Annotated in this window: 53 protein-coding genes and 2 pseudogenes (1 of these 55 only partly in view); 25 read left to right on the forward strand and 30 right to left on the reverse strand. The window is 55.2% G+C overall.

Annotated elements, in window-relative coordinates; all coding sequences use genetic code 11:
- The first annotated feature begins 162 nt into the window (after window positions 1–162).
- Both MW046_RS17360 and uxaC read left to right on the forward strand, forming a co-directional pair.
- The gene (locus tag MW046_RS17360; protein ID WP_247995782.1) at window positions 163–945 is read left to right on the forward strand and encodes an IclR family transcriptional regulator; all 783 of its coding nucleotides are present in this window, start codon (window positions 163–165) and stop codon (window positions 943–945) included.
- A gap of 123 nt (window positions 946–1,068) precedes the next feature.
- Window positions 1,069–2,433 carry a glucuronate isomerase gene (uxaC, locus tag MW046_RS17365; RefSeq protein ID WP_247995783.1) on the forward strand — a complete coding sequence of 455 codons (1,365 nt, stop codon included), beginning with the start codon at window positions 1,069–1,071 and terminating at the stop codon, window positions 2,431–2,433.
- Window positions 2,434–2,578: 145 nt separating this feature from the next.
- Here the strand turns inward: uxaC and MW046_RS19785 are convergent.
- From MW046_RS19785 to MW046_RS17380, 3 genes and pseudogenes are all read right to left on the reverse strand, one after another.
- Window positions 2,579–2,656, reverse strand: a pseudogene (locus MW046_RS19785) (hypothetical protein); the annotation flags it as partial.
- Between the two features lie 90 nt (window positions 2,657–2,746).
- The gene (locus tag MW046_RS17375; RefSeq protein ID WP_247995784.1) at window positions 2,747–2,893 is read right to left on the reverse strand and encodes a hypothetical protein; all 147 of its coding nucleotides are present in this window, start codon (window positions 2,891–2,893) and stop codon (window positions 2,747–2,749) included.
- An 85-nt stretch (window positions 2,894–2,978) separates the two neighbouring features.
- Window positions 2,979–3,941 carry a mannonate dehydratase gene (locus MW046_RS17380; protein ID WP_247995785.1) on the reverse strand — a complete coding sequence of 321 codons (963 nt, stop codon included), beginning with the start codon at window positions 3,939–3,941 and terminating at the stop codon, window positions 2,979–2,981.
- A 1,170-nt stretch (window positions 3,942–5,111) separates the two neighbouring features.
- Here MW046_RS17380 and MW046_RS19510 point away from each other — a divergent pair.
- Entirely contained in the window at window positions 5,112–5,324 is a 213-nt protein-coding gene (locus tag MW046_RS19510; RefSeq protein ID WP_282190254.1) for a universal stress protein, read from the forward strand.
- Here the strand turns inward: MW046_RS19510 and MW046_RS17390 are convergent, their stop codons facing one another.
- Window positions 5,325–5,726, reverse strand: a complete 402-nt coding sequence (locus MW046_RS17390; protein WP_247995786.1) for a helix-turn-helix domain-containing protein — start codon at window positions 5,724–5,726, stop codon at window positions 5,325–5,327.
- Window positions 5,727–6,185: 459 nt separating this feature from the next.
- Here MW046_RS17390 and MW046_RS17395 point away from each other — a divergent pair, with 459 nt between their 5' ends.
- Both MW046_RS17395 and MW046_RS17400 read left to right on the forward strand, forming a co-directional pair.
- Window positions 6,186–6,485, forward strand: coding sequence for a hypothetical protein (locus tag MW046_RS17395; protein WP_247995787.1), 300 nt, complete (start codon window positions 6,186–6,188; stop codon window positions 6,483–6,485).
- A gap of 5 nt (window positions 6,486–6,490) precedes the next feature.
- Window positions 6,491–7,189 carry a DUF2270 domain-containing protein gene (locus MW046_RS17400; RefSeq protein WP_247995788.1) on the forward strand — a complete coding sequence of 233 codons (699 nt, stop codon included), beginning with the start codon at window positions 6,491–6,493 and terminating at the stop codon, window positions 7,187–7,189.
- Window positions 7,190–7,204: 15 nt separating this feature from the next.
- On the opposite strand, the gene MW046_RS17405 is transcribed toward MW046_RS17400, so the two are convergent.
- The 4 genes from MW046_RS17405 to MW046_RS17420 all read right to left on the reverse strand — a co-directional run bounded on the left by MW046_RS17405 (window position 7,205) and on the right by MW046_RS17420 (window position 11,867).
- Window positions 7,205–9,469, reverse strand: a complete 2,265-nt coding sequence (locus tag MW046_RS17405) for an amino acid permease (protein WP_247995789.1) — start codon at window positions 9,467–9,469, stop codon at window positions 7,205–7,207.
- Window positions 9,466–9,885, reverse strand: coding sequence for a universal stress protein (locus MW046_RS17410; protein WP_247995790.1), 420 nt, complete (start codon window positions 9,883–9,885; stop codon window positions 9,466–9,468). Before MW046_RS17410 ends, MW046_RS17405 begins: the two co-directional genes overlap by 4 nt.
- Before the next feature lie 76 nt (window positions 9,886–9,961).
- Window positions 9,962–10,741 carry a winged helix-turn-helix transcriptional regulator gene (locus MW046_RS17415; protein ID WP_247995791.1) on the reverse strand — a complete coding sequence of 260 codons (780 nt, stop codon included), beginning with the start codon at window positions 10,739–10,741 and terminating at the stop codon, window positions 9,962–9,964.
- Between the two features lie 121 nt (window positions 10,742–10,862).
- Window positions 10,863–11,867: a DUF7972 family membrane protein gene (locus tag MW046_RS17420; protein ID WP_247995792.1), complete on the reverse strand. Its 1,005-nt coding sequence runs from the start codon at window positions 11,865–11,867 to the stop codon at window positions 10,863–10,865.
- Window positions 11,868–12,070: 203 nt separating this feature from the next.
- Between MW046_RS17420 and MW046_RS17425 the strand changes: the two genes are divergently transcribed.
- Window positions 12,071–13,039 carry a M48 family metalloprotease gene (locus MW046_RS17425; protein ID WP_247995793.1) on the forward strand — a complete coding sequence of 323 codons (969 nt, stop codon included), beginning with the start codon at window positions 12,071–12,073 and terminating at the stop codon, window positions 13,037–13,039.
- A 43-nt stretch (window positions 13,040–13,082) separates the two neighbouring features.
- On the opposite strand, the gene MW046_RS17430 is transcribed toward MW046_RS17425, so the two are convergent.
- Genes MW046_RS17430 through MW046_RS17440 form a run of 4 tightly spaced genes read right to left on the reverse strand, consistent with a single transcriptional unit; the run spans window position 13,083 to window position 15,668 of the window.
- The gene (locus MW046_RS17430; protein WP_247995794.1) at window positions 13,083–13,547 is read right to left on the reverse strand and encodes a hypothetical protein; all 465 of its coding nucleotides are present in this window, start codon (window positions 13,545–13,547) and stop codon (window positions 13,083–13,085) included.
- Window positions 13,548–13,570: 23 nt separating this feature from the next.
- Window positions 13,571–13,852, reverse strand: a complete 282-nt coding sequence (locus MW046_RS17435) for a hypothetical protein (RefSeq protein ID WP_247995795.1) — start codon at window positions 13,850–13,852, stop codon at window positions 13,571–13,573.
- 50 nt (window positions 13,853–13,902) lie between these two features.
- The gene (locus MW046_RS19515) at window positions 13,903–14,031 is read right to left on the reverse strand and encodes a hypothetical protein (protein ID WP_282190255.1); all 129 of its coding nucleotides are present in this window, start codon (window positions 14,029–14,031) and stop codon (window positions 13,903–13,905) included.
- A 17-nt stretch (window positions 14,032–14,048) separates the two neighbouring features.
- The gene (locus MW046_RS17440; RefSeq protein ID WP_247995796.1) at window positions 14,049–15,668 is read right to left on the reverse strand and encodes a hypothetical protein; all 1,620 of its coding nucleotides are present in this window, start codon (window positions 15,666–15,668) and stop codon (window positions 14,049–14,051) included.
- A gap of 761 nt (window positions 15,669–16,429) precedes the next feature.
- Between MW046_RS17440 and MW046_RS17445 the strand changes: the two genes are divergently transcribed.
- The 14 genes from MW046_RS17445 (at window position 16,430) to MW046_RS17510 (ending at window position 33,488) form a co-directional block, all read left to right on the forward strand.
- The gene (locus MW046_RS17445) at window positions 16,430–17,563 is read left to right on the forward strand and encodes a patatin-like phospholipase family protein (protein WP_247995797.1); all 1,134 of its coding nucleotides are present in this window, start codon (window positions 16,430–16,432) and stop codon (window positions 17,561–17,563) included.
- 528 nt (window positions 17,564–18,091) lie between these two features.
- On the forward strand, window positions 18,092–18,751 hold the full coding sequence (locus MW046_RS17450; RefSeq protein WP_247995798.1) for a helix-turn-helix domain-containing protein: 660 nt from the start codon (window positions 18,092–18,094) through the stop codon (window positions 18,749–18,751).
- 77 nt (window positions 18,752–18,828) lie between these two features.
- Window positions 18,829–19,470, forward strand: a complete 642-nt coding sequence (locus MW046_RS17455; RefSeq protein WP_247995799.1) for an SDR family oxidoreductase — start codon at window positions 18,829–18,831, stop codon at window positions 19,468–19,470.
- A 71-nt stretch (window positions 19,471–19,541) separates the two neighbouring features.
- Window positions 19,542–21,842 (forward strand): cation:proton antiporter domain-containing protein, encoded by a 2,301-nt coding sequence (locus tag MW046_RS17460; RefSeq protein ID WP_247995800.1) that lies wholly within the window; start codon window positions 19,542–19,544, stop codon window positions 21,840–21,842.
- A gap of 136 nt (window positions 21,843–21,978) precedes the next feature.
- Window positions 21,979–22,950 (forward strand): sodium:calcium antiporter, encoded by a 972-nt coding sequence (locus MW046_RS17465; RefSeq protein ID WP_247995801.1) that lies wholly within the window; start codon window positions 21,979–21,981, stop codon window positions 22,948–22,950.
- A 379-nt stretch (window positions 22,951–23,329) separates the two neighbouring features.
- Entirely contained in the window at window positions 23,330–24,640 is a 1,311-nt protein-coding gene (locus MW046_RS17470) for an NRAMP family divalent metal transporter (RefSeq protein ID WP_247995802.1), read from the forward strand.
- A gap of 6 nt (window positions 24,641–24,646) precedes the next feature.
- A complete protein-coding gene (locus MW046_RS17475; protein ID WP_247995803.1) occupies window positions 24,647–25,411 on the forward strand; it encodes a sulfite exporter TauE/SafE family protein in 765 nt (254 codons plus the stop codon).
- A gap of 171 nt (window positions 25,412–25,582) precedes the next feature.
- Window positions 25,583–26,833 (forward strand): SGNH/GDSL hydrolase family protein, encoded by a 1,251-nt coding sequence (locus MW046_RS17480; protein ID WP_247995804.1) that lies wholly within the window; start codon window positions 25,583–25,585, stop codon window positions 26,831–26,833.
- A 491-nt stretch (window positions 26,834–27,324) separates the two neighbouring features.
- Window positions 27,325–28,098 carry an IclR family transcriptional regulator gene (locus MW046_RS17485; RefSeq protein WP_247995805.1) on the forward strand — a complete coding sequence of 258 codons (774 nt, stop codon included), beginning with the start codon at window positions 27,325–27,327 and terminating at the stop codon, window positions 28,096–28,098.
- 495 nt (window positions 28,099–28,593) lie between these two features.
- Window positions 28,594–29,547 (forward strand): mannonate dehydratase, encoded by a 954-nt coding sequence (locus tag MW046_RS17490; RefSeq protein ID WP_247995806.1) that lies wholly within the window; start codon window positions 28,594–28,596, stop codon window positions 29,545–29,547.
- Between the two features lie 166 nt (window positions 29,548–29,713).
- Window positions 29,714–30,718, forward strand: coding sequence for a TRAP transporter substrate-binding protein (locus MW046_RS17495; RefSeq protein ID WP_247995807.1), 1,005 nt, complete (start codon window positions 29,714–29,716; stop codon window positions 30,716–30,718).
- Window positions 30,719–30,738: 20 nt separating this feature from the next.
- Entirely contained in the window at window positions 30,739–31,290 is a 552-nt protein-coding gene (locus MW046_RS17500; RefSeq protein WP_247995808.1) for a TRAP transporter small permease, read from the forward strand.
- A gap of 51 nt (window positions 31,291–31,341) precedes the next feature.
- Window positions 31,342–32,640 (forward strand): TRAP transporter large permease, encoded by a 1,299-nt coding sequence (locus tag MW046_RS17505; RefSeq protein WP_247995809.1) that lies wholly within the window; start codon window positions 31,342–31,344, stop codon window positions 32,638–32,640.
- 77 nt (window positions 32,641–32,717) lie between these two features.
- Window positions 32,718–33,488 (forward strand): SDR family NAD(P)-dependent oxidoreductase, encoded by a 771-nt coding sequence (locus tag MW046_RS17510; RefSeq protein WP_247995810.1) that lies wholly within the window; start codon window positions 32,718–32,720, stop codon window positions 33,486–33,488.
- Here MW046_RS17510 and MW046_RS17515 read toward each other — a convergent pair.
- The 4 genes and pseudogenes from MW046_RS17515 to MW046_RS17530 form a co-directional block, all read right to left on the reverse strand.
- On the reverse strand, window positions 33,483–34,523 hold the full coding sequence (locus tag MW046_RS17515) for an NAD(P)-dependent alcohol dehydrogenase (protein WP_247995811.1): 1,041 nt from the start codon (window positions 34,521–34,523) through the stop codon (window positions 33,483–33,485). The two genes, MW046_RS17510 and MW046_RS17515, sit on opposite strands and share 6 nt — an antisense overlap.
- 25 nt (window positions 34,524–34,548) lie before the next feature.
- Complete coding sequence (locus tag MW046_RS17520; protein WP_247995812.1) at window positions 34,549–34,821, reverse strand: hypothetical protein; 273 nt, start codon at window positions 34,819–34,821, stop codon at window positions 34,549–34,551.
- Between the two features lie 502 nt (window positions 34,822–35,323).
- Window positions 35,324–35,674, reverse strand: a pseudogene (locus MW046_RS17525) (inorganic phosphate transporter); the annotation flags it as partial.
- Window positions 35,646–35,879: a hypothetical protein gene (locus tag MW046_RS17530; protein ID WP_247995813.1), complete on the reverse strand. Its 234-nt coding sequence runs from the start codon at window positions 35,877–35,879 to the stop codon at window positions 35,646–35,648. The pseudogene MW046_RS17525 and the gene MW046_RS17530, both read right to left, overlap by 29 nt.
- A 749-nt stretch (window positions 35,880–36,628) precedes the next feature.
- Between MW046_RS17530 and MW046_RS17535 the strand changes: the two genes are divergently transcribed.
- Window positions 36,629–37,069, forward strand: coding sequence for a metal-dependent hydrolase (locus MW046_RS17535; RefSeq protein WP_247995814.1), 441 nt, complete (start codon window positions 36,629–36,631; stop codon window positions 37,067–37,069).
- 59 nt (window positions 37,070–37,128) lie between these two features.
- On the opposite strand, the gene MW046_RS17540 is transcribed toward MW046_RS17535, so the two are convergent.
- From MW046_RS17540 to MW046_RS17575, 8 genes are all read right to left on the reverse strand, one after another.
- Window positions 37,129–37,407 carry a hypothetical protein gene (locus tag MW046_RS17540; RefSeq protein ID WP_247995815.1) on the reverse strand — a complete coding sequence of 93 codons (279 nt, stop codon included), beginning with the start codon at window positions 37,405–37,407 and terminating at the stop codon, window positions 37,129–37,131.
- Window positions 37,408–37,482: 75 nt separating this feature from the next.
- On the reverse strand, window positions 37,483–37,818 hold the full coding sequence (locus MW046_RS17545; protein ID WP_247995816.1) for a hypothetical protein: 336 nt from the start codon (window positions 37,816–37,818) through the stop codon (window positions 37,483–37,485).
- A 69-nt stretch (window positions 37,819–37,887) separates the two neighbouring features.
- A complete protein-coding gene (fdhF, locus tag MW046_RS17550) occupies window positions 37,888–40,239 on the reverse strand; it encodes a formate dehydrogenase subunit alpha (RefSeq protein WP_247995817.1) in 2,352 nt (783 codons plus the stop codon).
- Window positions 40,236–41,177 (reverse strand): 2Fe-2S iron-sulfur cluster-binding protein, encoded by a 942-nt coding sequence (locus MW046_RS17555; protein ID WP_247995818.1) that lies wholly within the window; start codon window positions 41,175–41,177, stop codon window positions 40,236–40,238. The genes fdhF (MW046_RS17550) and MW046_RS17555 overlap by 4 nt, the downstream gene beginning before the upstream one ends.
- A gap of 62 nt (window positions 41,178–41,239) precedes the next feature.
- Window positions 41,240–42,796 carry an NADH-ubiquinone oxidoreductase-F iron-sulfur binding region domain-containing protein gene (locus tag MW046_RS17560; RefSeq protein WP_247995819.1) on the reverse strand — a complete coding sequence of 519 codons (1,557 nt, stop codon included), beginning with the start codon at window positions 42,794–42,796 and terminating at the stop codon, window positions 41,240–41,242.
- Window positions 42,797–42,934: 138 nt separating this feature from the next.
- The gene (coxB, locus tag MW046_RS17565) at window positions 42,935–43,648 is read right to left on the reverse strand and encodes a cytochrome c oxidase subunit II (protein WP_247995820.1); all 714 of its coding nucleotides are present in this window, start codon (window positions 43,646–43,648) and stop codon (window positions 42,935–42,937) included.
- The gene (locus tag MW046_RS17570; protein ID WP_247995821.1) at window positions 43,645–45,372 is read right to left on the reverse strand and encodes a cbb3-type cytochrome c oxidase subunit I; all 1,728 of its coding nucleotides are present in this window, start codon (window positions 45,370–45,372) and stop codon (window positions 43,645–43,647) included. The genes coxB and MW046_RS17570 overlap by 4 nt, the downstream gene beginning before the upstream one ends.
- Before the next feature lie 145 nt (window positions 45,373–45,517).
- Entirely contained in the window at window positions 45,518–45,952 is a 435-nt protein-coding gene (locus MW046_RS17575; protein WP_247995822.1) for a DUF6789 family protein, read from the reverse strand.
- A 173-nt stretch (window positions 45,953–46,125) separates the two neighbouring features.
- Between MW046_RS17575 and MW046_RS17580 the strand changes: the two genes are divergently transcribed.
- Window positions 46,126–46,566 carry a cupredoxin domain-containing protein gene (locus MW046_RS17580; protein WP_247995823.1) on the forward strand — a complete coding sequence of 147 codons (441 nt, stop codon included), beginning with the start codon at window positions 46,126–46,128 and terminating at the stop codon, window positions 46,564–46,566.
- Here MW046_RS17580 and MW046_RS17585 read toward each other — a convergent pair.
- Window positions 46,563–46,904: a DUF6684 family protein gene (locus MW046_RS17585; protein WP_247995824.1), complete on the reverse strand. Its 342-nt coding sequence runs from the start codon at window positions 46,902–46,904 to the stop codon at window positions 46,563–46,565. The genes MW046_RS17580 and MW046_RS17585 overlap by 4 nt on opposite strands.
- A gap of 63 nt (window positions 46,905–46,967) precedes the next feature.
- Entirely contained in the window at window positions 46,968–47,843 is an 876-nt protein-coding gene (locus tag MW046_RS17590; protein ID WP_247995825.1) for a cytochrome c oxidase subunit 3, read from the reverse strand.
- A gap of 260 nt (window positions 47,844–48,103) precedes the next feature.
- On the opposite strand from MW046_RS17590, the gene MW046_RS17595 reads away from it, so the two are divergent.
- Both MW046_RS17595 and MW046_RS17600 read left to right on the forward strand, forming a co-directional pair.
- Complete coding sequence (locus tag MW046_RS17595; protein WP_247995826.1) at window positions 48,104–48,520, forward strand: hypothetical protein; 417 nt, start codon at window positions 48,104–48,106, stop codon at window positions 48,518–48,520.
- A 45-nt stretch (window positions 48,521–48,565) separates the two neighbouring features.
- Window positions 48,566–50,377, forward strand: a complete 1,812-nt coding sequence (locus MW046_RS17600) for a formate/nitrite transporter family protein (RefSeq protein WP_247995827.1) — start codon at window positions 48,566–48,568, stop codon at window positions 50,375–50,377.
- Between the two features lie 255 nt (window positions 50,378–50,632).
- Here MW046_RS17600 and fdhF (MW046_RS17605) read toward each other — a convergent pair whose 3' ends face one another.
- The 4 genes from fdhF (MW046_RS17605) to MW046_RS17620 all read right to left on the reverse strand — a co-directional run bounded on the left by fdhF (MW046_RS17605) (window position 50,633) and on the right by MW046_RS17620 (window position 55,983).
- Entirely contained in the window at window positions 50,633–53,050 is a 2,418-nt protein-coding gene (gene fdhF / locus MW046_RS17605; protein ID WP_247995828.1) for a formate dehydrogenase subunit alpha, read from the reverse strand.
- Window positions 53,043–54,032: a 2Fe-2S iron-sulfur cluster-binding protein gene (locus tag MW046_RS17610; RefSeq protein WP_247995829.1), complete on the reverse strand. Its 990-nt coding sequence runs from the start codon at window positions 54,030–54,032 to the stop codon at window positions 53,043–53,045. Before MW046_RS17610 ends, fdhF (MW046_RS17605) begins: the two co-directional genes overlap by 8 nt.
- Before the next feature lie 96 nt (window positions 54,033–54,128).
- On the reverse strand, window positions 54,129–55,697 hold the full coding sequence (locus MW046_RS17615; RefSeq protein ID WP_247995830.1) for an NADH-ubiquinone oxidoreductase-F iron-sulfur binding region domain-containing protein: 1,569 nt from the start codon (window positions 55,695–55,697) through the stop codon (window positions 54,129–54,131).
- A gap of 109 nt (window positions 55,698–55,806) precedes the next feature.
- Entirely contained in the window at window positions 55,807–55,983 is a 177-nt protein-coding gene (locus MW046_RS17620; RefSeq protein WP_247995831.1) for a hypothetical protein, read from the reverse strand.
- Window positions 55,984–56,408: 425 nt separating this feature from the next.
- Here MW046_RS17620 and MW046_RS17625 point away from each other — a divergent pair, with 425 nt between their 5' ends.
- A protein-coding gene (locus tag MW046_RS17625) for a molybdopterin oxidoreductase family protein (RefSeq protein ID WP_247995832.1) crosses the window boundary here: on the forward strand, window positions 56,409–57,671 show its 5' portion. It continues 687 nt past the right edge of the window; the window shows 1,263 of its 1,950 coding nt (coding positions 1–1,263); it begins with the start codon at window positions 56,409–56,411; its stop codon lies off the right edge, out of view.

Below are 57,671 nucleotides of genomic sequence, written 5' to 3' on the forward strand. Positions count from 1 at the left end.
GTCGCCGTCCACAAGCGATGATCGCCGACCGACGAGGTGATCTTCTGTATGTCGTTAAAATTATGTTATTCGGCATGTCTAATTACATTTGTGCAGAATGGCCAACGGTCCGGTTCACTGTGGAGACCGCTTCATTAATAATCCGGAGGCAGAAGTCATCCCATGGGCCATGAGAAAGTCGACGCTAAATCGAATAACCGAATCAAGTCCGTGGAGAACGCGTTCAACATTGTTGAATCCATTCAGCGACTCGAACGCTGCGGCGTCTCGGCTCTCGCGGACTACCACGATATCCCGAAAAGTACAGCTCATGTCTACCTCAAGACGCTCCAAGACCTCGGATATGTAATCAACGAAGACGGAGAGTATCGTCTCAGTTTGCGGTTTCTCGAGCTTGGAGGATCCGTTCGGCATAACAAGAGCATCTACTCAGTCGCACGCTCTGAGATCGATAGCGTGGCCCGGGCTACCGGTGAGGTTGGGACTATCGGATACGAAGAAAACGGGATGAGAGTGCTCGTTTATCGGTCGGAACCGGTCGAAGGCGTCTCGGACAATGCACCGACGGGCGAGTTCACTCGGATGCATTGGACCGCAGTCGGGAAGGTCCTCTTATCACAACACCCGAACGTTGAGATCCGGGACATCATCGATCGGCACGGGTTACCCGCGGCAACTGAAAACACGGTTACGGATGTCGATGAACTCACCACGGAGATCGACGCGATACGCTCGCAGGGCTATTCGATCGAGGATGAAGAACGGGTCCCCGGTGTCAAATCCGTCGCTGTCCCGATCACAGACGACGAAAACAGGGCGGGAAATTCCGCTATTTCCATCGCTGGACCGAAACACCGCTTCAGCGACGAACGGATCGAAGACGAACTACTGCCCGCCCTCCAGAACACGGCGAACGTGATCGAACTCCAATACAAGCATTACTAGTCCCGTGCACGCAATGAATCCGTCCGCATCGGCACGTGTCTCCTGACAGCGTTGATCTATCGCGGGTCCGGTGGTCGTGATTTCGACCACATGCTTAATGTCGGTTCCCCACAACCATTCTGTATGAGTTTCCTCGATGAGGAGTATCTCCTCGGCTCGGAACCAGCACGACAGCTGTACGACGAGATTCGGGATCTCCCGATTCTCGACCCACACAGTCACCTCGACGTGCAAGCGGTCGCACGAAACGAAGGATGGGACGACATCTGGGAGGTAGAAGGTGCGACCGACCACTACGTCTGGCAGTTGATGCGAAAGCGCGGTGTTCCCGAGTACAAGATCACCGGCTCGGCCGCCAATCGGGAGAAGTGGATGGCTCTCGCAGAGGTTTTCCCCCAGCTTGCAGGTAATCCCACCTACGAATGGATCCACCTCGATCTCAAACGACGGTTCGGTATCGAAAAACACATCTCTGGTGACACAGCCGAGGAAATATGGACGGAAACGAAAGAGGCCCTCGATTCGCCCGAAATGCGACAACAGGCTCTCCTTGGGGAGATGAACGTCGAGGTCGTCTCTAGCACCGACGATCCTACTTCGAAGCTCGAATACCACCGACAGCTCGCGGACGATCTCGAGGACATCACCGTCCGGCCGACGTGGCGACCCGATACCGCGATGAAGATCGACGAAGCGGGCTGGTGTGAGTACGTCGAAACGTTCGGACGGGCAACCGACACCGACACCTCTGATCTCGAAGGCTTTCTCACAGCCATAGCAGTCAGCCACGAATATTTCGACGCCCACGGCTGTCGGGCGAGCGATCACGGTCTACGTGAGGTCGTTTCGAAACCCGTTAGCGACCGCAGAGCGGCCGATATCTACCAACGAGCCTACGCCGGCGAAACGATTATGCCCGATGACGTGACCGATTTTCAGGCGTATATCCTCGAACGGATCGGCGAACTGAACCGCGATACCGGTTGGGTGACGCAGTTCCACATCGGTCCAGTTCGGGACTACCGCGACTCGCTGTACGACAACCTCGGTTCGGACGCTGGTGGCGACGTTTCTACACAACACATCGAACTCACGGAGTCTCTCGAATATTTCCTCAACCGCTTCGACGAGGAACTTCAGACCGTTCTCTACACGATCGATCCAACACACTACCCGACCGTTGCAACGATCTCTCGTGCGTTTCCCAACGTCAGTGTTGGCGCGGCGTGGTGGTTCAACGACAGTCCCACCGGAATGCACAGACAACTGGAGTACGTCGGTACTGTCGATCTGCTAGCGAACTACGGTGGGATGGTCAGTGACTCCCGCAAACTACTGTCGTTCGGTTCCCGATTCGAGATGTTCCGGCGTTCTCTTGCCGACACTGTCGGATCGATGGTCGAACAGGGACAAGTCCCCCACGATGTTGCCAAGGATCTGGTTCGTACTGTCGCATACGACCGTCCCGAGACGCTCTGGCGGTTCTGAGCACTGTCCGAACCGATTTGATTCTCTGCTTTACGGACGGTCGTCGATCAACAGATATCGGTTCTGTTCCGTGAGGAAGACCCCAGGGTGCGATCGCATTGACGCGGATGTCCGACGAATAATTCTGCGCCATATGAACCGCAAGCCACTCTGTCACGTTCGGCACGGCAGCCTTCGCGCCCGAATGCGCTGAGATTTTGGTCGACGGCGTGAACGCGTTCATCGACGAAACGTTCGGAATAACGCCGTCTCGAAACCGTCTTTCGGAAGATCGAAAAAGGCGGTCTCTGTATCTGTCGTTGCTTCGGGACTGTCAGACGATCGATGTCCGAGCGAGGATGACGACAGTCCCGCCGTTCATATCGATCGCTTTCACCATTCCTGACCTGCCTCGAGACTGCCTGAACCGCCCGTTATAACACACGCTTCCATCGATTTCGAATTCGTTAGGTACGTCCATCGTGACAGCTGTAGTGAAACTGTCGTGCACACAACAGTGTGAAGCTTTTGCGATTCTGGATGTACGTCCCTCGAAACACGTCGACTCAGGCTGTCGTCGTTTGTTCGAGTAGCCCTCGCATGTAACCGATCGCGAAGAGACGTCCCTTGGTGTGATAGCCGGGATTGGAGTTGTCTTCACCCGCCATCGTCGGGACGTGGTCGGGACGCATCGGTCCCTCATACCCGATCTCCTCGTACGCGCGCATCGCAGCGAGCATGTCAGTCGGCCCATCGTCGTGCCAGGTCTCGACGAAACGGTTGGCATCGCCTTTGACATCCCGGAAGTGAACGAAATTGATCCGATCGCCGAAGTGACGGATCGTTTCCGGTATATCGACACCCATCGCCGCGAAGTTACCTTGACAGAACGTAACGCCATTGTATTCACTATCGACGATGTCGAGGATGCGATCGTAGGCGTCGACGCTTCGGGCGAGTCGGGGGATTCCCCGGACCGAATCGAGTGGCGGATCCGCGGGATGGAGACCGAGTTTTACATCGGCTTCTTCTGCGACCGGCACGACCTCGTGCAAGAAATATTCGAGCGCGTTCCAGAGCTGTTCGTGGGTCATATCCACACCCTCAGTCTCTGATCTGCTGGACATTTTCCTGTCGTCGAATCCAGTTACGTACGATCCGCCGCGAGATTCGACGTGCGCCTCAGTTCGCGCCCAGCGGATTCCCGCCATCCAGTCGTAACAGACGACTGGGATTCCGACTGTCCCACAATCGCGTAGAAATCGCTTGAACCGTTCGATGTCCTCGTCCCGTCCGTCTCGTCCGAACCGAATTCTGTCTGTAAGTGGGACGGATCCCTCGATCACGGACACATCTATGCCGACCTCTTCGAACCAATTCACGATGCCGTTGAGTTCGTCGTACGTCCAGTCAGTTTGATCGTCACCGATTTCGAGCGGGTGGATGACTGCATCAGTCACGCCCATCTGCTTTGCGAGCTGCCAGCGTGAATCCGGCTCCGGCGGTAGGATCAACGATAATCGTACCATGTAGTCCCGCGTAGGTCGATTCGATTAAAATAATTTCTGTTTTTCCTCCTTGATCGCGCGGCTGGTTGTTCCGAAAACACCAGCACCGGATCGGTACGATGGTTTCGTTCAATGATGATGGATAGACAATCCGGATCACTGGCGGACGGTGATCCGAACGTAGACGATAGAAATGCGGTACGAGACTTGATACGCGTGATCCACTCGAACGTCCATTATCGTTGAATTCTGAACACGAAAACGCCGAACGACGACCTGAACCCTTTTCGCACTTCTGCTGTGTGGGCCGTACTGGTCACGAATACCATTACAAACGTACTGGTGTAAATGAATTCCGGAGGAAAAACAGCTGTTCCGACTCTACGGACACTCGGTTACAGGCACGTTCGAATGCTCGACAAAGAATTTTTCTTACTGTACATATATTTCGAATAATTATAATATTTTTGATATATTTTGCTTAAGCACTTCCTCTACCCTTGCTGGATGACAGTGCGAATGATATATGTTTGAAATATGTCTTGAAACGATAGAAGGAATTCCGACGAACGAAGTATGGAAACAGCACACAGCTCCTACTTCAACAGGTATGTACGGATTTCTGTTCTTCGAATAACCAACACACTAGATCAGCCAAGGGTATCATTGTATTATCATTATTGCTTGGAAAAGATCTTTTGTCACCATTCATTAAATGATGGCAAGTTATGATATATGTCATATAAAAGGGAGTGAATCACCTACCCAAGAATTAAAATGCCTGATAGGAACGCTTTTTCCTTCCAGCCCAATGACGAAGACAGTCAACTATGAGATGTGATAGTTGTTCTTCGTGCACAGTGGTAACCCACAGCTCAGGTACGTACTGTTGTTCGGATCGGGTGGGATCTACGTACAGCTCTTCGAGGATACATCGATCCGTGTTGTGCCCATCAGTGAACGTTCCCCGCGAGATAACGGCCGAACTCCGACCGGTCGCGTACTTTTACTTCTATCTGTTCCTCCCATCGATGAGTCTAAAGCGAGCAAGCGCGCGTTCGATTACGCACTCAGCTTTCTAGTCGTCAGTATCCGACTCCTCACGGTGATCAATCCGTTTGATGTCGATCCGCTCGCGCCTGAGCTTCAATCCCTGTGTGGGTGGGGCTGGAACACCGAGCTACTCTCAAAGTGGTACGAAGAAGCCGAACGCGCTGCCAATCACGATATCACCATTCACAGCGAGATTCGTACGGTTCCCCTACCAAGCAAATCGTTAAATGTACAGAGGACCACGTCATCCTCGGACGACACAACAAGGACCCACTTTCTTGCGTGCTTCTCGGCAGGGTTTCTGAAACGGTGGTTCGCCGAGCATCAGTGGTCGTCACCGTCGTTTCCTGATCAGCGTTCGACGGTCGGAGTGTCGGGTTTGTTCCCGTATTTTTCGTTGAATTCTCCGATGAGTTGACCCATCTGTGCGTACCAATCGTTGAGCATCCGCTGCATCTCGTGGGCGATCTCGTCGGCGTCTCGGGGGAGATAAACGTGATAGTACCCGCCCTGTTCGTAGTTGACCTGTTCTTTCCGGATAAATCCTGCTTGGATCAACCGCTGAACGGACCGGTAGGCGGTCGATCGCTCTCGATCGATCTCGTCGGCGATATCGTCGACGGTGAGTGGTTCATTCGTGTCGTTTAGGTGTCGAAACACGTTTCTGTCGATCTCTTTGAGATCGTGGAAACACTCCAGTAAACCCTCACACTCCATGTCCTGCTGAAGCATTTCACTCATCGAGTCGGCCATTCGTTGTCGGACATACGCACTGGTCTCTCAAAAGAATTTGCATAATCGTCACAATACTGCACGATCTATGACGAACCGGCATCCGGTGCAGTCCTATCGAAGTGGTGTACTAGTGTGCACGACTGCTGTTCTCACCATGAGCGTCGTTTGAGTAGGGATACGGACTCCGTGTCGTACGTGGCGAAGTCGCCCTTGATTCGTTTCGTCGCTCCGGCATCGACCCCGGTTACCAACTGTGCTCCGCTCGTGATGGCTCGGTGACGGAGTGCTAACAGCACCAGTCCGTACGTAATGAGCGCACGATCGTCCCGATAATATTTCTGCTATCAGCAGTTCCACACGGAGAACGTGCTGTTTCTCCCAAAGCCGTCGGTGAACCGTTTTCCTGCATCGTAATGTATCTCAGCGGACAAAATACCTAATAACAGTGGTGTAGTATTGTATAGTACGCCCTATATTATGAACGAGAGAATACGAAGGTCCTCCGATGTACGCGGGGATCGGACAAGCGATGCTAAGCGGACGTTCGAAGAGGAACGCCACGGGAAGCCACCGGTTTCTGGTGACGAGACCGTCGCTGGAACGGGTGGCAGTAACGACGGGAAGAGTGCGGTCGATTCGGAGATACTGCTATCAATCACTGATGTCTCCGAATTAGCTCAGGTTACCGCCGATGTGCGCGATCGACTCGATCGCATGGTAGGAGTGTTGGCGCAAGCCGACACAGAGATCAGGATTCGACTACACCCAGACGCATAATATCAATGACGAGACCATCAGCTAAGGAGATCGATCCGGCGGACACGGAACACAGAGAACTGGGTAAAGGGCTTTTAGAGGAGGATATGGGACCTAGTTCGGCGACAGCTCATCTCTACCGCGGTGAGATCCATCGTATGACGTTCTGGCGGGAACGCCTTGATCGGACGACGAACTGGGCCGTGGTCGTGATCTCGGCGATACTCACGTGGGCGTTCTCACGACCGCAAGCCCCCCATTATATCCTTCTAATCGGTATCGCAACGCTCGCTGTTTTTTTGGCGATCGAAGCCCGTCGCTATCGGGGATACGACATCTGGCGAAGCAGGGTCAGAAAGCTTCAAGAAAACGTCTTCGCGTACGGACTAGACCCCTCTGCTGGGATGCCCGATCCCAACTGGCGTGAAAAGCTGAGCCAGGATTACCGAACCCCGACGATCAAGATCACCCCAGAGGAAGCCATTGCTCACCGTCTTCGACGGATCTATCTACCGCTGTTCACCGTATTGCTCGCGGCGTGGGTCGTTCGTATTACCGTCTTCTCTCCCGAGTCGTGGGCGGTCAGCGCAGCGATCGGAGGGATTCCCGGTGAGGCTGTCATAGTATTGGTAGTGCTGTTTTATGTCGGTACCGCTATTGTCGCTCTTCGCCCTCGGACGTGGCATGCGAAGGGTGAACTTCGTTCTAAAAACCTGCGTAAATGATGTAGCTGAGCGTCATCATTCCTTTCCGATCAGTCGATCGACGAGGGACTTCGTCCGTGGCCGTTCGGCAAGTAACACCGAACACTCGACATCGTCGACGACGTCTAACACCAAGCTACCTCGGACCAGCCGTGAGAGGAGTCCACGTTCAGTCGCACCGATGATCATCATCGTGCTGTCAGCAGCTTCCCGCTCGATAGCGGTTTCGACATCACCGCTTTCGACTTGTAACGTTGCATCAGTGAGGTCGTGAGTAGCTGCCCATTCTTCGAGGAACGTGATGCCCTCTTCTTCCGAGTCAGCGACGTGAAGTAGAGTGATCTCCGAATCGTATTCCGACTGTAACAGTTTCGCGATCTCCGCGGAGAGATCCGAATCCGGTCCACCGGCTGTCGGTACGAGGATCTCTTCGGGATCGAATCCACGATCTTTGAGAACCAGAAAGTCACAGGGCAACTCGTTGGTCAACTCATCGAACGCTCCCTCGACTCGATCCGATAGGCTGTGGGTTTCCTCTTCCCAGCCCAAGACGACGAGCGCGGCTTGGTGGGATTCGGCTGTATCGAAAATCCCCTCGAACGGTCGGTGAGAATAAATCGTATGGGTTTCGACGTCGACACCGAACGTTTCGGCGTCGTGTTTTGCCGCTTCGAGGATCGTCTCGTGATCCGCTTCGAGTTCGTCGACGTGATCGGCAGCGTATTCGAGTGCGGTCTGGTCGGGAGTCGGAACGATATGGACTGCATCAACGGTTCCACCCCGCTGTTTGGCGATCGCGCTCCCAAGGGTAATGAGATCCTGTTCCGTCTGCGGGTTCGCCAACGGGACCATTACTCGGAACGTGCCACCATCTGGCTGCACCGTACTCGCAGCTGAAACTGCTGCGGACGGCATCGTCTCTGATCGGTTGAGGATGTATTGGCTCAAGATCCCCGTTTTTTCGGCTATGCCACGCGCATAGAGGAGGTACCAAACGAGCCCACCAACGACAAACACTAAGGAGAGAGCGATTTCGATCGGTTTCATGAACGCGATCAATCCGAACGACGTGATGGCGCCCACGATCGGCACTATCGGATACAGTGGCACCTTGAAATCGGGCTGGTATCCCTCGACATCGGCCTGTCGCATCACGATGAGCGCGATGTTGAGCAGCCCATAGACGATGAGGTGAAGGACGCTACCGGCTTTTGCAAGCGTCTTCACGTCTCCCACCACGATAAACACCAGGATGAGCGCCCCTGTGACCGCGATGCTTCGATACGGTGTAGCGAAGGTAGGATGAATGGCGTTGAGTTTATCAGAGATGAGTTTGTCTCGACCCATGGCGAAGTTGATCCGCGACGAGGCGAGAATACTCGCGTTCGCACTCGAAGCGGTCGCTAACAATCCTGCGAACGTCAGTAGTCCGACGCCGATTCCTGCAATACCGAGCGTTCCGAAGGCGATTTCGCCGACGTCTAAAACGGGCGTCGTGGTGAACGATGGGCCCAACTGCTGCCAGTTGATCACGCCCATTAGCACCACCATGATGATACCGTACATCACCGTCACGATTACCACGCTTCCGACGATGGCCAACGGAAGGTTCCGGCCCGGATTTTTTAGCTCCTCGGCAACGGTCGTGATCTTCGCAAATCCCAGAAACGAAACGAACACGAGCCCCGTTGCGGGGAACACAGCTGTAGCGCCCCCCGTTTCTTCCGGGAAGAACGGACGAAGCGTCGAGAGATCGGTCTGGAACAGACCGAGAATCGAAAAGAGGGTGAGGATACCGACGAGGATCGTAACGATGACGATCTGGATGCTACCGGTCTCTTTTGCGCCGATGTAGTTGACACTGATGAACGCAATCCCCGCAAGGAGCGCACCGATCTGAAACTCTGACAGCGCTATGGGACCGAGCATTACCGTCGGAATCGGAAGGAACGATGCGAGATATTCCCCGAAACCGAGCGTATAAAACGCCGAGGCGAAGGCCAAACCCATCCAGTTGCCCCAGCCAGCAACGGAACCGAACAGCGGACCCAAGGCGTGATTCACGTAGTAGTAGCTGCCACCGGCCTTCGGCATCGCAGTTCCTAGCTCGGAAGCTGAAAGCGCGGTGAACAACGAAATGACCCCGCCGATGACGAATGAGAGCGCGACAGCTGGTCCGGCTGCTGCTGCCGCTTCCCCTGGTAGCACGAAGATACCTGCACCGATCATCGTTCCGACACCGATCGTCAACACTGAGAGCAGTCCGAGATCCTTTGCAAGCTCCTCATCACTTTCTGTCATTCCTTGTTCACCTCGTTCGGGAGTGCGATGACCGGACGTTTCGCCTCGGTAATCAGCCGAAGCGAGCGATCACCGGCAAGGAGCTGACGGATTCGGGAACCACCGCGGGGATGAAAGACGATCGCACTCGCATCGATATCCGTTGCCACCTCGATGATCCCTGTGACCACGTTGCGGCGATAGATTGTCTCCGTCTCAACCGTGGGAAACGTCTCCCGAAAGGCAGCGAACGATTCGGTGGCGATCTGTTCGGACTGTTCGACAGGTGTTTTATCCGGAACACCTTCACCTTTCTCAACCACGTACACGACGGTAATAGTGCCGACATCGTATGGTTCGAGAGCGGCCGCCGTTACCGTGGCATCTTCTTGATCGGCGACTGGAACGACGATCGAATCGGTGAATGAGTGACTCATTTGCTTATCTTCGTCTCTGTCGATTGTCTCTCCATAGAACACCGTCTCAACACACGAATACTGAACCATTCCCATGTCATTTAGTGACGGTCTCCAGATCAGATCCCTGAAAGACATCGAACACGGTTTCATCGCCGTGTTGTTGTGTAAGTATAGTGACAATATCATCTGACTGAACGACGGTGTCACCATGGGGTGTGAGCTCCCGGTCGTCTCGCTCGATACTGATGATGAGTGTGTTCTCATCGAGGATGTTGCGGTTGCTCGCTTCTTCGAGAGTATGCCCTGTGATGGGTGCCTCGGACCGAACGGTTAGTTGCATGATGTTAGCCTGTCCGGTGAGACTGATGAAGTCGTTCGGTTCGTGCGTTCGTTGATCGTCGTCCGGACCGAACGATGTATAGGGACTGAAAAACTCGTCTTCGACTAGATCTTCGTCTTCGATCTCGATACCGAGTTGTGAAAGGGTCCGCGAGACGCGTTGGAGGTCTTTAGTGTGTTCGCCAACCGCTACGATGTGGAGATTCCTACGGCCGGTCATCAGCGTTCGGACGTTGATGACCTCTGGTATCGTGCGAGCCTTCTGTGCAAGTGCTTCGCGTTCTGGAACGGGAACGTTACACAAATAGAGGTTCATGAGTTTTCCGCCTGTCCGTTCGAAATCGATGTGTGCAGTGTATCCTTGAATAATGCCTCGCTCTTCGAGATTCTGAATTCGGTTCCGAATTGTCGCCCCAGAGACATTAACCGTCTCAGCGATCGAGGTTGCGGTCGTTTCGCGTCCGTCTTTCATGAGGGTATACAGGATACAGCGATCGATATCGTCGATTCGGTAGTCCGTTTCTGGATATGACATGGTCGGCATGTATTTTGATTATACAAATAAAATAGAGTCTAATTCACTTAATGCTTTCTATAAGGGCCACAAATTTCGGTAATGAAAGTCACACCGGATTCTGTCTGTTTCTGGAACACGACTACTTTTCCTGTCTAGATGTTGTAAATGGGATCGTGGCCGCAGTACGCTGTATAACCGTCGCGATACGGATGATATACGAAAAGAGCAGGGCGAGCGGCATGATACCGACCGTGACTGCGAGGGGGAACGCGAGAGAATACAGCACAGAACCAGTAACCGCTGGCGTACTCGTTAAGACAACGAGAAACACGATTGCTACTGTTTCGGCAGGAAGACCTGCATAAAGTAGTAGCCGCGAGACTGAAGAGAGCTCCTCTTGGAGGTAGATGGTCTTGAAATACTGACGGGCGATATCGATCTCCTGTAGCCGATCGATTAGTTGATCGAGCGCGTCTGTCGTCGTCTCTGAAAGACGGCCTTCGTAGTGTGAACGAATCTGTCGGGCATGATTAATCTGTCTCGCATAGTTCGTCGTCAGCGTCGTCGATAGAACGTTGAACGTATTCATTTCCGGTTGATCTAGATGCTCTTGTATCTCATCGATGTGATCGGTCAGCTCGGTTACTAGCTCATCGATATCGTTTGCGACAGATTTCGAGTGCTCATCGGCATCATCACCTATCAGCTGTGCTTTATCACGGGTGTTTTCGAACAGCAGTCGTAAAAACCCAAGTGGTTGTACTGGGGCGATCTGATCAGCAGCTTCTTCGACTTCTGACCGATACTCGATGATGCTTTGAAGCTGCGATTGGAGCTCACCGGGGGTCTCGAATCCTCGAGAGAGTAACAGCTGATTGATCGAAACGACGACCGTAATGAGCGTTATATTTCCGGTGATGATTGAGCTGAAAATGTAATACAAGGGCTGTGTGTTTTGAAATGGAGTTTCCAGCACGTATTCTATCCCTGCGATAGGAATGAAAACCGTAACTCCGACCGCGACAGCGATGATGAATCGATTTCCATCGAGTAGAATCCACTCCCTCCATCTCCGTTTCTGTTCGGAAAATTTAAGTGATGAAGGGATCGTTGGTATCGGGAGTACGTCTTCTTCATCGCTCATTGTACGTGTATCCCACCACTCCTCATAGCATGTCTTTACTCATATTATGTGTGGAACGGTTTATTCGAACGGGTAGTCTAATCACAACAACAGTGGTATCGGTGGTCATCCTTTAAGTGATTCTGGCGATAAGGTGAAGATATAGACGAGGTTCCGATCGTCGCGGAGGCAACTGTTTTGTGCGAGTATTATATAGTAAAGACATGTTCCGATCAACTCGTCGGCCGCGTGGACTCGCCATCCTAGTTGGCGTGGGACTGCTCGCTCTCGCTGGCGTTGGCGTTCTCGTGGGTGTTCAGATGATCGGGGCACTCCTCACTAGTAGCAGTCTCCCGTCTGTACTCCTCTTTGCGGCCGGGATATCACTGATCGTCGGCTACTTGAGTTATCGGATGAGTTCTACACGGCTCCTGTCCCATCTCCATGCAACGCCACTTTCCGATGCCAGTGCTCCGGGGATCCACGCGAGCCTCGATCGGTTGACTCACAAGATGCACATCGATTGGCCGGATGTCTACGTCGCTCATCTCGATCAGCCCACCGCGTTCGCGCTCGGGAGCGGGACGCTCGTAATCGACCGTTCGCTCACTCGCTTGCTGACACCCGCGGAACTGGAGGGGGTTCTCGCTCACGAACTCGCGCATCTCGAAGGCTACGACAGTCTGTTGCGAACACTGGCTGCGAGTCTCCTCCGGATGATCGCTACCCTTGTGCTCATGGTGGTACTTCCGGCTGTCGCCGTCGTCTGCCTGAGCTGCTGGGGACTTTCGTTGATTCTCGGTCGGCCGGTGCGAGGTCCTCACAGTGTCGGGAGTGGCCTGCGAGGCGCACTCCTGAGAATCGTGATGGGAGTGGTTCTCGCCCCGACGCTAGCGCTGCAAGCCTACTCTCGCCGTCGCGAATACGCTGCTGACAAGCGAGCCGTAGCGGTTCTCGATGAGCCACTGGCGCTCGCTCGTGCGCTCGAAACGATCCAGCGTGCGAACAAGCCGTTGGAAGCGTTTTCGTGGCTTTTCCCCTCCCGTGAACAGAAGGTGGAACGAACCCCACTCGAACGAGCACTCGCAAGCCATCCACCGACTGATGAGCGTATCAGCCGCGTTCGGGAGGCTGCACGTATCGGTAAGCGGAACGACGATGCCGAACAGTGGCGACGTATCGAGATCAACTGATCCATTTTGGCAAATAGCTGTGTCAAAACAAACGTTACTGAACTCAATCCGGTATTGATTTACCACGGACGATATCACACGCGATATTCGCCGTCGGATTCGATCTCTCGCCGACCTCATCGAGAAACGCGGTCGTCAGCGGATTCTCGGTGTCGGCTGTACCAAAGAGCGCGGTAATCCACCGCGCTACAGTCGGCAAGTCGATCGAAATAGTAGGCTTGAGTACTGTTTCGGTTCGCGTTTCATCGGTGAGCTTGATGAGCGCGAGTCGAGCTATCATCCCTTCCTTGCGGTTGGGATACTCGGTTGCCATCGTCTGGAGTTCATCCCGGACCGGTGGCGTATCGAACTGGATCAGTGCAACCGATCGCTTGACCTCGTCGGTGTTGATCGCAGCTATCTCACGGAGTTCGTCCGTTGGTGCTTCGGTGACTTGTAACCGGACTGAGGAACTGGTAACCGCCTCCTGACCGACGCTGGGTGTGTACTCGACTTCGAGCCGGTACACACCCGTCGTTTGAAATGGATCGCCTATCGACGTATAGGAGAGGAAAAGACCGGATTCGAGACGATGTCCCGGGGTAACTCGACCTGTCGGAGAAGGCTGTCTACGAGAAAAACACCACGTAGAGGCGTCCGCTTGCCGTCCGGACTGGTTCGCCAAACGGTGAGGTCGCCCTCAAAGAGGTTGAGCCGAGAGCTGACTGTCATCGGGTTCGAGCCGGTGTTGTGGACTCGCACGGTTGGGACGACGAATTCGCCTCGTGTAACCGACGATGGCACGTCAGCGAGTTCGACGCTACAGTCAAACATCCGATCGTCTAACGTTCGAAACCCACTGAAATACGTCTTTTGTCGGATTCTCACTCATACTCTGATCCGACGACCGCTCCACTCTCTCGCTGGTAGTCAGCGATGATGGCTTTCGCGTGTTCGACGCCGTCCTCGTCGTCCGCCTCGTCACGGACCCGTTCGATCCGTCGATCGAACACCGGGCTTTCCGCTTCTCCTACTGGAACGACCGCAGTCGAAATTCTGACACGTCCGTCGCGTCGTATCCTTCGAGCGCTCTGTCCAGATACGCCGTTGTCATATCGTCGTCAGCTTCCCGAAGGACATCGTCGGTTCGGTAATCGACCGTCTCTTGCTGCCGGTCGTTCGCGATGACGACGGCAGCGGCCGTACCGAGATCCGTCTCCGGATAGTCTTCGGCCAGCGTGGTGAGTTTTTCTTCCGCCGGTGTATCGATCGGAGGGACGCCAAGCGCGATACTTCGGCCGACATCGGTGTCGAGTCCTTTCGTGCTTACCTCGAGTTTGTCTTCGGAAAGCGGTGAGCGAACCAGCATGTCTACCGGGTCGCTTTTGACGATCCGGTCGCCGAGATCGAGTTCGGCCTGAATGGTGTATCGGCCCGTCTGGGCGAACGTGTACTCCCGATTCGTGTACATGAGCTGAATGTATCCCGAACGATACTCGCCCGGTTCGAGTTCGGCCATCTGTCGATCGCTGCAAAGAAGTATGACGCTGCGAACGTCAACGGGCGATCCCTCTGGAGGGGTGAGGGATACGGTTAGGTAATCCTCTTCGAGGTTGAGAGCCGTCGATACGAGGCGTGTTTCATCGCCAGTGTTGTGGATTCGAACGGCTGCAAGGACGAATTCGCCGAGATACATTTCCTCCGGCACATCGAGTTCAAGTTTGATATGGTGCGCACGTGGAACGTCGCGGTCGAAGATGAGATCGTGGGGCTCACTAGGCGTATTTCCAATGCATCCGTGACCGTATCCAAAACGCGTCCAACCAGGTCTGATCTGTGGATCCGGTGAATGGATGAGGGATGTGGTATTGTGATCGTGGAACGCAAATGTGGCATTGCCGGGATACGGAGTTGCCGCACTCGCAAACCCCATTATGTCTCCCGTTTGGTTCATGATCGTCGTTCCTGTCGGAACTGAGTGGCAATCATGCTTTGGATGATAGAGATTGAGCGCATGGCCAATCTCGTGCAGCGCGGTCCGAAGGATTGCAAGCGGAACCTCACCGATTTTCTTGCCTTGTGCAGTCGATTCGATGAGCTCTGAGTTGGAGAGACGGGGATCGTAGAACGCGGAAGCGCCTTCTCGGAACGGTGATGCGTCGTCGAACATAATACCTAACGTTCCTGACGTGCCGTACTGTGAGCCGATCAGCAACCAGAGCTGCCATGGCCGAGAATCGGACTGCGTTCGGTGTGTCGCAAGTAGTTGATTGAGCTCGGTTGTCGAGAGGCTAGCGTCTTCTGGGATGTCGATCCCGTCGAGAGTCATACGGAATTCCACGCCAGCGTCGCGATACACGCCGCTGAACGTGATGTTCCTCCCCCTAAACTGGGCGTCTCCCGACCACTGGCGGTGTGTCATGACATCGGCTTTGACGTGGCAGCCTTGATAGTACGGTGCAGTCTTCGTCGCGGTAACTGAAAAGCTTCGTCCGCCAAACGTCGCTTCTCCCGTCATCTGAACGGTTGGAACCGAGAGTTTGGGCTCGGTGATTTGATTTCGTCGACAACTAAGAGACATCGTCCCGACATCCATCTGTGTGAAATCATCGCTGCGTGGATCCCAAATGTGGCGGTCGAGATCGAACATTAATTGTCCCCTTGAATACTGGGCGCCTTGACTCCTGAAATACCAGCTGTATTTTGTTGGTGGAAATTGGGGATACCAATGCTGTCGAATCGAGAGTCGACTGTCTGGGAAGCGGCTTTCTACTGTTCCCTGCTCGTCTGTGTTCGACGACTCAATATAGATATCCCCTGAGATCCGCATCTTGTCGGCAGTAGTGGCTTCGATCCGCATTGCTCCGTGAATCTGATTCGTTGGCGTTCCGGGTTCTACGCGCGGAGTGAGGGGAGATACCAGCTTCCGTCTAGGGTCGCATGGCTACAGGGGGGATGGATCGGAGCACGGCTAGTTGATTCACGTACGCCGGACGGTGATACTTCGTCGTCTGCTCCGACTGATCTAGTTTCCGCAAACGTCCCATCTGTGTTGTATATATACTTCCTCTCGGGATCGATGAGTTCATCGTCAGGGATAAGTGGCTGTCCTTGAGTCTTATCCTGATACAGTTCGACACTTAACTCGTCTCTAGTCACGTCGTTGATCATGCAGCGTGGTTCTGTTACCCAACCAGTATAGTTAAGCGGTTATTTCCCTACTCTGGGCCGAACAAATCTACCGTCGCCAACTGACGTTCAATTGACTGTATTCAGTAGATTAAAGAAGGAGGATATGAATATATGGCGTGTGCCGTTGCCAGGAGGGGTGATGTGGTCGTTCCAGACGAGTCGCTCCGTCCGTAGTAACGCTCCATCACTGCCGTGCAACGACCTAAGCGAGGCCCAGCAATGACCCCATCAACACCCACCAACGTTGCGATCGCCTGTCAAGGTGGCGGAAGTCACACGGCGTTTACAGCCGGAGTACTGAAACACGTACTCCGAGAACAGGGCTCCGACTACCGAATTTCGGCATTGAGCGGAACTTCTGGAGGGGCACTCTGTGCGTTTGTGGCGTGGTATGGTCTCCGAACCGGCACGCACGAAAAGGCGATTTCATCGCTTGATGCTCTCTGGGATGCTGTTGCAGCGAACACTCCCCCCGAACGGCTTGCGAACACCGGTCTCGTCTGGAGTTCTCGACTGCTCGAAATGGGCTTTCCGATAGTACAACTTCCTCCATCGCGCAACATCTTTTCTGCAATCGGCCAAACCGTGCTTCGGGAGACGATCGAATCGTTCGTTGATGCCGAACCACTTGACGAACTCGTTTTCGAGCACCAACCGGCGGACTCCACTCACCCACTACCTCCCAAGATCCTCGTGAGTGCGGTTGATGTGAACGATGGAAGCTTCAGTGTTTTCACCGATCGATTGGAACCTGAATCCCCAGCAAGTGATCACCCTGTCGACTCGTGTGTGATTCGTCCTGATTATCTAACAGAGCGTCCACGACCACTTACCATCGATGCAGTCGTTGCCTCCACGGCGGTTCCAACCCTGTTCGAAGGAGTAACGATGACGGAATCGGATGGATCTACGCACTCCTACTGGGACGGATTGTTCTCACAGAATCCACCTCTGCGGAATCTCCTGTCTGGCCCTGAGTCAAAAGCCCAGAAACCCGATGAGATCTGGCTCGTGCGCATCAATCCCACCCATCGCGAGGGCGACTTCAGAACACTCGAAGCGATTGCTGACCGTCGGAACGAACTTGCTGGAAACCTTTCGTTACATCAAGAGCTATTCTTTATCGATCGGGTGAATCAATGGCTTGAAGCAGGAGCCTTCACTGATGATTTCGGTGAGCAGTACAAATCAGTGACTGTACGCCAGATCGAACTGACTGATGAGAGCCTTTCTCCACCTCGACGATTAACACCATCAACGAAACTGGACCGAGATCCAACATTACTAACGGAACTCATGCATGCCGGTGAGGAGCACGCACGCGACTTTCTCGGTCGCATATATGAGTGTTGAACGAGTTGAGGTGGTCTTACGCACGCAATTAATCGATATAACTGATCAGCGAGTGCGCCGATGAACGGTGATCCGATTCCGATGAGAAGTCCATGCATGGTGAGTACGAGACCGACGAGGACTGACGCGTTTAGCATCTCCGAAAACGTCCGTTCAATAGCGGGGGAGTGCTGGGGAAATGGTCGCCCCTGCCGTGACCATGAGCATGCTGGCAGGTAACAATGCTCTTTGAGCGAGCGGCTAGGAAAGTGTCGTCTCACCGCTCATACAGCGATCATCTCCGTAACGATGTTTTGGTGTACGCGGTGTCTCTCGCCGGGTTCGTGTGACCGTCTCGTTCGATGGTAGATTGATGGCCCATGAGCGACAGAAAGAGCCACCGCTCTGGTGACGTCCGGATGAATATGTTCACCTCCGACGTTCATGCTGTATCGATGATTCGATATCGCTCTGCCCCACCGAACGTGTAAGAGGACAACTGTGACCAGCTTCACAATTTTTGGCCTAGCCATAGTATTATCATACACAATGCCTCGAATACAACTCACGTTCGACGCTGCAGCTCGCGCCGATCCGTTGGCCGCGATATCGACAGAGTTGCCCGATGAGGAATTTCGAATACTATCAAGTCATCCTACGGATGCGGGAATACTCGGGCTTGTAGAACTTGAAACAGCCGATCCTGACACCGTTCTCCAACAGTTCAACGAAACACCAGAGATATCGTATGATGTGTTACACGGCAGTGAACAGACGGTCGTGATCCAGTACACGATTCCGAAAACGGAATCGAATCGAGCCCTTCGCGCGTCTGGCATTCTACCGAGATTTCCTGCCCACTTGCAGGATGGATGGTTGACGGCCGAACACACTGCTTCCCACGGGCGTATCTCACAGTTCACAGAAGAAATGGATGCTGCTGACATTCCGTATCAAATCCAGTCGATAACACAATCGTACGATCCGAGCGAATTGCTTACTGATCGACAACAGGAGCTCATCACTAAAGCAGTTGAGAAAGGATACTACGATACTCCACGCGACTGTACGCTCACAGAACTGGCCGAGGAATTCGACGTGAATCCGTCAGCTGCGAGCGGCGTACTCCATCGTGCTGAGGAAACCATCATCAAAGAGTTCATCGAGAAATCTTCACTACGGACCGAAAGCAGCAAATCGCCGAAGTAGATGCGAACCGTCGTTTCGTTGGTCTTTCGGCGATCACAGCACCTATTTGTTGGACGTCCCTGTTTGTACAGTACACGATGAATGTTGCAGTTATCGGCGCGAACGGTGGAATCGGCCGAGAGTTAGTTCCCCGACTCACGAATGCTGGACACGACCCGATCGGGATAGTACGAGATGAATCACAGTTTGACGCTGTCCGCGAACGCGGTGGGGAACCACGTTTGGGCGATCTCGAAGGGGAGTTCACACCGGCACTCGAAGGGGTTGACGCCGTCGTTTTCACGGCTGGCTCCGGTGGAGACTCCGGTTGGGACAAGACGTTGCTGGTCGACCTGTGGGGGGCGCGACGAGCTATCAAGGCGTCTGTCGAACGCGGAATCGATCGGTTCGTTATGATAAGTGCGTACACGGCAAGCGATCCGCTGGCCGAACCGGAAGCTCTCCGTCCGTATCGGGTGGCCAAGCGGTGTGCTGACGACTACCTCGAACGGTCTCCGCTCGATGCGACAGTTCTTCGGCCGACGTCGCTCACCGATGAGGAAGGAACTGGACACGTTTCTGCAGCTTTCGAATACCGCGACGAAAACGGGGATGAGATTCCACGCGCCGACGTCGCCCAGACGGTTGTCGCCTGCCTTGCAAACGACGAAACGATCGGCGAGACAGTCCGGCTTTTCGGCGGCGATACCCCGATCGAGAACGCGATCAGCCACGGCTGACCCAATAGGTTGGCCTACGATCCCGAATCCCTACTATCTTCTTTTTTACGCCTCAAGTACGATGTGTTTGTATGGTTCAACTAGCCGTAATCGAACCGCTGTCCGAACACGCATTGCTCATCCTGTTTGTTCAGCTGTTCTTACTTCTATTGACCGCCCGTGGTCTCGGGGAGATAGCGCAACGAGTAGACCTTCCCGCCGTCGTTGGTGAACTACTCGCCGGAATCGTACTTGGGCCTTCTTTCTTTGGCGTGCTGGCCCCTGACCTCTTTATAACGATCTTTCCGCAACTCGCTGGACCGTATCACTTGATCGAAGTCGTCTCCTGGTTCGGTCTACTCATGTTGTTGATAGTCACTGGCTTCGAGACTGATCTCGAACTCATCGCCAGTCGAGCGCGACCGGCAGCACTCGTTTCAGCCGCCGGAATCGTGGTCCCGTTTATCACGGGCTTTGGCTTGGGATACGCGCTGCCGACGGCGTTCCTCGCGGCTGAAGACCAACGGTTCGTGTTCAGTCTCTTTGTCGCCGTCGCAATGAGTATCTCCGCGATTCCGGTGATTGCGAAAGTGTTGCTCGATATTGACGCGATTCACCGCGACATAGGACAAATAACCATCGCAGCGGGCATGATCGACGATACCATCGGATGGATCCTCTTATCGATCGTCGCTGCGCTCGCCAAGGCAGGGACTGCCGGGAATGCGGTTGCGGCGCTGGGTGCTGCCGGTGAAACGATTTTCTGGTTAATCGTGTTTTTACTCTTGGCGTTCACGGTTGGGCGTCGGCTGGCCGAGTCCATCATCCGTTGGGTGGATTCAGTCATTGGCGGGCAAGCGGGGAAGATCACGACACTGATGGTACTCGCACTCGGCGTTGGGTCAGTCACACAGTACATCGGCGTGGAAGCAGTGTTGGGTGCGTTCGTCGTCGGATTGCTCATCGGTCAGGTGAACCGCTTCGATCAGTCGACACGGCATACGTTCGAGACGATGACGCTCAGTGTATTCGCGCCGATCTTCTTTGCGATGGCCGGCCTTCGCGTCGACCTTACCACGTTAGCCGACCCAGCACTTTTTGCGGCTGGAATCGTCGTTCTTGGGGTTGCGACGTTTGGGAAGTTCAGCGGAGCGTTTATCGGCGCGAGGGCTGCTGGCCTTTCGCGGTGGGAAGGCATTGCGATGGGAGCTGGGATGAACGCCCGAGGAGCGATCGAGATCATCGTCGCAACCATTGGACTGAGTATCGGTGTACTCTCCATCCAGATGTACTCGATCATCGTCATGGTTGCTCTCGTCACCTCGCTGACTGCGCCGCCGTTGCTTCGCAAGACACTCGCTAAAACTGAACTTTCCGATGCGGAGATCGAGCGACTCGAACGTCGGACGTCCGAGCAACGGAGCTTTCTCGGTGCTATCGACCGAGTGTTGTTGCCGACACGGTGTGGAGTGAGTTCGCTGATCGCTGCCCAACTCCTCGGGCACGTTGTTCGGAGGCGAGATATCGACGTAACGTGTATGTACGTGGATCGGAGTCGAGCGGTAGACGCCGACGGAGATGGAACGCTCCGACAGCGAGTGACGAACGTTCTTTCCACGGTCAAGCGTAGCCTCCTTCGTTTGGAACGTAGAGGCGACAGCAACCACCATGAGCCACAGAGCGGTGATTCTGCGTCCCACTGCTTGGAAAAAATCGAAGATCAGCTCGCGCTCTCCGATGGCCCGGCCCGAACGATGACCCGTACCGTCACAACGAGCGTGAGCGACCTTGTACTCTCAGAAGCGGAGGATCACTATGACCTGCTGGTCATCGGAATGAACGACTCTCCACAAGCAGCCGATCGATCGCTGTTGGGCGCGGAACTCGACCGCATCCTTCGGGTGACACCGTGTCCGATACTGGCTGTCAGCTCGAACGCCGCGTCGAGCGATCGATCCCCAGAGGAACTGTCGGTCAGTCGGATCTTGCTTCCAACCATTGGAACCCAATACAGCCGACACGCCGCGGAGGTGGCGTTTGCCATCGGGGCGGATCAGAATGCCATCGTGGAGATTATGCACGTAGTCACGCCTCCACAGCCGGAGGAAACCTTGATCGAGCCAAAGCTCTCCGAAGCGGTCGATATCGGTGAGGCGATCGTCGACCGAGAAGCCGAACTCGGACGGCAGATGGGAGTCGAAGTGTTGACGCACGTCTCGGTCGGAAACCGGCCAGAGAGTGGGATTCTCACCCGTGCAACTGAAACGGATGCCGACGTGATCGTCATGGGAAGTGAAATTCGACCGACATCCCGTCGGGCATTTCTCGGGCATCGAGTGGAACACGTCATCGAGAACGCGTCGTGTCCCGTCGCAGTGGTGAGTTCGGTGTAATGTGTAACGGCTCGGTAGGTGCTCGAAGCGACATCCACTCTTACCCTCTTTTTCTCTCAAAACGTTTCAATAATATATTATATTAGCCATCGTACTAGCGATTATTTTATTTGATTGTAGAGAGATCGATTCTAGTATGGCCGTTCTGCCAGCGGTGTTGTTCCTAGGTGGAGTGGCGCTCCTCATTTACAGCGTCGAAGAACTGATCAAAAACATCACGAAGACGGCGATTCTTAGCGGTGTTTCTGCGTTTCTTCTCGCAGTGTTTTTTACTGGGATGGATTTCGAAAACTGGGCGTTTGGCGTTGCGGCGATCGTTGGGGACCTTCCGGGCGTAGCGATCGGTTCGGCGTTCGGGTCCGCGCTCTTTTTGGTCGGCATCTCGGTTGCCCTTGCGGGAGTACTCGTCCCGTTCGAACCGCATCTACCCACGGATTATCTCCTCTTGCTGACAGTGTCTCCGCTGCTCGCGTTGCCGTTTCTCCTCGATGGACGGCTGTCACGGGTCGATGGTGTTTTTCTCCTCGCGATCTTCGTAGCCATCCTCGCCTATCTCTACTGGCAGGAACGTCGCGGTCGGGAGACGTTTCGAGATGAGGAGACCCAAGAAGCACGAGCAGCACTTGAGGCAGACGAACACGGATCTTGGTACTATCTCGGGTTCGTCATCTTGTTCACGTTCGGGATGGTTATCGGCTCGGAACTGGCCGTCTACGGCGCACGCGGGATCCTTGCAAACGTCGGACTGAACGGTACGATCTTCGGAATGACCGTTGCGGGTCTCGTGATGTCGCTCGAAGAGATCCTCCTCGTCGTTGAGCCGATCCGTAGCGGTCGTTCGAGCATCGCTGTTGGCAACATCGTCGGCAGTTTGATCTTCTTCACCACTGGCAATATCGGTTTGCTCGCCGTCGTTCGACCGTTCTCGTTGGCGCAGTCGGTTCTCGTGTTTTACTGGCCGGCCGTGTTCGTGATCACGCTGTTGATGGCTGTGGTGCTCTATCGCGGACGGATCAAACGGATAGAGGGCGTTCTGTTTGGCGTTTTGTACATTGCCTACTGGGTGATCAGTTACGCCTACCTTCCCAGCTCACCGCTTCCACAGTAGTGATACGGCTGTATCTCCCCTCTCGGGCTCGCGTAAACCGATCCCTCGCTTGGCACACATCGCCGATATTCTTTCGTCTGCCAGACATTTCATGTCTAAGACAATAGACTGTTTGATTTCAACGATATCGGACACAGAAACGTGATGTACGAATAATCGTCAATCGGTAACGATATTCGCGACACATTTATCCTTAGTGAACCTTAATACATAGATGAATTCGTTGTAGTCATTCCGGTCGCTGGAGTGAATATACGATTGATATGTACTGTAAAAACATATGTCTGGGAAGAACGTATCGGGTCATCGCTAAACAAACACTATCGCCGCAGGGCCGACTGATGCTCCCTCAAAACATCACGACGGTGATTGCTAGAACATGACCGGGATGTTCCTAAAACAGGTTGCAAAAGAGGGACCGACATCGGTCTCGGAGTTCTTTGAGCGGTTTGGACTGGCGTTCGTAATGGTCGCCAGCTACATCGGTTCGGGAACGGTGTTCATCATGAGCACAGCCGGCGTCCAGTTCGGCTACGCGCTCATCTGGCTCGTTGGACTCGCGGTCCTACTCGGTATCATGGCTCAGGATATGAGCGCCCGAGTCGGTATTTTCGGCGATTCGCTGGGACAGTTCACTCGTCGGAAATTCGGAAAAAGCGGTGCGACAGGGCTGCTCGGGTTCATCTCGATCGGTTGTCTTCTGTGGGGATTGGAACTGACTGCCGCTGTCGGCCTCGGTACGCAGATCTTACTCGAAAGCGTTTTCGGTGTATCCATAAATTGGATGGTGATTGCCGCGGGGACTGCAGTCCTCGCTGCCGGGATCGGCGTGTTACACTACCAAATCATCGAATATCTGATGACAGCGATGATGGTACTCCTGTTCGCTGGCTTCGGTATCGTAGCGGTCGTCAGCGATCCCGATCCGATCGCGGTCGCTGCCGGCACACTGCCCAATTCGGACATTCTTTCCCCTAACGGATTGACGTTGGCGGCAGCCATTCTTGGAACGACGGCGCTGTGGCCGAACTTCTTTCTTGAATCGCTGTTCGTTGAGGAGAAAGGCTGGCAGGATACCTCGGATCTCTTCGATATGCGCTTGGATCTCGTGATGGGGTACGCTCTCGGAGGTCTTGCTTCGGTCGCCATTCTGATCGCAACTGCCACGGTTCTCCGTCCAACGGGCGTTACCGAGTTGAGCTCGTTTATCACACCCGGCAGAGCACTGACTGACGTGCTCGGCACGTGGGCGATGTTGTTGTTCCTCGGTGGGACGTTGGTCGCAGCGTTCAACAGCATCATTCCCATCCTCTGGTGCCCAGCCTACATCCTTCAGGAAGCCCGGGGCAAACGGATTCGATCGTCCGATCCCCAGGAGGCCCGACGGTCGTTCCGTATTCTGTTCGTTGGGATATGCCTGCTCAGCGGTCTTTCCCCGCTGGTTCACATCGTAGGTGGGTTGAGCGTGTTGGACATGATCGTCCTGTTCCCAGCCTGGAACGGCGTATTCGGACTACCGATTTCCGCCGTACTTCTCTTTTGGGCCGTCAACGACAGCGAAACGATGGGGGATCACCAGAACGATCGGTGGATCAACGTGGCCAACGTCACACTGGTTGTACTCGCGATCGTACTCGCGGTTTCCTCCACTCAGGACGTCATTGGTGCCATCTTGGGTGGTGGTTTGTAGCCCACGATGACCCCAGTGCTGGCTGTTAGCCTGATCGTCATCGCGTTGCTCGCTGGTGTCGGAATCACGACCGTCGGTCCTGGTGGAGTGTTCGTCACCGCTGCGCTTTACGAACTGACGGATCTCTCTTCGGCAGCCGTTGCTGGAACCGCGAGCGCAACGTTCGTCGCAACCGGTTTCGTCGGCAGTAGTGTCTACGTCCGCTCTGGCGAACTGAGGAGCGGACCGGCACGTGAGGCAGCAGTCGTACTGAGTGGTGCTGGAATTCTTGGCGCGCTCACCGGCAGCCGGATGAATCTGCTGATCAGTGACCAGCTATTCGGCTATCTTCTGGCGGCATTTCTCGCTATCATCGGTGGTTTGCTCGCATATCGTGAACGCGTCGGAATCAAGCCGACAGGACTTCTCGGTCAGACCGACGGACGACGGCGCGCGGTGCTGGCTATCGTCGGCGGTAGTATCGGTGTCTTAGGGGGACTGCTCGGTGTCGGCGGACCAGTGATCGCAGTCCCCACGTTGGTTGCTCTGGGAATGCCGATGCTCCGAGCGGTTGCCGTTGCGCAGGTCCAGTCAATATTCCTTGCGCTTTTTGCGACGATCGGATATTTCACCGTCGGAGCCGTCGATGTCACAACGGCAGTCGTCGTCGGTGTTCCGCAACTCATCGGTGTTCTCGCCGGATGGCGCGTCGCTCATCTGGTACCACCTCGTCAGCTGCGGATCGCCCTCGCTGGCGTTCTCGTCGCCGTTGCAGCTGTTATCACACTCTAACGAATCCGTCGCCCCTCGTCGGCTATGCGTTTCTTTTCTGCAGAGATCTTGACGAAAAATCGGGTAGACGTTATAGGTAGCAAATGCTATCATAGTCATAATATATAAGTATAAGATTAATATATTATTAGTGTGGGCAACGAAGGTACATATTCGACGAGGCGCGACGTATTGAGGTCGAGTAGTGCTATCGCAGGAGTCGTTCTCGGTGGTGTGCCGGTCGGCGTCGGGGCAGCGAAAGGAGAGAGGTCTTCCGGGCCGGACCAGCCAAAACCGAGGCGACAGTGGATCAGCACGTGGACCGCAAGTCCCCACGAGCCGTCTACTGCGCTTGGCGACTATCGCCAGGGATTTGCCGATCAGACGCTTCGATCGATCGTTCCAGTTAGTCGTGGAGGCGATACGATTCGCGTGCGACTGACCAACAGATACGGCGATCGATCGGTGACGTTCGAAAATGTCACCGTCGGTATTCGTGAGACAGGGGCTACGCTCACACCGGGGTCTCTTCGTCGGGTAACCTTTGGTGGTAACCGTTCCGTTACCGTTCGAGCGGGGACGAAAACGCTGAGTGATCCGATCGATCTCACCGTTACACCCGAGCAGGACCTCGCAGTCAATCTGTATGCTCAGGATCCGACAGGTCCGCCAACGGCCCATCAATCCGCGCGAAAAACGTCTTACATCGTCAGTGGTGATCGCACCACCCACCGGGCTGGGAACGGCTTTTCGGAGATCACGTCCTGGTTTTTCCTTGAGGGTATCGAGGTCGCGGCGAAAAAGCGAGAAAGCACCGTCGTTTGTTTCGGCAATTCGATCACGGATAACCTCTATCCGAACTATCTGGCTCGTCGCCTCAACGACCGTCCATCCATTCCCAAAGCCGTGGTAAACGCCGGGATCGGCGGTAATCGCGTTCTCAACGATTCCCCACCCGATTCTGGATTCGGAGAGAGTGCGGTAGCGCGGTTCGATCACGATGTTCTCGCCCAGACGGGCGTGTCGGACGTCGTTTTCCTTGAAGGAATCAACGACATCGGATTCGGTGCGAACGACCCAGCAGCTTCCGTTTCGGCTGAGGAGATAATCCGTGGGCATAAACAGATTATCGCACGTGCACATGCCGCGGGTCTGAACGTTTTTGGAGCGACGCTGACTCCGTTTGAAGGCGCGTCTTACTACTCCCAAAGCGGTGCCGAAAAGCGGCGGACAGTGAACGAATTCATACGAACCACTGATGAGTACGATGGGGTGATCGATTTCGATAAAGCACTTCGCGATCCGAACCATCGAGAACGACTACGCCCGAAGTACGACAGCGGCGACCACCTCCACCCGAGCGATGCGGGCTATCGAGCGATGGCAAACGCCGTCGATCTGTCTCTGCTCAAAGGGCCCCCGACGCCTCATGCTATAACTTGAGTCTGTGCGGAGATGCGCGACTGCATCAGAAGCCATGAGACGTTATCGTCGTCTTCACGGTTTCTGTCGCGTATGAATGCTAGAAACAGGACGAAGAAAGCCCATGACGGTAGAAACGGCAAACACACTGGTATCAGAATTTTTCATGCCATAGATGTCGTATGGTCTACTGCAAATCTGAACATATCGACGTCAGCTCGTCCCTGATGCGAAAAATACGTTAATTCCATTTATACAATAATATTACACACACACATATATATAAAATGATAGATATATTATTTGTATTTTGATATGGAATACGGATACCGGGAAGCGAAAGATGTCTCATAACTATCTTCCCTAAGCCATCTGTATTACTAAATCGGTATAACAACGACTGTAGTACTGATACATACTCCATGTGATCGAGGTAACTTTTCACGGAGAGGATTTTCGAAGCGGCGTCCACTCATAGTAGAATTTATCTGTATCGGTGTGGTGTCTGTACCATGCGTTTCGATGACTCGAACGGCGGTGGCAAACGGATCGATGCAGTCAAGCGTGCGTTTAGAGTTATCGATATCTTACGGGGATCCGGTCCGATGCGTATCAACGACATCGCCGAAGCACTCGATATTCCTACGAGCACGGCTCATGTCCATCTCAAGACGTTAGAAGACATCGGATACGTCATCAAGGATAAGGATGGATTCAGGTTGGGATTACGGTTTCTCAGGGATGGTTCAGTTATTAGGAACGATTTGAGCGTCTATTCGGTCGCTACGTCGGAGGTCGACAATCTTGCTGAGAGTACGGGTGAGGTTGCGAATCTCGGTACCGAGGAGAACGGTCAACGGGTTATCTTGTATCAGTCGGAAGGAAGTGAAGCGGTCTATGACAACGCGCTCGTCGGTGAATACACGAATATGCATTGGACCGCATTAGGGAAGGCGATCCTTGCCGAACGCCCCGACGACTACGTGCGGAGAGTCGTCGAGCGATACGGTTTTCCGGTCGCTACAGCGAACACCATCGCTGATTCGGACACTCTCTTCGACGAATTGATGACTATTCGTGAGCGTGGCTTTGCCCTCGAAGACGAGGAACGACGTACGGGGATCCGATCGATCGGTATTCCGATCACGATCGAAGATCAGGTTATGGGTGCTATCTCGCTTTCGGGACCCAAGGAACGATTCGATGACGATCGGATCGACGACGAACTACTGCCAGCACTCAAAGATCACGCGAACGTCGTGGAGGTCAAAATCGCATACGAGTAACCTCATGTAAAACCGTCTTCGATGGGTGAACGCAACGAGCTATCCACTAGATCGCGTCGATCTCGTTTCTCACCGAGTGCTTCTATCGCCTGTTCGCCGATCGAAGTCTGTGCGTATTACACTAGTACGAGTGTAAAGAGTTCGGAACGCTGATGCATTGAACTCGGATCCGATAGAGGTCCAATCATGGTGGATGGTCGTAGCGGCGATGACTGCTAAATCGAACGAACACCGTTCGCACTCATCGTCGAACGGACGCATCGAATCAGTGCCGTCGGATTCTACTATCGGTGGTACGTCCTGTGAGACGTTTTCTTTTATCGAGGGTAACCGTCCTGTAGCCATTTCGGACGGCAGGGTTGGTTCGCTGGAGTCATCCCCCTGTCCGATGCTGGGTCGTGAAGCGGTGTCATAGATGGCGTGTAATATTACATAATTGATGTGGGTGGACTATGGTAAAGCTTACATATGAAGCGGCTACTCACCCTCTCCCGTATGGATCCAGCACTGATATTGCCGCCCTCGCCAGATAGACGATGGACGCTCGCCAAGCAGATCGGCGTGAACTGTGGTGTTGCCCGCTTTTGGGGGATAGATGACTGGTGGGAATACGACACACTTCTTCGAACACGAAACCGATTCGAAGACCACGACATCTCCTTGCGAGTGGTCGAAGATAGGCCCCCAATGACGCGCACCGTTCTCGGAAAGGAAGGACGTGATGAAGAGATAGCAACAGTAAAGCAGTTACTCAGGAATATGGGGAAGCTTGGTATCGACACGTACAGTTGGGTCTGGACCGAAAACCCCGTCGGAGTCGTACGGACATCCGATTCGATACCTGATCGCGGGGGGTCTCGAAAATCCGGATACGATCACGCATGGGATCGACAAGCCGACGATCACCCTGAAGCGGGCATTACTGAGACGGAACTCTGGGAGAATCTCGAATACTTCCTCAACGAGGTCGTTCCGGTGGCCGAACGCGCGGGAGTGAAGATGGCGCTTCATCCCGACGATCCACCGCTCTCCCCGGTTCGTGGTGTTCCGCGTCTCGTCACGTCGGTTGAAAAGTACGAACGCATTCTCGATCTTCACCCGAGTTCGAATCACGGCGTCACCTTCTGTCAGGGGAATTTCGCCGCGATGAAAACCGATATTCCATCAGCGATTCGCCGTCTCGGGGATCGTATCCATTTCGTGCATTTCCGTGATGTCGAAGGGACTGCCGAGTCGTTCGTCGAGACGTGGCACGACGACGGTCCGACGGATATGCGTGCCACCATCGAAGCATACCGTGATATCGGGTTCGACGGTCCGATTCGGCCCGACCATGTTCCGAGAATGGCCGGAGAAAAGGACCGAGACGGAGCGCACGCTGGCTATACCGACATGGGTCGGCTGTTCGCCATCGGATATATGAAAGGATTGATCGAACAGACGGCGTAGCTTTCCGGTCTTCGATGGGACGTTTTTTCGATTGATTCCCAGCCACACGCTAGAGATGGCTATTGCGTTCATTTACGATCATTAGCCGCGCCCCTCATTCTCACAGATGATGATTAAAATGGACGATTAGGAAAGATATAAGTGGTTGTGTACAAAGTTGCGGAATATGCCACAGCAGAGTCGGCGCGATTTCATCGGACAGCTCTGTCTGCTCGGGGGTACCGGTGCAGTCACCTCGCTCGCGGGCTGTTCCGGGGATGGTTCTAGTGACCAGGGTCAATCGATGCTTATTGGAAGCGTCTTTCCCAGTGGCCACGTCATCAACGAAATGGCGAAGTCTTGGGCGGACACTGTCGCACAGGAGACCAACAACCGCGTTTCTATCACCATCGAACCGGCGTTCGGCGGCGAACAGGAAGTGATGGAACAGACGCGTATCGGTTCGATCGAAGGGACGATTATCGGCACGAGATGGGTTATCGACTACGACCCGAAGAACTTCTGGGTCGAATCACCGTTCGTGTTCGAAAACTGGGACCAGCAGAAACGCGCATTCGAAACGGAGCACCTAGACGATGGCCGACAACGGCTCCGTGAAAAGGGCAATCAACGGCTCGTCGGTCCGCCAATCTACCGAGGCTATCGTCACATATCCGGTAAGAGTGCCCTCGAAACGCCGGAAGCGATCCACGGGACCGATCTCCGCGTCCCAGATCTTTCTCCGTGGGTAAATATCTGGGAAGGAATCGGTGCCAGTCCGACGACCGTTGCCTTCGATGAACTGTACAGCGCGTTACAGCAAGGCGTCGTCGAAGCCCAAGAAAACCCGGCAAAAACGGCCCTCTCATCGTCGCTGTATGAGGTACAGAGTCACTACACCTTGACCCAGCATCTAGCCTCGACGGGCTGGTTCACTCTCAATACGGATGCGTTCGAGGCGCTGTCCGAAGACGACCGAACTGTCGTTTCCGAAACGCTCACACAGCATATCGAAGATCTCAGTAGCCGCATCGCTGATTCAGAATCTGAAACTATCGACGAGCTGGAGAGTAACGGAATGAACATAGTCGAACCGGACCGCGATGCGTGGCTGGCAGCAGCCGAAAAGCCACTCCAAGCCCAGTTCAACCAGAACTGGCAGCCGTCATTAGCGGACGTGAGAAATATTTGAACGATAACACGATCAAAAACATGGTTGAAAATAGCGATACGCCGTCTGTCACTCATTATTTCGACCAGGCAGTCAAAGCTCTCGCTCTGTGCTTGTACGTACTGATGATACTGGTCGTCGGGTTGCAAATCCTGACGCGTTGGGTACTCGGATCGGTGATCGGAAGCAATCTGCCGTGGACCGTCAATTTCTCACAGATGCTCCTCGTTTACGTCACGTTCATCGGGGCGGCGGTAGCCAGTGGGAAACGCGAACACGTTTCACTCGATCTTCTCGTCTCGCGCCTGTCGGATAGCACGATACGAGTGCTAATAGGCTTTCGAACGGTACTCGTGTTTGTATTCGTCGTAGTTCTTACTGCTGGTGCCTATCCGCTCTATCAACAGAACAGGGGCTCGGTCATCGGCGCACTGCCGACCCATCCGCCGTTCACACAAGCGTGGCTGTACGTTCCAGTGATCGTCGGTGGTGTGATCATCGCCGTCTACAGCGTCCGAGACTTATGGGCGGTGGTTATGTCCCCGGAGACGGTGCTCACAGATATCAAACGAGGTGGTGACGATGAGAACTAACGCGCTCGCCGATCGTTTCCGTCGGTATCCGTTACAGGAGGTGCGAGTCTGATGGCTGACGTTGTACTCCTCATGCTGTTTGTCGGCATATTGCTCGCGCTCTATCTGATCGAAGTTCCAGTCGTTTATGCGCTCGGTCTTACGAGCCTGATTCTGATGTGGACGACATCGATTCCGTTTGAGCCGCTCCTCGTTGCTCAAACCATGGTCCGGGGAAGCAACTCCTTCGTTCTTCTGGCGATTCCGTTGTTCCTCCAGACGGGACTCTTAATGAACGCTCTCGGTCTCACGGACGTTATCTTCGACTTTGCGAACGCCATTATTGGCCCGATTCGCGGCGGACTGGCGCACGTAAACATCGTTGCAAGCATTATTTTCTCCGGCATGACAGGAACGGCTGCAGCCGACGCTGCCGGACTCGGTGCGATCGAGTATCGGGCAATGCGCGATGCGGGCTACGAAAAGGGATTCAGTGTCGCAGTAACTGGCTCATCTTCGATCATCGGACCGATCATTCCGCCAAGCGTCCCGCTGATCATTTATGGGGTCATCGCCCAGGTCTCGATCGGGACCCTGTTTATTGCAGGTCTCATACCGGGTCTCGTAATGGGACTTGGCCTCATGATACTCTGCACGTTCTACGCCAACAGGCACGGGTACGACCGTGGTGACTGGTGGTCTGTCGGTGAGATCGGTCGAACGTGTTATCGGGCACTCCCTGCCCTGGGCACGCCGGTACTCATCATCGGCGGGATCTTAGGAGGGCTGTTTACCGCGACGGAAGCGGGAGCGATCGCTCTATTTTACACGATCCTCGTTGGAACTGTCTTCTACGATGCGCTCAGTTGGGAGGAGTTGGTAACGAGCTTCGAGGACGGGATGACGCGGACGGCGTCGCTCACGTTCATCGTTGCCGCCGCATCGCTCTATGGCTTTCTCATCCAACGTGCGCAGCTCCCGGAGGTGTTGGCCCGGGCAGTCATGACAGTCTCGACTGATCCTCTCATCATTATGTTGGTGATTGCTGGCGTGCTGTTCATCGTCGGTTTGATGTTGGAAACGATAGCAGCCATTACTATTCTCACGCCAGTCTTCCTGCCGATCATCGAACAGACGGCCATCGATCCGATTTACTTCGGCGTGGTGATGATTATCACCTTGATGATCGGGCTACTGACGCCACCGTTCGGTGTTATCCTGTTCGTTCTTAACGCAGTCACCGGTGTCTCGCTCGAACGGATCACCAGACACATGGTTCCGTTCTACGTTCCGCTTCTTATCGTTCTCTTGCTCACGATCGTGTTCCCGAGTCTCGTGATGTGGCTTCCCCGAACGATGGGACTCGCGTGAAATCTGCGCAGTCGAACGGTTCCGGGACCACGACGATCACAAGAGTAAGGTGTATCCGATCGTTATCGATGCTGTATATGGTTGATGTATCAGATCAGACTGTCAGTGTTTCAGATAAGACAGCGGTCGTCATCGGCGGGACGAGCGGTATCGGCCGCGCGATCGCGTTGGCGTTCGCAAACGATGGTGCAGACGTGGTTGCAACGAGCCGCCATGAGGATGCGGTTAGCGAAACAGCAGAGGAACTCCGTTCCCGGGGGGCAGCCACAGCAACGATCACCTGTGACGTTCGGGAGAGAAGTTCCATCGAGCGACTGTACGACACGGCTTCGTCCGACCTGGGTGGCATAGACGTACTGGTAAACTCCGCCGGATCAGTCGCGAAAGCTCCGATCACGGAGATGGACACAACGGAATGGGAGCGGGACATCGACACGAACCTTTCCGGCGTCTTCAGGGCATGTCAAATTTTCGGGCGCGGAATGGATGCTGGAAGTATCATCAATATCTCCTCGATGTCCGCGGGACAAGCCCGTGAGCAACGACCGGCCTACTGCGCTGCCAAAAGCGGTGTCAATGGTCTAACGCGCGCCGCAGCAGCCGACCTCGGTCCAGAAGTGCGTGTGAATGCGATCGAACCCGGATTCGTCGAGACGCCGTTAGCTGGTGATGCCTTCGAAACAGGAACCGAACTTCGATCCCAGATCGACGAGCGGACCCCTCTCGAACGGGTCGCACAACCGGACGAAATTGCAGGGGCTGCCGTCTATCTCGCAAGCGACGCAGCGGCGTTCACGACTGGTGAGATCATTACCATCGATGGGGGCTACGACGACAGTTCGCTATGACTGTCCGTTGACGCGGACGATACCCTTCACGCTCTCCAGTTCAGCGGCCCGGTCGAACGCTGCGTGCGTATCAGTAAACGGCTGCTCGAAACTCACGATGCCCTCGACATCGATTCGTCCTGTCTGAACCGCTTCGATGGCATCCGGATACGTATTGCTGAAACGGAACGATCCTTTCAGATCGTACTCTCCACCGATCAATCCAACGACGTCCGTCGGCAGGGGTGCGTCGAACGGGATTCCGACGAAAACGATGGTTCCGCCACGTTTGACGCTTGCCGTCGTCTGCTCGATCGCGCTTTCGGCACCGGAGCTTTCGAGGACCACGTCGACCCCGTCCGCATCGATTCGATCATGAATCACCGCCGCTGGCTCTTCGGAGGAGGCATCGACCGTATGATCGACGCCTCGTTGCTCGGCCAAGTGGAGTTTTTCCGGTACGACATCCGTCAGGACGACTTCCGCTGCACCTTGCTCCATGGCGACTTCCGCGACCAGTTGTCCGATCGGACCACCACCTGTAACGAGAACCGTATCACCTTTGGTAACGTCGGCCCGCTCGCAAGCATGCATCGCAACACTCAGTGGCTCGACTAGTGCCCCCGCCCGAAGAGGGACTGTGTCGGGAAGTGAATACACGTATTCCGCTGGCCACGCGACGTACTCTCGGAGCGCCCCGTTGACTGGAGGCGAGGACATGTAACGCATTCGTTCACACAAATGGTACGTATTTTCACCCGAACAGTGTGAACAGTCACCACATGGGATTCCGGGCTCGATTGCGACTTGTTCCGATTCGGAAACGGTACTCACCGCACACCCGGTCTCGACTACTGTGCCTGCCGCTTCGTGGCCCAGAACGTGCGGGAATTCGACGACGTTTCCGCTGTTTTCCCCGTGTTGGTAGTAGTGTACGTCTGATCCACAGATCCCGACGTAATCGATCCGGACCAGAACTTCGTCCGCCTCGACAGTTGGGCGGTTTCGCTCGACGAGTGAAAGCTCACCAACGTCCGATAATACACACGTCCGCATACGTAGCATGTTAGCTCATATGTGTTTATGCGTTTTGGTGACGGTCGGTCGAAACCAAGAGCCGATCGGGATGGCCGCCGTACATGATCGTTGGAATCGTTCGGTCCGAACTGTCTGTTCCTGTGACCGGGTGATCCGACGAATGCTGAACGCCTCGATAAATGGAGTTACATACCGCTACACGAACGTACTGTCGGTACGACCGATCACTGATTACCGCTTCGTCTGCATCGCTACTGCCTCGTGGACGGTCTGCGTCTATGAGTGAGAACCAGACGTGTCCGTCGTTCGGTTCCAATCATAGTGGAACAGTTGTCTTCGGACTAAAACCGGACGCTGAACTGATCGAGAGCAACGCCGCTGGGAACGTCGTTGGATCGACCCATAACACGACCGTTTGTGATTACAGATGTACTTTCGTAATGGGATGCGATCGGATTGAGGCCTCTAGCCGATCATCATGTTTTCCAGCGATGCTGACTGTTCATCGAAAGGTTTTGGAAACATCCCACTGGAGCGCTGCTACCTCCGACTCCCGAGTACGAGAATCGGTGTGTAATTTCGACACTCGATACTGCACAGTAGATCCGCGGAGAAGTAGTGTAACGCTTCGAATCAGAGACTTCATAATTATGACCATAAAATTGAATCATACGGTGTATGATCCCTACTCAACGACGATATGACGGTGATGGTTACATCTCAATTACTATTTAAAATATGGATTAAACTATCGTAGCTCCGAGTACCTGCTTATCGATCCATCTACAAGACTCAAAAGAAGAGAGCGAAGATCACGATCAGACCGTGGAGATGATCGGGGTAAGCAACCAGAGAACGACGACTCGACCCGTGGCAACCCGATCGAGCAGAACGGGCGGTTTCGTGAGTATCTCTTGGGGGATCTTCTTCCCCGATTTTCGGAACTTCGATGGACGGACGCTCGTCGCTTCTGTGAGGGTGACGGCGCGACTCGATCGGCCTCACCCCAAGCCGATGATACACGACGTCGTGCTCACGACGAGACTTGCCGGAATCCCGAGATACGATAAACACGTGATGATCGGAAGATCAGTCAGCCCTTCACCGATGGTATCGAGCGTTCGACGCGCGATCGTGAAGCTACCGAGACCGATCGCTGCGATCGCCAGCGAATTCGTGACCCATCGGTACAAGTGCTACCTCACCAGTCACAGGATGGGGTGTCTCGTCCGGAATAAATATCGGCCCGGCCACGTATTCGTGTGGATTCGATCCACAAACACCAGCTGACCCCAGATCGACCCGTACGTTGCTCTCCTTTACTTCCTGACGATCGATCTCTTCGATCCGTTGATCCTCCTGTCCATAGAACATTGTGGCTTTCACCCCCGCTGATTTAATGAGCGTTGAAAAAGCTGCTGCATGCTATCGCTGGCGGATGACCCAATCGAGTCTTTCGGTCGAAACACGGCTCCATTCAACTATGAATAGTAAGTTAATATGGGTAATATGCTGCGATGTGCAGATGTTTATGTCAACTCCTGAAACAGCTATTCATACCCCTAGCTTTTTTCTTTAACTATATCATGTAGCTCTACACCTGATTATCCACATCTTTATCACTGTCTGACGTGATATACTACCTATCAGAAAATAATATCTTCCTTGTTACGTCGGCGACTTGACTGTCGTTTTGAGCCTCATCGCCGGACTGATGCAAAACAAGGTGTATTTTCTTCCGAGCCGATGACCGCAGTGGCTCTCGGCACCCTTATCGATCCGTGAGGGATGGGAGTCGTTCGACTCCCACATGGGGGGATCCGTACTGCCGCTTGATTTTGACGGATCGTTCCAGACCGGCCGAGAACCACTAGTGTAATGAACGCTATCGATACGAACGATCCTGCCACCGTGTATCGGTTTCCGCCGCCGACCTTCCGTCGGATCTCCCGCGTAGGTCGCCGTCTCATATTGCTTTTGCTGTCCGTTGCCGGGGTTATATACTTTAGTGGTGAGCCAGCACCGATAGCAACGACATCCATCGTCCCAGGAGGGTCGCTCTCATCGCGCCCGTATGGACGGAACCCCAACTTACGTTAGAACGTCGATCCAACGGGACCTTCATGGAGATCGGACGACTATTGTTTCTCACTCAAGCGTTGGCTACTCACGCCATCGTCGGCTACGCTCTCGTTCGAGGGTTCACAGGGATCGATCCTCGGATCGGGGCGCTCATGGGCATCGCTCCGGACGTGGATTTCTGTTTTCCCTCGGAGTGGGGCTGGCCGTTCGTACACCGTGGAATCACCCATACACCCCTGTTCGCGCTGGCGGTCGTCCTCAGCGTCTACGCCGTCCGTCAAGAGCGTGCACTCGAACGTGCCGTGGGGCTAGCGATCGGTTCCCATCTCGCTATCGATTCGCTATCACCGAAGGGAATCGACTGGTTGTTTCCGTTCCAGACTGCTATAAGCCCTGAACTTCCCGTTCACGGACCGATTGCGACAGTCTTGCTCTGGACAGTGTCGATCGGTATCATCCTGTTTCAGGAGGACCTCCCGTGATCTCCCTCAGAGCCGCCCTCAGATTCGATCAGCCATCGTTCGGTCGGGAACGGGATGGTTCACGCCGCCGGGCCTTCTTTCGGGTACTCCTCCGTTATGATGTTAGAGACGATCGCGAACCCAGCCATGACCAGCACGAACAGCAGATTGAACCGTGCGTTCGGCGTGATCTGTTTGCGCCGGAAGAGTTGACTTTCACACTGGGGACAGATCGTCCCCGAGGTATCGAACTCCGTTTTACACACCGTGCATTCGTGGACGGTTCGCTTGTGGCTACCGATGCCGACGGGCGTCGGATCGAGTCCAACGAGGCGCTTGAGTGTTATCGTTCGATCCATACTCGCTGTTCTTCAGAAACGTACTTAGTTGTTGGCCGGAACCGACGGAGGACTAGAAATCCGGGTACTATCCGATCACAGCTCGGATGGATCGTCGTGACTCTCCTGTTCTGGAATTTCCTCGTAGGTCACCGACTCGTGTTCGGCTTCGGCAGCATAGGTCGGCCAGAAATGGATTTCCTCGTCAGTTACGCCCGCCACTGAGGCCCTGGCCGCTCCTGCGAGATACTCCCCTCGGTCTTTGACCCCCGTTATCTCGGAAATATTCATATCGCTGTGAAGCTCAGGATCGATGTCGTCCGCCAGACTGATGTAAAGCGTCGGACCGTCCATTCCTCGCAGTGTCCCGATCCGATGTTCTTCAGCAGTGTAGATGGGCTTGCCGATGTCGTCTTCGGTTAGGTTGCTCATGATGGGTGACTAGCGATGGGACGGCATAACTATCGTCCTTGCCGTCCGAACACAGGTGTTGCTCTCCGTTCAATCGTCCGCTGCGGTCGATCGCTCTTCTTCGGAACCGGGAACGGCCGAAGCAGGTGTATCGGTATCCGATCCAGCTACCGAGATCTGCACGTCTGTCACTTTGTACTCGGGGGATCGACTGGGTCCATCGAGCGGCTTTTCTTTTGTCAGGTTGTTCGCCCCACCGTCGAGATAGTGCATCGGAATGAAGATTTCCCCCGGACTCGGTCGGGATGTGATCTCGGCCATCGCCTGTGTTTCTCCGTGACGCGACGTGATGTCGAGCGTATCACCGTTCGAAACACCGTACTCTTCTGCGGTCTCCGGATGAATCTCCACGAAACTCCTGTTGCTGTAGGACACGTCTCCGGGTTCCCGAAACGTCATCGTACCGGTGTGATACTGATACAGTACGCGTCCAGAAGTCATCACCAGCGGATAGTCGTCGTCCGGCGTTTCGGACGGTTCGACGGTGTCTGCGGGATGCATGTGTGCAAGTCCGTCCGAGGTCTGAAACTGATCTGCGTACGTGTAGGGTGTACCGGGATGGTCCTCGTCCCACACTGGCCACTGAAGCCCGCCCTCTTCACCGAGATCTTCAAGACGTTCGTGGGTGATCCCGGCATAAATCGGGGTGAGATCGTTGATCTCCTCCATGATGTCGCTCGCGTGTGAAAACTCCCAGTCGTATCCGAATCGCTTTGCGAGTGCTTGAGTTATTTTCCAATCTGGCTTAACGTTCCCGATCGGATCGATTGCTCGTTTGACCAGCTGTACGTGACGAGTTGAGGCCGTATACGTCCCGTTCGACTCCAGTGAAGATGTCGCGGGCAACACCACGTCGGCGTACTCGGCGGTGTCGGTCAGGAAGATGTCCTGTACCGCGAGGAAATCGAGTGTTTCGAGCACCTCACGCGCGTGGCCGATGTTTGGTTCGGAGATCAGGGGATTCTCGCCCTGAATGAACATCCCCTTGAGATCGTCCTGTTCGGCTGCGAGGAACATGTCTGTAATCCTGAAACCTTCTTTATCAGGCATTTCCTCGACATCCATATTGTACGCGTCAGCGAATTTTTTCCGGTTCTCCTCATCGGTGACGGGTTGATAGCCGGGGAAGTTGTTTGGGATCGGCCCCATATCCCCCCCGCCGCCTTGCACGTTGTTCTGTCCTCGAAACGGTGACAGACCGGATGTCGGAGTGCCGATGTGACCGGTGATCAGCGCGAGGTTCGCCATCGCGTAGATGTTTTCCGTTCCATGGGAGTGTTCGGCCAGTCCGAGCGTCCAGCAAAACACACACGAGTCGGCCGTAGCGATCGTTTCGGCCGCGTTTTTTAACTCCTCGGGGGGGACTCCCACTTTCTCCTCGACGAACTCCGGTGTGAATTTCTCGACAGTCTCTGCCACTTGGTCGAAGCCGGTGGTTCGCTCGTCGATGAACGCCTCGTCGTGCAGATCGTTGGTGATGATGTGTCTGATCAACCCGTTGATCCACGTGTTGTCGTAGCCGGGTTCGATGCGAGAGTACTGGTCCGCGTACTCGGCCATCTGAATCTCCCGCGGATCGAAGACGAGGAGATCAGCGTCGTCGTCTTTGACGTTCTGTTTGATCTTTGTCGCGATGACCGGATGGGCCTCGGTCGTGTTCGAGCCGGTGATCAGATAACAGTCGGTCTCTTCGAGCGCCTCGATCCCAACCGAGGCAGCACCGAATCCGACGGTGCTGGAGAGTCCTGAGACCGTCGCTGCGTGACACAAACGATTGCAGTTGTCGATGTTGTTCGTCCCGATCACTTCCCGGGCGAACCGCTGCATCACGTAGTTGGCTTCGTTGGTGGCCTTCGATGATGCGACCAGTCCGAGTGCGTCCGGTCCGTACTCCTCTCTGATACCATCGAGATCGTCCACGACGCGGTTGAGCGCTTCGTCCCACGACGCTTCACGGAACTCGCCGTCGTCTTTCACGAGCGGTTGAGTCAGTCGATCTTCGTCGGTGACGTACGAATGTGAAAATTTCCCTTTTACACAGGTTGAGATGCCGTTAATTGGTGCTTTTTCGGGATTCGGGCGCGTACCGAGAACCGTACCATCCTTCGAGAGGACATCGAACCGACAGCCGACCGCGCAGTACTCGCAGGTCGTGTCGGTGACATCGATATCGTTGAGTTGGTAATCGCTCACCGCGTCCGCAAGGGAGAACAGTCGACCCTCTGAGATGGCATTCCCCATGAATCCGGAGAACTCGTGTTCGAACGGGCGAACTATCCGCTCGTTTGCGCCCTTTTTCACCCGTTCACCGGCTCTTTCTTTCGCACGAGCCATAAAGCCCGCGACGCCCTGCTGTTCGGTCTCTCGTGTTTCGTTGCTCATGATCGATCGTCTCCCGTGGTCGTAAACCGTTCGTTCACACGCGGTTCATTTTGGGTTTCGAGTTCGCTTTTCATCGGTGTCCTCTGTGTCGGCTGGTGGTCGTACTCTCCGTCGACGATCCCCTCGGCGGAGTTCTTGTGCGTAAATCCCGGAACGGGAAGCGTCGTTGCGTCTACCAATCCCTGTTCGAGGAGTGCTCCTGTCGGACAGACGGTTGCACAGTGACCACACGAAACGCAGGTCGATTCCATCATCGTCTCCGCACCGTTCTGGAAGCCGATGCGAGTGTCCTCTGCGGAGCCTTCCATGCGGAGCACACCTTCGACCTGTACGTCGTTGCACGCTTCGACACACCGATTACAGAGGATGCACTTGTTGCGGTCGATCTGAATGAACGGCGAGGAGTCATCGAGCGGTTCGAGTTCACTCCGGTCGTGCATCACCCCATAGCGCGGCTCGATCACGTCGTTCTCGATCGAGACGTCCTGCAGTTCACACCGTCCGTTCTTCCCACACGTCGTACACAGCAGGTTGTGGTTCGAGAGCAGCAGGTCGAGATTCACATCCCGCGCCTCGCTCGCTCGTTCGGTGTCGGTGTAGACGGTCATCCCATCGCGTGGGGGAAAGCTACACGAGGGGACGACGCCGTGTCGTTCGGTTTCGACCACACACGTTCGACACTCGCTTCGTGGGCCGATCTTTTGGCTGTCGTCGTACGAACAGAGCGCAAGCACGTCGCCCCTGGTCTCGACCGCTTGGCACGCATCCAGCAGCGTCGCTCCCGTCTCGGTTTCGACTCGTTGGCCATCGACCGTTACCGTTGCGCTTTCCGTTGCGCCGGCATCGGGATCGTTCGCCGTTCCTGGCGCGATATTTTCGGCGAGCGGTACGTCCGGTTCGTCGTTGCGGGATCGTTCCCAAATCGGATCAGTACTCATATTGTTTCTTTTCGTTGTGAGTAACTGTCCCGAACCCGGCGGTCCGAGGAGCAGCTCGGTGTTCACGATCGGTTGCAAATGCCAGTCGGACAGTGTCCCTTTGCGTGGGCGGTGAATTCCGTCTCGAACTCTTCTATCGCCGTTGTAACTGGGCGGGCTGCGTCACGGCCGAACCCACAGAGGCTAGTCGTACGCATGATGCGTACGAGTTCGCGGAGCCTCCCGTCTTTGTACTCGCCGTCGTACACGCGGTGCAGGAGATCCACCAGCTGTTTCGATCCTTCTCGACACGGGACACACCGTCCACAGTTCATCTCTTTGGCGAACGTTGCACGTTCGCCGGCAAGTGCCACCATACAGGTCGACTTATCCAGCAGTTCGACGACGCCGTTCGTTCCCAAACGTGCACTTCGCAAGCCGGATGCGCTCGCGGGCACGTCGAGCGAGCGGGTCAATCCGCCGAAGACACCGCCGACGCACGCACCGCTCCAGCCGCTATCGGGTTCGACAGCCGATAATGCTGCCTCGAGTGTCGCATCAGTCGATAACTCGACTGTTGCCGCAGTGGTATCATCGTTCACGACGGTGACCAAGCGCGTCCCAGGGTCTGCGGACGCCCCGACAGGTCCTGTTCCATTGAGGATTTGCCCGAGCTGTGCGAACGTTCGGGGCGTGTGGACAAGGGTCGGTCGGCCATCAACGCCGTGTTCGTTCGGGCCTGGGGGTCGTCGACGGGCCTCGATCCGATGGTTCCCCTCGATCGCTTCGAGCGCCATCGTCGGCTCGCCAGCCTTGTATTCGTCCGGTCCGGTGATGATCCGTATCGGGATTTCGGTATCCGTGACGTCATCGAGCGCGGCAGCCGCTTTCCGTGTGCGCTCACGGGCGATCTGTTCGGTTTCGTTCGTGTAGATGACGACGTCGGTTGCCCCAAGCGCGACCGCCGACGCGAGTGCGACATCGACGACCAGAAGCGGCGCGCTTTCGAGAAGCAGTCTGTCGCTATCGGCGTGTTCGTCTGGCTCGTTTCCGTTCACTACCACGACGGGATCGTCTGCCGTCTCGTAGACGGTCGTCCATTCGGCGGCAACGGACGCATCACCGCTCGCGTCTCCACGTCCGCGTCCACGGAGATCGGACGTCATCACGTGCGTACGCACGCTTTCGGGATCGTCTTCGGCGCGGTCCGTGAAGCGTTCGCCTCGCACGTCAGTGTATTCTTCGATACTGGTCGGTGCCAACCATCCACAGCCTCCGAGCACACGCCGGACTCCCGTTCCGAGTGGTCCTGTCTCGGGCGTCGGTAGGCGTGCCGTTTCTGGGTCGTGCTCGACGACTGCCACCGCCCCGTCGGTCGGGACGGTCCCCTCCCCGAGGGTCCGAGTGATCGTCTCCATCCGTTCGGTCGATGGACGGGAGAAAAACGCTGTCTTTCCTTCCACCGTCGCTACGACGAGCGGTTCCAAATCGATGTGGCCTACGGATCCGACTTCCGCCGTCGTAACCGACGTTTCGGATTCGTTGGCCTCGTGAAGTAGTTCACGTCCGTCATGGTGGTTCTCACTACCGGTAGCAACACGAACGGCTGGAGTTTCGCCAATAATCCTTTCATCAACCATCGTTCAAGCGATTCGAATCAAGATGTAAAGTCTCACGGTTTGTATTTGCACATAGTGCATAGCCATTCCTATATTAATATAAATGTTTGGTGTGGTTTTGGATATGGTGTGATGATAAAATTTGACGCACCAGTCGCTTTACGTGTGCTTTTGTTGGTGGAGCCAGCGTCGGTACTCTCCCGGTGAGACGACCTCTACGGTTGCGAGCATCTTCGAGTGGCCTGTTCCACAGAACTCGGCGCAGTAGAGTCGATACGTCCCAGTTTTCGTACCATTTGTCTTAAACGTGTTCGTTCGACCGGGGATCGCGTCCTGTTTGACGCCGAGAGCGGGGATGTGGACGGAATGAATCACATCCTTCGAGGTAACTCTGAAGAGTATCGTTCGATTCGAGGGAAGCACTAGTGTGTTCGTGGTCGTCACCCCTTCGTCGGGGTACGTAAACTCCCAGAACCAATTTTGCCCTGTAACGTGGACGTTGACTGTCCGTGGGGAATTCGTTACGTCCGGACCGGTCGAAACCATCGGATCTCCGAGCACCAGATACGATGACGCTCCGACGAACAACAGGATGAGTGCGACCACGACCGTCCAGGTAATCTCGAACGTTTGTCGTTCCTCGGTCGGCTTCGGATCGTCGTTCCCGTGAAACTTTATTGCAGCATAGAAGAGCAACCCTTCGACGAGGAGAGCAAGTGGAACCGCAACCAACAACAACCGTCGATGCAGCGTTCGAAGGAGTGCTTCGCTCACGGAGTTGAAACCCGCCGTCGGAAGGGGTATCACGGCGATAACCGTCACGACCAACCCAACCAGCAGTATTACGAGGGGAAGCAACCGCGACTGGTTCATCGTTCTTCCTCTTCGAGTTGCCTCTCGAACCACTGCCACTCTCGCGTGAACTGGCCGGTTTCTTTCAAACCCCAGACATCGGCGTTTTCGATCCGCTGACCCATCCGGTAGGACTGGACCATGTTCCACAGCCAGACGAGCACGCCGAGACCGAGGAGATACGCACCACCAGTTGCGATCTGCTGGAGAAACGTGAACTCGGGTGGGTACGTCGCATACCGTCGTGGAAGACCGAGATAGCCCACCACGAGCATGGTAAAGAACGTAATCCAGACGCCAACGAACGTAAGTGTGACGTGAATCAGCGCCAACCGCCTGTCGTACATCTTTCGCGTGAGGATCGGATACCAGTAGTAGCTTCCAGCGAACATCGCAAACACGATCAAGCCCATGATGATGAGGTGGAAGTGCCCGACGACGTACCAGGTATCATGCATGAGTAAATCAACGGGAATTGACGCGAGAAACACACCGGTGATCCCCCCGACGATGAACGTACTAATGCCACCAATACAGAAGAGCATCGGTGCGGTGAATCGAACCCGTCCGTTCCAGAGGGTGGCGATCCAGTTGAACGTCTTTATCGAACTCGGCACCGCGATGGCGACCGAGACGACCATGAACGACATGCGTAATCGGGGGTCGATACCTGTGGTGAACATGTGATGTGCCCAGACGCCGAACGAGAGGACACCGATCGCCAGCGTCGTGTACACCATAGACCGAAAGCCGAACACTTCACGCGCAGCGAACTTCGGCAGTATCAAACTGACGAGCGTGAGACCGGGAAGGACGATTATGTACACTTCCGGATGACCGAAAAACCAGAACAGGTGTTGCCAGAGCAGTGGCCCGCCGCTCTCGACTATGAAGAACGTCGTCCCGAAATTCCGATCGAGAAGAAGCATGACGAACGCGCTCCCAAGCAACGGAAACGCGAACAAAATGATCCCGCTCATGGTGAGAATGCCCCACGAGAATATGTCGATGTCTGCCCACGAGACGGAATCGCTGCGTTCGAGGATGATGGTGACGATGAAGTTGATAGCAGCGATCGTCGTTGCGATTCCTGAGAGATGAAGCCCGACGAGTAGAATGTCCGTTTCCGGATTCATGCTTACCGTAGAGAGCGGTGGATACAGCGTCCACCCGAGTTCAGGAGGCCGAATCGCAAAGAGGAATCCCAGATCCATGTTCAACGGAAGGAACAGCCGTCCAATCAGTTCAGTGATGAGTCCTGCGCGGACGAGGACGAGCGCCGGGGGGAGCAACCAGAATGCGATGGCGTTCAACCGTGGAAACGCCATGTCGTCCGCACCGAGCATGATCGGGATAAAGTAGTTGCCGATCCCCGTGAACACCGGTGTCACGAACAGCAACAACATCGTGAGGCCGTGGGTCGTAAAGAGGGCGTCGTACGTTCCGGTGGTCCAAACGACAGATTCCGGGTTCAACAGTTCCGTTCTGATCATCATCGCATCGGTTGCCCCCCACAATCCGGTAAACGTCCCAAAGATGAGGTACAGGACGCCAATACGTCGGTGGTCGATCGTCAACACCCACTCAAGGAGTTCCGTCAGTCCGGGTACCCCAACATCGTCGCTGACGGTTATCGTACCACCGTCGGTCCACGGTGACGGTGGATGCTGGCCGATCGACTGTAGCAGCCACACTGTTCCTACTGCGGTTCCGACGACGAGCACCGTGAACGGCACGATATCCATTATGTCACCTCGGCATCTCGTCCACGAGGGCCGATCGAAAACACGCATGTGAAATGGGTTTCTTTGAGTATAAAATTTGTTTTTAAAATACTGGAATATGTGACGTCATGTCCGTGACCGATGACGCGTTTCGCGCTGTTCGAGGTTATGAGTTATCCGTCGTATGCGGTGTCGGCTCGGTCCAGCCGTACACCAACCCGAGTGTGAAGCCGTACGCAAGGTGTGTGAGTAGCGTTACGATCAGATAGAAAAGAACGATGGACGTGTCGATTTGGGTGGTTCCGATGAGAACGAAGCCGATCCACAGTACCGTAGCGAGTACCATTCCTTTCACAGCGGGATCGTGCTGTGGTGGGAGGTAGGGATACAACAGAGCGAACAACAGCGGCCAGACAACGACACCGAAAAAAAGGAAGAGGAGTAGTCCCCGTCCCACTCGTCCAGGCATCCCGAAGAATCGAGCGAGGGCGTCGAACAGGGACAACTTCGAGCGCGTTTCGACATCCACTATCAGAAGAGCGACGCTCATGACGATGGTACTGGCAACGCCGGCAGTGATAGCGCGTTGTACTTTGTGCATGGTCGTGTTCTAGCCGTCGTGGCGTTCGTGTGGTGCTACCCCGTTCGTTTCGACGCATGTCCCCAATAGATATCAGTCCTTCGACGCCACGCAATGAAGTAATCTCGAACTATTACCTGAATCAGAAACAGGATGCCTGTGATTTTTTGCGTGTTGGAGGGGTATTTTCGATAATGGATCGGCGAACGATGCTCAAGTTTCTTGCCAGCGGCTCGGTTGCTTCTTTCGCCTCGGTCTCTGGCTGTATCAACGTTCGCTTTACCGTTCCTCCAGATCCCGCGTCGGGAGCGTACTCCCACGAGTCTTACACGCTCGGGGCCAAGACGACGGGATGGCGGGGTATCGCTCCGGACGAGATCCGTAGCGAGTTGAATCCGGAACTCAAATTCCGCCCCGGCAAAACCATCCGTCTTCGGTGGACTGTTCTTGATGGTACACGGCACAAGATTATCATCGAAAACAGCGTGGGAAAGACGCTCTATGAATCAAAAGAAAATTCTGATCGCGGAGAGACGCGGACGATCACCTTCGAATCGTCCCAAGAGATGACGACCTACTACTGTCCGTACCATCCGATACAGATGCGTGGGGACGTGCTCTGTACTGACTACTAGCGGTTCGACGGTGACTGTTCGTGTTCGTTCGTCGTTTCGGGGTGGGAAGTCGGCTCCGCAAGCATGAACCACGATCGTATCCGGTCTGCCGTCTCAGAGCGGCCGTCGCTAGACTCGGTGACGAATTTGACGGCAAGATACGTGACCGGGGCCAGCGTGAGCAAAGGAACCAGGTGGAGACCGAAAATCTCCAGTATCAGGAACCAATTCGTCCAGCCCCACGGGTTGTACGCGACGAACAGCCCGGTGAGTACGATGATGATCGCCAATGGTGCTCCATTTGGAACGCTGTCGATCAGTTGTGTGTCGTCGAGTCCGAACATGGAATGTTCACCCATCGACCGTTCGTCGAACAGCAGTAATAGTCTGATGGCAGCGAGCACCACGTGGTTTCGAACCGACTACGGTGCACCGATGGAGGCACCGATGTACAGCGCAGTGACGAGGAGGAGCCAGACTCCATCGACGAAGTGCCAATACATCGAAACAGTACTGATCGACGTCATTCGGGTCGCTGAGTACTGATCAAGCAACCATCCGCGGACGAAGACGATACTCAAAAGCACCACGCCGAGCGTGACATGAAGTCCATGAAGTCCGGTCAACCCGTAAAACCCGCTCGCGAAAAGCCCGCTCGAAAGTGCGTACCCCTCTCTGACGACGAACTCGTAGTACTCGTACAGTTGCCCGGCCAGGAACACCGCGCCGAGGACCACTGTGACACCGAGTAGCCGGATAAAACGCGTGCGATCGTTCTCGTGAAGAGCGCGGTGGGCAAAATGCATCGTCACACTGCTCGTGACGAGCACGACCGTATTCACGAGCACCACTGGACCGAGAAGCTCGGGAATATGTCCCCGTGGCCAAGGGTGTGCCCGGATGTAGAAGTAGTACGTGAACCCCGCGCCGAACGTGGCAACCTCGGTTACGAGGAACAGAACCATCGTCGATCGAAGCGTCAGTCGGGCGTGGAAATCGGCTCCGTATTCCCAGTACCGATAGACGAAAGCATGGTATAACCATCCGAACAGGCCGATCAGAAGGAGGCTCACGCCGACGCCGAAGAGTACGAACCCGGGCCACTGTGGGATGAACGAACTGATGCTGTATCCGATCACGATAATAGCCACGCCTACGTACAGTAGTCCAACGCCGACAGCGCTCATTACCGGCCATAGACTCGTTTCTTCGATCGTCGTCGGCCAATCGTACACGCCCGGCGGCTCCTCCGATCGTGGCCGTCCATCTCTTCCTCGCGTCGTTCTTTCATCGCTCATGCGTGCCATCTCCGTTAGTGTCCTCATCCGTGACGAATGAGGCACGACACCGTTTGTTTACTCGACCTTCCGCGGTATAACGTCTTGCCCGACGTCCCGTATCGTAGGAGACTTACAATCACACGTTTGTAGTGATATTTCGGTAAAAGAATGTGTTTGTCTCGATACCGGTCGAATGCAAGCACTACCAGTTCTCGTGTTGCGGTCTCGATGGTAATCGGTCGCCAATATTTTTGCGCTGCGAATTTGATCCATATCTAATGGACCCGTCCCAACGACTTGCCCAGAACTTGATTTCGGAGTCGAAAGCTTACGGCTACACGCTCGTTATCTGGGGAGCAGGTGGCTTACTCATTCATCGGTTCGGGTCACCGAACATCATACAGGTAGGGCTGTACATCGGCGGAGCTCTCACCGCCATGATCGGGCTTACGATGGCCGCGTTCGGTCAGGTGTTCATAGAACAACAGCCCACCGATGATCAACTGATCGTGGCGTCGATGGTCCATCTCGCTGCGACGGGAGGGAATCTTCTGGTCAGTTATGTTCTTGTCGTCGGTGCGAAGCGTTTTGGTCTCTCACCGGACGGCGCATTCTTCCTCGTCGGCTTTCAAACGACCCTCTTGTACAACGTTTTTCTCCTGATCGAACACTCCGCCGCCCGTGTTCTCGAATGACGGACAGATACAAACTGCTTAGTTTCCCTACGAACACGTTCCGGCATGGACGATGAAGACGGATCCGACCCTGAGAGGGCAGTTCGAGACGCGATCGAACGGTCCAGAAGCGGTGCTCCAGCGGTCGGAGCGGTTGTCCGTGACCGGTTCTCTGCGGATGAAGTCTTCCAGAGAATCATCGCCGCTGCCGATGAAGAGATCACGTCAGGTACCCGTGAGTTGTTTTTTAGCGCGCTCGCCGGCGGCTTTGCTATCACCATCACGTTTTTGCTCCATTCCTCGATGACGGCCACCACAAGTGATGATTCGGTGGTAAGTGCTCTCCTGTATCCCCTTGGCTTCATCTACATCATCATCGGTGGTTACCAACTGTACACCGAAAACACGCTTCCTCCAGTGGCGCTGACTTTGGAACGGTTAGCGAGTCTTCCGGCATTGTTGCGCCATTGGTCTATCGTCCTTGCTGGCAACTTCATCGGGGGAGCCATCGGAGCGGCAGCACTCACGTGGGGCGACGTGTTCTCGCCTGACGCAACGGCTGCGGCCCTCAGTCATGCCCAACACGGCGTCGAAACACCGGTTACGGCGTTGTTTTTCAAGGCCGTGTTCGCTGGATTGATCGTTGCCGGTGTCGTCTGGATCGTGTACGCCGCGCGCGATACACTCTCTCGCCTCGTCGTCGTCTATCTCGCCTTCCTTGCGATTCCGCTGGGAAACCTCTTTCACGTGGTCGTCTCGTTCACCGAAATGATGTATCTGGTATTTGCTGGTAATCTCGGTTTCACTGTCGGATTGACTCGGTTTATCGTCCCGGTCCTCGCCGGTAACACGCTCGGCGGTATCGTGCTAGTGACGATCGTTAATTACTTTCAGACGACCGAACACCGGCTCGAATCCGCTCGGTTCGAGGGTGTAGATCGTCAGCTTTCGATTCGAGAGTGGACTGTCGGTAGCCTTGCCGGTCGTTCATACGTCTCCATGATCGACACTGCCGAGGAAGCCGTGGCCGATGATGCAGCCTACCGCGTGCTAGTACCGATCGGCAATCCCCGCATCGAATCCGGCGTCGTTGATCTCGCCTGCTTGATCGCCAGCGAACGAGTGCCTGCAACTGTTCACGCGGTTCACATCGTCCAAACGCCGCGCGCGTCAATGAGCTACAGGCGCGACCAACACGAGCGAATTATCGCCGAATCCGAGGAACTTATGACCGATATTCGTGAGACGACACGATCGTATGGTGTTTCCTGTGAAACATCGACGATCGTGTCTCATCGCTCGTTCGAGGAGATCTTCGACACGGCGGCACGTGAGCAGTCAAATCTCGTGGTGATGGGGTGGGGTTCCGATCGACCGTGGGGGGCCGGTCACACTGATCGTCCGCTCGCCGAATTGACCGGACAGCTTTCGAGTGACATTCTCGTCCTCAAGGATCGGGGTTTCGACGCTTCACGTGTTCTCCTCCCGACGGCAGGAGGTCCGCCCTCTGATCTGAGCGCCGAAGTCGCACGGGCACTCCGTTCGACTGTCGACTCGGAGATCACGCTTCTCCACGTTGTCGACGGTCCCCAAGAGCGCGAGATGGGCGAGCAGTTCCTCACCGACTGGGCGGTAGACCACGACTTAGACGACGCCGTTCAGATCGTCGATGACTCTAGCGACGTCGAAGGTGCGATCGGTCGTGTGGCAACCGATCATACCCTCATCCTCATCGGTGCCAGCGAGCAAGGCCTGCTCTCTAGGCTCGTTACTGACTCGTTGTACTTCGACATCATCCACGACGTCGATTGCTCGGTCCTTCTCACTGAACGACCTGGTGGACGCACGATTCTCGAACGGCTGTTCGGTCGGACGTAACCGTTACACCTTACCGTCACTCTTCCGTGTCGGCGTGTTCTTCCATAACGTGATCTCGCAGTTCTTCTTCGTTGTTGAACGATGCGTCACACATGTCACATTCGTGCTGTCTCATGGACTGACCTCCCCCAGTCGCCGTTCAGGGTGATGTCTCCGTTCGTCGATCACCCGGAAGCGGTCTGGAGCACAGTCAACTATGTATCGCGTTCGGTTTAAGTACCTGGTCGTCGTGTGCGAGGTATCGAACGGCATGCTTCAGCTATCCGTCTCCGTCGGGTGAGTCTCGGTACCGGGACGAGGGGATGATTCTACGTCCGAGATGTCGAAATCGGCTGGGGTCGCTGCTTGGCCGACGCTCGACGTGCTGGCTGGCGTTCGTTTTCCGTCTGTTTCAGACTCGATCCGCACGGGCGTTGCCTTGTACTCGGGACAATGAGCGCTCGGATCGAGGGCCTCCTCGTTAGTCAACAGATTAACCTGTGCATCCTCAAGATAATGCATCGGGACGAAGATCGACTCTGGATTCACCCGTTTTGTGACCTGTGCCAACACCCTCGCCGATCCGTTGGGTGACGTTACCCGGACGTACTCGCTGTCTTGGATGCCGTGGTCGGCTGCCGTTTCGGGATGGATCTCGGCGAAGGCTTCACCCGCGATCGACATGAGCCCCTCCTCACGATGTGTCATCGTGCCCGTGTGGTACTGATAGAGCACCCGGCCAGTGGTCAGCGTCAGTGGATACTGGTCGCTGGGTTTTTCTGCCGGGCCCTCTGTGTCGGTCGGGATCAAAAACGCCCTCCCGTCGGGCTGATTGAACTCCTCGAGATACACCGTTTCAGTGCCGGGATGGTCCTCGTCCCAACACGGCCAGCAGATGCCACCTTCATTTTCGAGACGCTGGTGACTGATACCGCCATAGATCGGTGTGAGGCTCGCGATTTCGTCCATGATCTCTGCTGAGGATTCATAGCCCCACTCGTGGCCGAAGCGCTCGGAGAGTGCTTGGACGATTTTCCAGTCCTGTTTGGCGTTTCCTTTCGGCTCTATCGCCTGCTTGACGAGCTGTACCCGACGCGTCGAACTCGTGAACGTTCCGTTCGATTCGACGAACGACGTGGCTGGTAGCACGACGTCGGCGTATTGGGCAGTGTCAGTCAGAAAGATGTCCTGAACGCAAAGGAAATCGAGATCCTCCAAGATCTCCCTCGCATGAGCGACGTTCGGCTCCGAAACCGCAGGGTTCTCGCCCATGATGAACATCCCTTTGATATCGCCATCGTCGGCAGCGAGGAACTGTTCAGTGATCGTTAATCCGTCCTCGTCGGTGAGTTCGACATCGTATGCGTCAGCGAATTTCTGACGGATATCATCGTCAGTCACTTTCTGGTATCCCGGGAAATTCCCCGGTACGGGTCCCATATCACCGCCACCGCCCTGGACGTTGTTCTGCCCGCGGAACGGCGAGACGCCGGAGTTCGGTGTTCCTACGTGACCAGTGACGAGCGCGAGATTCGCCATCGAGATCACGTTTTTCGTTCCGTTGACCTGTTCTGTGAGTCCGAGCGCCCAGCAGAACACGCAGCTGTCGGCGGTGGCGATCCCTTCGGCGGCCTGCTTGAGTTCGTCCGGTGGAACGCCGGCTTTCTCCTCGACGTATTCGGGGGTGAACTTCTGGACGGAGTCCGCTAACTCCTCGAATCCGACGGTTCGCTCGTCGATGAACTCGGTTTCATGCAGGTCGTTTTCGAGGATGTGACGAATCATCCCGTTGATCCACACCGCGTCGTATCCGGGTCGGACACGGGTGTACTGTGAGCGGGTGAACTCGGCGATCTTCACCACCCGAGGATCGAACACGTAGATGTCCGCGCCCCGGATGACGTTCTGTTTGATGAGCGTCGCGAGCACCGGATGCTGTTCGGTAGTGTTCGATCCCGTGATCAAGAAACAGTCGGTGTTCTTGAGATCGTCACGGCTGACCGAACTCGCGCCGTAGCCGAGCGTTTGTGAGAGCGCTTCGACCGTGGGGGAGTGACACAATCGGTTACAGTTGTCGACGTTGTTCGTTCCGATCGACTGGCGGACGAACTTCTGCATCACGTAATTGGCCTCGTTGGTCGCTCTCGAAGACGAGACGAATCCCAGCGCGTTTGCCCCGTGTTGCTCTTTGATTCCCCCGAGACGATTCGCAACGAAGTCAAGAGCCTCCGCCCAGGACGTTTCGTGAAACTCCCCATCCTTCCGTATCAGAGGCTGTGTGAGCCGATCGTCACTGTTTTGGAATCCATAGCTGAACTTGCCTTTGACGCAGGTCGAAATACCGTTGATCGGGGCGTTTTCCGGATCGGTAGGCCGTGAGGCGAGCACCTCGCCGTTTTTCGTATAGAGATCGAATCGGCATCCGACAGCGCAGTATCCACACGTCGTATCGGTGACGTCGACCTCCTCAAGACGGTAATCATAAAGGACCTTCGACAGTTGGAACAGTTTTCCCTCACTGATCGTGTCTGCTGCGAGCGAGGCAGCGTTTTGTTCGAGAAACTGTGCCAGTTTGCTTCGACTGAGGCGTTGCTGCTTTAACCTCGATCCTGCCCGTCCCTTCGCACGTTGCATGAATCCAGCGACGCCGTCCAACTCCGTGTCGCTGCCGTCGTTTGTCGTATCGTCACTCATTGTCACTGTATTGCCAGATAGAATCGGTTTGTTCGTCGATCTTCGGTTCCGCTTCGGTGTGTTCTTCGGTGTACATCGGCGTCATCCGTCGTGGACGGGACGTATACTCTTCACCCATCGTTTTCCCGACCGAGTTCGAATGGGTGAACCCTGGGACCGGCAGCGTTGCTGCCTCGACGAGGTTCTGCTCGACGAGTGCCCCAGTCGGACACACCGTCACACAGTGTCCACAAGAGATACACGTCGATCCCATCATCGTCTCCGCTCCGTTCTGGAAGCCGATACGCATGTCTCCGGCTTGGCCTTCCATTCGCAGGACTCCGGCGACTTGGACGTCGTTACAGGCCTCGACACAGCGATTACAGAGGATGCATTTGTTCCGATCGATCTGGATGAACGGTGATGACTCATCGATCGGTTCTAGCTCCTCGTTGTCGTGGACTACGCCGTAGCGCGGGTGCTCGACTTCGTTCTCGATCGAGACCTCCTGCAGCTCACAGCGACCGTTCTTGCCACAGGTTGTACACAGGAGGTTGTGTCCACCCAACACGAGGTCGAGATTCACGTCCCGGGTCTCCGAGGCGGTCGGCGTATCGGTCTGGATATCCATGCCCTCGCGCGCAGGGAAGCTACACGATGGGATGAGTCCATACTCGTCGCTCTCGACCATACACGTCCGACATGCGCTTCGTGGACCGATGCGATCGTCCTTTTGGTAGGAACAGAGCGCAGGCACACTTTCGTTCGTGTCTGCCTCGGCGACACCGTCGAGTACCGTCGATGACGGCTCTAACGTGATCGACTGGCCGTCAACAGTGATCGTCGTCGTCTCGTCGGATGTCACGTCCGGGTCTGTCGCCGTTCCTGTCGCAAGCACCGCGTTGATCTCTACCTGCCCTTCCCTGACGCGTCGGCTTTTTTTCCATATCGGTTCCGTTCCTGTCGTGTCATGGGCATCGTCCCAGATCGGATCTGAATCCATACTCAGTGTCTCCGTTTATTGGATGTCGTTCGGTTTCCTATACAGCGATCGTCAGCCGTCGTATCACCGATGTGGTAGTGGATCGTCGTACCCACTTCAGGTTTGGATGCAAACATCGTTTGGACAGTATCCCTCGGCGTGAGCGCGAAATTCCGATTCGAATTCGTTCATAGCGGTTGCGACCGGTCGTTGTGCGTCCTGACCGAACTGACAGATGCTCGATCGGCGCATTGTCCCCAACAGCTCACGGATCTTTTCGGCATCGAACGCACCGTCGTAGATGTCCCGCAGCATGCTTGCAAGCTGTTGGGTGCCGCCACGGCAGGGGAAACATCGACCGCAGTTCTCCTTTTCGGCGAACGACGCTCTGTTGCCGACGACCGACAGCATACACCTGTTCTGACCGAACAGTTCGACGACGCCGTTCGTTCCGAGATTCGCGGCTGTGAGCGCGTTCATATGGATCGGCACGTCGAGAGAGCGCGTCACCCCCCCGAAGACACCGCCGACGCAGGCAGCTTTTGGTCGTCCGTCGAGATCGACGGCCTGCTTGACGACGGAGAGCGTCTCGTCCGTCGGAAGTTCGAGTGTAAGTGGCGTCTCGATGTCGCCGACGACAGTGACGAGACGGGTACCTGGATCGGAACCGGTACCGATGGTATCGCCTCCGTTAGCGAACAACGAGCGGATCTGCGCCAACGTTCGAGGTGTGTGAATCAGTGTTGGCCGTCCGTACAGTCCCTCTTCGGTCGGAAACGGAGGTCTGAGTCGTGCTTCAAGACGATGATTACCTTCGAGTGCTTCGATCGCCATCGTCATCTCACCGGCCTTGTACTCGTTCGGTCCAGCGATGGCTTCGATCGGTATGTCGGCACCGACCTTGTTCGTTAGTTCGGCAGCTGCTTCGTTGACGCGATCCCTCGCGAGGTCTTCGTTTTCGTTGAGGTAGACGAGGAGGTTCGTCGCGCCGATGATCCGAGCTACCGCCAGTGCTGCATCGAGTACGGCTAACGGGTTCGATTCGAGCAGCAGTCGGTCCATCTCTGCGTTCGGGTCGGCTTCGTTCGCGTTCACCACGACGACGGGCTCAGACTCACGTTCGTCCCTGACCGTTTGGACCGTGCTCCACGCGTCGACGACCGGTGTGTCACACGCCCCGTCACCACGACCACGACCGCGGAGACTGACATCCTGAAGCGTAGAGAGCCACTCGTCCGCCCGATCAGCAGCGGTTGCCGCGAGAAAATCCTCCGATGCCACGTAATCGTGGGTGTTTGCTGGAACCACCCAGCCACTCCTGTCGAGTACTCGCCGATGACCGAGAGCAAACGTCCCTTCGTCCGGCGTCGGCAGCGTCGCTGTATCCGGATCGTGTTCGGTGACTGCCATCGCTCCCTTCGTCGGCAGTGACCCATCGTCAAGTGCAACCACGAGATCGCGGACCCGCATGAGTGAACACTGGGGATAAAAAGCCGTCTCTCCTTGGTACGTCGCTAGTATGAGTGGTTCCAGTTCCCTAATGCCGGTCGGTCCCACCTCCACGATCGGAATGGACGCCGTCGGCTCGCGAGCCGCATGGAGTACCTCCCGACCTCGTATTCGGTTTTTCCCACTGGTCGAAACGCGAATGATCGGACCCTCTCCGATCGAACCATCTTCGGCCATATATAATGATATCATGGACACCACAGTAATAAATATCGGCTACGTTCATCAATATCACAAGCTTTGAACGAATGTACATCACAAAACGTCATACAACAGAATAGTTCGTTTAGCTTAACTCGATGTCCTTCTCCCGCGGATTTGCGGGTACGTATTCTTCGCCCGGTGTCGGTGACGGTCGTGTGTGTTCGTCTCGTAACACCCGGGCGACAGCAGCGATCACCGTCAATCCGTAGACCGCGATGATTCCGTTTACAGTTTGAATCGTCGGTTTGTCGATGGCCATCACGGATCTATTTTTTCCTGTATACATATACTTAATCGTTCCATCCAATCTCCGAGAAGTATCGATCGAACGAAATTGCCTCGTTCCCGCAGCCGAGTTCGCCCCCCGTTCGATGTCGGCAGCGAGGCGTTCTCACGCGCGAACGATCCACGATGAATGGAAATACCCATTACAAACGTATGCTTGTAATAGCAAGGACACGTTCGGAGGATCGAATGAGGTGAATCACAGAACAGCAAGTAAGGAGGCGTTAGGGCGATTACTTGCAATAACGTGGAATGCAAGTACAGATCCATTCTCGACGAGCGGCGAACTGACTAGCGATGGATACGGTCTGAACACCCCCGCTGGCTAGATGGATGATCGTGCCGGTTCCCCCATCGTCTTGAATATCCAGGCGGATAAAGAAATGGGTGAAATATATCGTGAACGATCGACAGACGATCTGTCCGCTCTGTGGTGTCGGCTGTCGTTTGCAGCCGGGGACTGACGGTTTGCGCGCTCAGGGGGCCGTTGGACCGGCGAACCCGAACGGACGGCTCTGTCGAAAGGGTATCGATGCGTTTGCTGTCGTGGACGAGGATCGGCTCACACGGCCAGTGGTCCGTCGAGACAGTGACTGGCGTGCTGTTTCGTGGTCAGCTGCCTACGACCACGTCGTCGATCAGTTCGAGCGATTGCTTGATGTCCACGGGCCAGACACACTCGGGTTTCTCGGAGCACCTCACTGTACGAACGAGGAAAACTATCTTTTGCAGAAACTCGCACGACTGCTTGGAACGAACAACGTCGACAATCGCGCCCGGCACTGTCACGTTTCGACGACGCGGGTGCTATCGGATCGGGTCGGTTGGCCAGCGACGACGAATCGTCTGGCGGATCTCAGTGATGCGGATGTGATCATCGTCGCAGGGGCCAATCCTGCCGAGCGCCAACCGATCGCGTTCAACAGCTTCGTCAGACCTGCAGTCAACGAGGGAACGACTCTCATACACGTGGAACCGGTGGGGAACCGGACGACACGGTTGGCCGACGTTCATATCGCCCCTCGTCCCGGTATGGACGCTCTTATGTTCGATCTCCTGAGTGCACGGGTGTTAGAAATGGACGGCGTCGACAGGGATTTCGTAACCCGACGAACGTCGGGGTTCGAAGCGTTCACGGCCACGATAACCGAGGTAGATCACGAGACCAGAATTTCCGTTGCGGACGTGGATACCGATGTCGTCGACGATGTTGCAAGACTCATTGCCGGTGCGGATCGCGTTGCAGGAATGGTTGGCACCGGTGTCGAGGGGTCTGCCGGTCGGACGAACGCATCGGAGGCGTTCTTTCATCTACTCCTGTTAACCGGTAATTTCGGCCGCCGGGGCACTGGGTTGTACGTGCTTCGCGGTCTCACGAACGAACAGGGAGCGATCGATGCTGGCTGTGTCCCCGACCGGCTCCCCGGCCATCAGTCAGTGATGGATACCGAAGCCCGTGAGCGGATCGCTTCGGAATGGGGTGATCCACCACCATCCACTCCGGGTAAAACGGCGAAAGAACTGCTTGCGTCGTTTGGGAACGATATTCGCGGGGCACTCGTTGTCGGGGAAAATCCTGCGATTTCCAAACGTGATCCGGAGTGGGTCCGACAGCGACTGAACGCGCTCGATCTCCTCGTCGTTCTCGACCTCGTATCGAGT

This window comes from Halocatena salina (genome assembly GCF_023115355.1).
In the GTDB taxonomy this organism is placed as follows: Archaea; Halobacteriota; Halobacteria; order Halobacteriales; family Haloarculaceae; genus Halocatena; species Halocatena salina.

Coding starts and splice junctions, on each gene's coding strand:
- MW046_RS17590 (WP_247995825.1), bottom strand. CDS start 47,843: ATGAGCGATGAAAGAACGACGCGAGGAAGAGATGGACGGCCACGATCG.
- MW046_RS17535 (WP_247995814.1), top strand. CDS start 36,629: ATGGAGATCGGACGACTATTGTTTCTCACTCAAGCGTTGGCTACTCAC.
- MW046_RS17425 (WP_247995793.1), top strand. CDS start 12,071: ATGTTCCGATCAACTCGTCGGCCGCGTGGACTCGCCATCCTAGTTGGC.
- MW046_RS17405 (WP_247995789.1), bottom strand. CDS start 9,469: ATGACAGAAAGTGATGAGGAGCTTGCAAAGGATCTCGGACTGCTCTCA.
- MW046_RS17475 (WP_247995803.1), top strand. CDS start 24,647: ATGACCCCAGTGCTGGCTGTTAGCCTGATCGTCATCGCGTTGCTCGCT.
- MW046_RS17610 (WP_247995829.1), bottom strand. CDS start 54,032: ATGGATTCAGATCCGATCTGGGACGATGCCCATGACACGACAGGAACG.
- MW046_RS17545 (WP_247995816.1), bottom strand. CDS start 37,818: ATGAGCAACCTAACCGAAGACGACATCGGCAAGCCCATCTACACTGCT.
- MW046_RS17615 (WP_247995830.1), bottom strand. CDS start 55,697: ATGGCCGAAGATGGTTCGATCGGAGAGGGTCCGATCATTCGCGTTTCG.
- MW046_RS17620 (WP_247995831.1), bottom strand. CDS start 55,983: ATGGCCATCGACAAACCGACGATTCAAACTGTAAACGGAATCATCGCG.
- MW046_RS17380 (WP_247995785.1), bottom strand. CDS start 3,941: ATGGTACGATTATCGTTGATCCTACCGCCGGAGCCGGATTCACGCTGG.
- uxaC (WP_247995783.1), top strand. CDS start 1,069: ATGAGTTTCCTCGATGAGGAGTATCTCCTCGGCTCGGAACCAGCACGA.
- MW046_RS17540 (WP_247995815.1), bottom strand. CDS start 37,407: ATGGATCGAACGATAACACTCAAGCGCCTCGTTGGACTCGATCCGACG.
- fdhF (WP_247995828.1), bottom strand. CDS start 53,050: ATGAGTGACGATACGACAAACGACGGCAGCGACACGGAGTTGGACGGC.
- MW046_RS17420 (WP_247995792.1), bottom strand. CDS start 11,867: ATGAGCGATGAAGAAGACGTACTCCCGATACCAACGATCCCTTCATCA.
- MW046_RS17490 (WP_247995806.1), top strand. CDS start 28,594: ATGGATCCAGCACTGATATTGCCGCCCTCGCCAGATAGACGATGGACG.
- MW046_RS17400 (WP_247995788.1), top strand. CDS start 6,491: ATGACGAGACCATCAGCTAAGGAGATCGATCCGGCGGACACGGAACAC.
- MW046_RS17360 (WP_247995782.1), top strand. CDS start 163: ATGGGCCATGAGAAAGTCGACGCTAAATCGAATAACCGAATCAAGTCC.
- MW046_RS17495 (WP_247995807.1), top strand. CDS start 29,714: ATGCCACAGCAGAGTCGGCGCGATTTCATCGGACAGCTCTGTCTGCTC.
- MW046_RS17575 (WP_247995822.1), bottom strand. CDS start 45,952: ATGCACAAAGTACAACGCGCTATCACTGCCGGCGTTGCCAGTACCATC.
- MW046_RS17435 (WP_247995795.1), bottom strand. CDS start 13,852: ATGTTTGACTGTAGCGTCGAACTCGCTGACGTGCCATCGTCGGTTACA.
- MW046_RS17465 (WP_247995801.1), top strand. CDS start 21,979: ATGGCCGTTCTGCCAGCGGTGTTGTTCCTAGGTGGAGTGGCGCTCCTC.
- MW046_RS17595 (WP_247995826.1), top strand. CDS start 48,104: ATGGACCCGTCCCAACGACTTGCCCAGAACTTGATTTCGGAGTCGAAA.
- MW046_RS17580 (WP_247995823.1), top strand. CDS start 46,126: ATGGATCGGCGAACGATGCTCAAGTTTCTTGCCAGCGGCTCGGTTGCT.
- MW046_RS17505 (WP_247995809.1), top strand. CDS start 31,342: ATGGCTGACGTTGTACTCCTCATGCTGTTTGTCGGCATATTGCTCGCG.
- MW046_RS17600 (WP_247995827.1), top strand. CDS start 48,566: ATGGACGATGAAGACGGATCCGACCCTGAGAGGGCAGTTCGAGACGCG.
- MW046_RS17455 (WP_247995799.1), top strand. CDS start 18,829: ATGAATGTTGCAGTTATCGGCGCGAACGGTGGAATCGGCCGAGAGTTA.
- MW046_RS17555 (WP_247995818.1), bottom strand. CDS start 41,177: ATGAGTACTGATCCGATTTGGGAACGATCCCGCAACGACGAACCGGAC.
- MW046_RS17415 (WP_247995791.1), bottom strand. CDS start 10,741: ATGTCATATCCAGAAACGGACTACCGAATCGACGATATCGATCGCTGT.
- MW046_RS17560 (WP_247995819.1), bottom strand. CDS start 42,796: ATGGTTGATGAAAGGATTATTGGCGAAACTCCAGCCGTTCGTGTTGCT.
- MW046_RS17460 (WP_247995800.1), top strand. CDS start 19,542: ATGGTTCAACTAGCCGTAATCGAACCGCTGTCCGAACACGCATTGCTC.
- MW046_RS17375 (WP_247995784.1), bottom strand. CDS start 2,893: ATGGACGTACCTAACGAATTCGAAATCGATGGAAGCGTGTGTTATAAC.
- MW046_RS17530 (WP_247995813.1), bottom strand. CDS start 35,879: ATGTTCTATGGACAGGAGGATCAACGGATCGAAGAGATCGATCGTCAG.
- MW046_RS17395 (WP_247995787.1), top strand. CDS start 6,186: ATGAACGAGAGAATACGAAGGTCCTCCGATGTACGCGGGGATCGGACA.
- fdhF (WP_247995817.1), bottom strand. CDS start 40,239: ATGAGCAACGAAACACGAGAGACCGAACAGCAGGGCGTCGCGGGCTTT.
- MW046_RS17485 (WP_247995805.1), top strand. CDS start 27,325: ATGCGTTTCGATGACTCGAACGGCGGTGGCAAACGGATCGATGCAGTC.
- MW046_RS17445 (WP_247995797.1), top strand. CDS start 16,430: ATGACCCCATCAACACCCACCAACGTTGCGATCGCCTGTCAAGGTGGC.
- MW046_RS17440 (WP_247995796.1), bottom strand. CDS start 15,668: ATGTTCGATCTCGACCGCCACATTTGGGATCCACGCAGCGATGATTTC.
- MW046_RS17390 (WP_247995786.1), bottom strand. CDS start 5,726: ATGGCCGACTCGATGAGTGAAATGCTTCAGCAGGACATGGAGTGTGAG.
- MW046_RS17570 (WP_247995821.1), bottom strand. CDS start 45,372: ATGGATATCGTGCCGTTCACGGTGCTCGTCGTCGGAACCGCAGTAGGA.
- coxB (WP_247995820.1), bottom strand. CDS start 43,648: ATGAACCAGTCGCGGTTGCTTCCCCTCGTAATACTGCTGGTTGGGTTG.
- MW046_RS17450 (WP_247995798.1), top strand. CDS start 18,092: ATGCCTCGAATACAACTCACGTTCGACGCTGCAGCTCGCGCCGATCCG.
- MW046_RS17500 (WP_247995808.1), top strand. CDS start 30,739: ATGGTTGAAAATAGCGATACGCCGTCTGTCACTCATTATTTCGACCAG.
- MW046_RS17410 (WP_247995790.1), bottom strand. CDS start 9,885: ATGAGTCACTCATTCACCGATTCGATCGTCGTTCCAGTCGCCGATCAA.
- MW046_RS17510 (WP_247995810.1), top strand. CDS start 32,718: ATGGTTGATGTATCAGATCAGACTGTCAGTGTTTCAGATAAGACAGCG.
- MW046_RS17585 (WP_247995824.1), bottom strand. CDS start 46,904: ATGGGTGAACATTCCATGTTCGGACTCGACGACACACAACTGATCGAC.
- MW046_RS17515 (WP_247995811.1), bottom strand. CDS start 34,523: ATGCGGACGTGTGTATTATCGGACGTTGGTGAGCTTTCACTCGTCGAG.
- MW046_RS17470 (WP_247995802.1), top strand. CDS start 23,330: ATGACCGGGATGTTCCTAAAACAGGTTGCAAAAGAGGGACCGACATCG.